Genomic DNA, 57,100 nt, shown 5'->3' on the forward strand with positions numbered 1-57,100 from the left:
GCGGCGGGTTCGCGGCCCCTTTTGTCTCGCGTCCGAGCGGCCGATACTCGCGCCTGCGGCGCATTGTCTCGACCACTCGGACGCGAGACGGCCGCGAACTGGCTCGCTGCCGCGACTTCTTCGCTGCCCGCGATATGAGGGGATCGCAAGCTTTCTGCGGCTGGGTATCAGCGGCCAGCTCAGGGTCCCCGCCGGCGGCCAGTTGACACATCCCGGCATAACCGGCGAACTGTGCCGAACGCGCGCTCATGCCGATTACCGGATGTTCAGTAGCCTGACTGCAGGTGGAGCGCTGAACTGGCGCGGGGGAAGTGGCTGCACCGAAGCGGAGTCGGCAGGATGCCGAAACTATGCGCGGCGACTTCGGTCGAACCCCTGCTTCATCTGCAAGGTAGTAGCCGGCCTGCGCGACGATGGATGGCATGAGGTGATCGCCGAGACAGCGGACAACATGGCGTTCCTCGGCACCGACGAGACGGTGCTGACACGTAGGGAGGCAGCGCGGACCATCAGCTGTGGAAGTGACCAATTGGACGATGGCTTTCCAAAGCGCGGCGCATATGCATCATCAATCCGACATGGGTCAGCATCGCCGATCGAGGATCCATCCCTGATGTGCAGCTCCTCGGGTCACCTTTGCGGCATAACACGTAGCAGCCGGCTCTACGCCCGCAGCTCTTTCCACGGGGCCGGGCTGAGGTCCACCCATGCAGCAGTCTCTGGAACGAGGCCACTGTCGGAGTCGGTCAAGCCGTCTGGAGCGTCCAACTTCGCTCATGAAGTCTTCAGGGCGCCAAGCACTCTCGTGGTGCGTTACATACCCTCCCGAGTTGTGCCGCAGTGCTCACGGGTTCGCAGGATCCGCTTTTACCTGTTCTGTCCCCAGTGTCGTCGGCGACTATGGCTTCCGCGCACGCGACCCGTTGATTCGTCGTACGACGTGCCGGCGCCACCAACCACGATCGCGAGTATGGGCATTGACAAGCCGATTGCCAATGGAATCCATTGCCAGGCAATAAAAGCGACGACGAGCAGGGTAGGAACGGCCAACCAGTACAACCATCCCAGGAACGGCACCCTGCGGAATACCTCCAAGATCAGGCTCGATACCAGTCCAGCGAGCCACAACAGCAGAAGTAGCGCCGCGATGCCACCAACGATCGCCGCCAGGATCCAAGCCCGCTCGGTCACACCGAGAATTCTGACTGGGGAATCCCTTCTGCGACAGCGTTTCTTGGTCGAGCGGAAATATTCCATCGACAGGCCCGTGAAGTCGACTTCTCTGGTCGCGGCTCAGATGGTTTGCTGGCGATCTTGCGGGTGGTCGTCGGTGGGGAGTTTCAGGCTGGCCGCTGACAGTCGGGGTTCGGCTGCCGATCGACTCTGTCGTCGGGTGGTGGGAGGTTTGATCGATGGGAATGCGCGACGGTGTGTGGAGCAGTCGGACCTGGGCCGACGACGCCGGGGATATCTAGAAATGGGCGAAGAAGATCATCGAGACAACGACTGATTGGGATCAAGCGACTGGCTGAGAAGATCAAGAGGGCTGCTGGGGCTTGAAGCACGAACTTCGTGATTACCCGTTCTCATCGCGATCTCCACCTCGGGTATCCCCAAAAGTATGCCGATTCGGTATCCTGACTTGTATCCATAGTCGTGAAGGGAGGTACGTACCATGGGTTCTCCGATGTCATCGATGAAGGTCGAGCAATCGGTGCGTGAGCGTGTGAGCACTCTGGCGCAAGCGGAGGGTCGCACCGTCTCTCAGACCATTGCCCATCTGTTGGACGAGCACGACCGTCGACAGCGGTTCGCCGCTGTCGCGGCCGCGTACTCCGAAATGGACGCGGACTACGTCGCCGAGGTCGATGCCTGGGATGACACGCTCGAAGACGGGCTGGAGGACGACGATCGGTGAGTGCCCGACCGTCGTGCAACCCCGGAGACGTCATCTGGACCGACATCTCCCCAACCCGAGGTCATGAGCAGAACGGCCGACGTCCGGCGGTGGTCATATCCACCGCCGACTACCTGCGGGCCGTGCGCGGGCTTGTCGTCATCGTGCCGGTGACCACCACCGACCGCGGGTGGCCCCACCATGTCCAGTTGCGAGGCGATGACCTCGGACTGCCCGTGATTTCCTTCGCCATGACCGAACAACCTCGCACCGCGAGCACCCAGCGGATCACTGGCGTAGCAGGTTCGGTCAGTAGAGAGACACTCGGGCTGATTCGCCGCTGGATCAGCGATTTCACGGTGATGGAAGGTTAGCGGGAAACAGCGGTTAGTTGCGTTCCAGCTCTATGGGGTGGGTGGCCAGTAGTGACAGGGGGAGTGGCTGGCGGCGCAGGACGTTTGCCCACAGGTCGGTGCGGTCGGGGTTGATGGGGTCGCCGGGGAGGGCCGATATGACGATCCAGTCGTCGTTCTGGAGTTCGCCCTCCAATTGGCCGAAGGTCCAGCCCGCGTATCCGGCGAAGATTCGGATGCCTTCCACCAGGGGGGCGATGCGGTGCGGGTCGGCGTCCAGATCGACCAGTACTACGCGGCCGTCTACGCGGCGCAGGCCGGGTACGCCCGCTATGGATACGCCTACCCGCAGTGTGCCGAGGCACAGGGCCGCGTCGCGTTTGACCGGTCCGCCGATGAACAGTGTGCGCGGGGGCGCGGCGACCTCGGACCAGCGCGGCAGCACGTCGTGGACCGCGGTGTCGTTGGGGCGGTTCAACACGACCCCGAGACTGCCGCCCTCGTTGTGCTCGATGATGTAGACGACCGTCCGTCGGAAGGTCGGTTCGACCAGATCGGTTGCCGAGACCAGCAGCGAGCCCGCGCGGACCACCTGTTCGCCCTGGCGGGACTCGCGCCGACGACGATCACCGTGCCCGCCGTGAGTCTGCCGCTCGTCCGGTTCATCTCCGCGTGCCACTCCGACATCATCGCAGCTGGATCGGGTTTGCGCACTGATGGTTGTCGCCCGGGACGGATACGGCGGGCGTGGCGTCGTAGGCTCCCGGGTATGCGACTGCCCGAGGTGATCCTCGACAATGCTGACACCGTCTACGACTACTACCGCGACCATCGCCAGAATCGGCTCAAGGCGTGGAGCGCGTACGCACTGCTCGGCAGGCGTTACCACCCCAGGATCAGCTTCGCCGACGGAGCCGAGGACCAGGTGCGGGCTTTGGTGAAGTCGGGTCGCCCGACCATCTACTCCATCAACCATCTGTCCCAGAACGACCCGTACACGGTGGCGGCCGCGGCCTGGCGCAGCCCGCTACGGCCGATTATCGGCAGGGTCAGGGTGCTGGCCAAGGACGAGCTGTTCATCGAACCCGACCAGCGGCGCAAGGTCGACATGATGGGCGGCATACCGGTCTTCCGCGGTAAGGACCACGGCATCAGGGCCGTCAACGCGGCCGGTCAGCGCATGATGGACGTCTGCGCGCAGCGGCTGGCCCGCGGCGACCACCTGGCGATCTTCCCCGAGGGCACCTGCAACGACGTCGACCCGACCCAGGTGCAGGCGGTCGGCAGCGGAATCGGACACATCGCGTTCCGGGCGATGAAGCTCGGTGCGCAGCCGGCGCTGGTGAGCCTCGCGCTGAGCTACGGCCCGCGCGCGGACCCCGCGGTGGAGCCGACAAAGGAGCAGGCGAAGTCCGCGAGCTTCTACTTCGGCAACCCGATACTGGAACTGCCCGCCAAACCCGCCGAGATCGCGCGGCTGGCCCGCATCGACCTCCAGCAGGCGCTCGACGGGGCCGTGGCGAACTACTGAACTACTGGGGCAGGCCGAGTCGCTCCCGGGCCCACTGCGGAACCGCCGCGACGTACTCGCCGTTGGTCTCCACGAAATGCTTCACCATCGGGCACAGCGGCAGTATGCCGTAGCCCTCGCGGCGGGAGTCGTCCAAGGCCGCTTCGACCAGGGCGCGGCCGTAGCCCTGGCCTTCGTGACGGGGGGAGATCTCGGCGTGCACGAACGCGCGTTCGGAGGCGGTGTCCTGGTATTCGGCGTAGCCGGCGATGGCGCCGTCGACGTAGATCTCGAAGCGTTCCAGTGCGGTGTTGTTGCGGACCTCGGTCGACATGGTTCGACGCTACTCCGCCGCGGCGGCCCCACCCACATCGCGATGCGGAGATCGACTGTGAAATCGCCGGTTCGACTTGTCCGCCGGTGCGCGAACTGCGCAGAATGCTCATGTGCGCGGCGCATGTCGGACGGCGATGGCCGCGCGGAGGTACGACATGATGAGGACTCCCGTCGCCGGGCCGCGCGTGGCCCGGCGCTTATCGCGGCTGGTCGCGGCGCTGACGGTCACCGCGACGGTCGGGGTATCGATGGTCGCGGGCGCGGCGGGCGCGGCGCCCGGTCCGACTTTCGGCGACTGTCCCGACGGTTCGGTGACATCCGAGCGCGCGGTTCGCTGCGCGGTGATCCGGGTGCCCATGAACTACGCCGAACCGGGCGGCCCGACAATCGAACTCACGGTCAGCCGCATGACGGCCACCGGCACGAGCCGGGGCGCGATCTTCGCCAATCCGGGCGGTCCCGGCGCCGACGCGCTCGACTACTGGTCACGGCGCACCGACACCCTGCCCGCCGAGATCTACCGCGACTACGACCTTATCGCCGTGCAGCCACGCGGATTGCGTTGGGCCACACCGTTGCAGTGCGCCATCGACACCGCCGAGCCCGAGGCGCAACAGGTTTCGCTCGGCGGCGGCAGCCGCGACGAGATCAAGGCCGCCTGCGACGCCGCGCGACCCGGCTACCTCGACACCATCACCACCGAGAACACCGCGCGCGATATGGACGCGGTGCGCGCCGCGCTCGGTCTGGACCGCATCGACTACCTCGGCACCTCGTACGGCACCTACCTCGGCGCGGTGTACGCCACCCTGTTCGGCGACCGCGTGCACCGAATGGTGTTGGACTCCAACGTGAATCCGCACTGGGTGTGGACCGAGGAGTTCGCTCAGCAGCAGGTCGCGGGCAAGCAGCGCCTCGACGACCTGTTCGCCTGGATCGCCGAACACAGCGGCGAATACCACTTGGGCGAGACTCCGCTACAGGTGTACCGCAACTGGGTGCGGCTGGTGTCGGCGCAGGGCGGCGGCTGGTACGCCAACCTGACTCCGCCGCCCGCCAGTGTCGCCGACCTGCCCGGTGAACTGCCCGAGCCGTTGGCCGAGATCGCCCGCGACGGTGTCGACGGGTCGGCCGAACAGGCGGTCAAGGTGCAGAATCTGGTGCGCACCCTGGTCTCGGGCGGCGCTTCGGCGCAGGTGCCGCTGGTCGGGGCGACCGCCGTCGCCACCTATACGCGCTCGTACTGGCCGACCTTCGCGCGGGCGATGGCCGATGCCAATACGAATCCGGGAAATGTGCAGCGGCTGCTCGCCATCGAAGGCGCCACCGCCACCGACCCGACCGGCCGCTTCGTCTTCTCCGCGATCACCTGTAACGAGAACGCCGTGGAACCGCGGCCGGAACTGCTCGCCTCCGCCGTCGCTACCATCGCGTCCGGCGGCAATGCGATGGACGCCCGCGCCGATATGGTCCGCGCCGGAATCAGTTGCGGTTCTTGGCGTCCGGTCACGCGCCCGGCACAGGTCTCGGGGGCGGGTCTGGCCAACCGACCGCTGCTGTTGCAGAGCCGCTATGACGCGCTCACCAAATACGAGGGCGGTCCGGCGCTGGCGCAGGCGCTCAACGGGTCGCTGATCACCGTCGATGGCGGCGACCACGGCACCTTCGGCCGCGGCAATCCCGCGGTGGACGACGCCGTGCTCACCTATCTGCGCACCGGACAGGTCTATATCAACCGCGCCGATCAGGCACCGCTCGCCGTCCGCTGATCCTCGAGTCGCCGAATGCCCGAGCGCGCGGATCGGCGACCCGGCACGGAGTCGGCCGCCCGCCTCTGACGTGCGCGGATGCGGGGCGCACCGCAGAATGTGGGGATGGTCCGCGTGGTGCTCGCCCCCGACAAGTTCAAGGGTTCGTTGACCGCGCCCGAGGTGGCGCGCGGGCTCGCGGCCGGTATCGCGCGGGCGCGCCCGGATGTCGAGATCGTGTCCGTCCCGGTCGCCGACGGCGGGGAGGGGACGGTCGAGGCGTTCCTCGCCTCCGGTTGGCGGCGAATCGCCGTGGCGGCTCCGGGGCCGACCGGTGCGCCGGACGAAGCGGTATACGCCATGCGCGGGGACACGGCCGTGGTGGAACTGGCGGCCGCGGTCGGTCTGGCGAAACTGCCCGGCGGCCATTTCGATCCGCTCGGCGCGAGCACATACGGCTTGGGTGTCGTCATCGCCGACGCGCTGGATCGCGGCGCGACCGATATCGTGATCGGCCTCGGTGGCAGCGCGTCCAGCGACGGCGGCGCCGGGATGGTGCGTGCGCTCGGCGCCCGCGTCCGCGACGCGGCAGGACGCGAATTGCCGCACGGCGGCGCCGCCTTGGCGCAGGTCGCCGAATTGGACACGGCCGGAATGCATTCCGCACTCGGCTCGGCCCGGATCACCCTGGCCTGCGATGTCGACAACCCGCTGCTCGGCCCGCACGGCGCGGTCGAGGTCTACGCCGCGCAGAAGGGGGCGGATGCCGCCGCGCGCGCGATCCTGGAGGACGCGCTGACCCGCTGGGCGCGGGTCGCGGGCGTCGACTACGCCCGCCGGCCCGGCGCGGGTGCGGCGGGCGGCACCGGATTCGGCGCGCTCGCCGTCCTCGGCGCGCGGATGCGCAGCGGCATCGAGGTCGTCCTCGACCTGCTGGAGTTCCCGAAGCTGCTCGACGGCGCCGCGCTGGTGGTCACCGGAGAGGGCTCGCTCGACACCCAGAGTCTGCACGGCAAGGCCCCGATCGGCGTCTGCGCGGCGGCATGCGCGGCGCATGTACCGGTCGTCGCGGCGGTCGGGCGCACCCTGCTCACACCCGACCGTGTCCGCGAAGCCGGTTTCGCCGGCTGCTACGCCCTCACCGACCTCGAACCCGATCCGGTGCGCTGCATGGCCGACGCGGCCGATCTCATGCCCGTCATAGGCGACCGCATCGCCCGCGATCATCTGCGGCCGATTCGAGAGCAGTGCTCTTGACTTTGTGAGCGGAAGCATGGAACATTGTTCTCAACAGAGAGCGGTGCTCACAAAGGAGAGATCATGAACCCCGAGACTCGGTACATCGCCCCCAAGGGCTTCGAACCGGTGATGAATCGAATCTTCAACCTGCTGCCCAAGCTCGGCATCAGCGTGCTCGGGTCGCGGCTGCTCGCGGTGCGGGGGCGCAAGAGCGGGCAATGGCGGACCACGATGGTGAATCTGCTCGTCGACGCCGACGGGTCGCGGTATCTGGTCGCGCCGCGCGGGCAGACGCAGTGGGTGAAGAACCTGCGGGCCTCGGGGGAAGGGGAGCTGCGACTCGGCCGAAAGGTCGAAACCTTCGGCGCCACCGAGGTTCCCGACGCGGAGAAGGTGCCGTTGCTGCGGCTCTACCTGAGCAAGTGGGGCTGGGAGGTGGGCAAGTTCTTCGAGGGCGTCACCAAGGACGCCAGTGACGAGAAACTCGCCGAGATCGCGCCGGGATTCCCGGTGTTCCGCATCTCCGCGACGTCCTAGCCGCGCGCGGCCAGGAACCGGACGGCCGCCGCGTACCCTTCGATGCCCATGCCCGCGATCACCGCGGTGGCTATCCCGGAAACGAAGGAATGGTGCCGGAACTCCTCGCGGGCGTGCACGTTGCTGAGGTGCACCTCCACGATCGGCACCTCGGGAATCACCAGCGCGTCCCGCAGCGCCACCGACGTGTGGGTCAACCCGCCCGGATTGATCACGATCGCCGACTCGGCGCCGCGGGCCGCGTGGATCCGGTCGATCAGCGCGCCTTCGGAATTCGACTGGAAACCGACGATCGCGCGCCCGAATTCGGCGGCCGTGCGGCGGCAGAGGTCGAGCACGTCGTCGAGCGTCTCCGACCCGTACACCTCCGGCTGCCTTGTCCCGAGCATGTTCAGGTTCGGGCCGTTCAAGACGAGGATCGGGGCGGCGGTGTCTGCCATAGGCAAACCCTAATCCCGCCCCGGCCCGCCGCTTATCCGGCATGCCGAACCGCTCAGAGTCCCTCCGGTCCCTCCGCACGCAGGTCGTCCACCTTGCGCATGGCGTCACGCAGCTCGGCCAGCCACGATTCCGCGTGCTTGCCTGCCAATTTCACGGTCCAAGTCAGTGCGTCGGCGCGGGAGCGGGCCACGCCCGCGTCGACCAGGGTGTCGAGTACCTTGCGTTCGGGCTGGCGCAAACGAGTCATGACCGGAACGGCCAACTGGGTGAACATGATTCGTTCACCGTCCACCGAAACGCCCCAGGCGACGCTGCGCCCGTAGCGGTGCTGCGCCTCACCGGCGATCTGCATGCGGGCCGGTCGGGTGGACTCGCGGAAGCGCGCGACCGCGCCCTCCTTGGTCGCGCGCGGCAACCCCTCGGTCGGCGCGTCGGATTCGCCCGACCCGGCTTCCTCGGACTTCTCCGACTGCGGCAGCGGCAGCTCGCCGATCACCACGATCTCGTCGCGGTCGATCTCGATATGCGGCTGACCCACGAACCACTCTTCTGGCAATCGGCCGGCGAACCAATCGGGCACATCGGCCGGATCGGGGAGATCGGCTTGCTGCCAACCGCCGGGTCTGCCGAAACGCCGTCCCCTGTTGTCATGTCTCACGGGGCTCACCTCTTCGTGCGATCAGTGGTTTCATACTTACTATGGCGCCGTGATTACAAGATTACGCCGTAATCGCAGCAGGGGATTATGCTCTTCGTGAACCCGTTTCAGCGGTGGTAATCAGAGATGCAGGTGCGGTCGGCGGCGGTGATCCGAACTCGAATCGCCGAGCTCGACCGTAATGCCGCCCCGGCGCGTCTCGCCCGGTACGGTAACGGCGCCGGTTATCGCCTTGTGACTGGACGCCGTTCTCGATCAGCCACTCGACACCGAAATTTCGGGCACAATCGGACGCTGAGCACGGGTAACGTCCCGGCTAACGGGGCGCTTACGGGTTGGTAAGAATTAGGTACGGTGGTCTTGTTACTGGAGTGACAAGAGTGAAGAGTGGGCGACATGGATGGCTGGGGATTCCGCCGCTTCCGCGTCCGGGGCGCATTGGCACTCGCGGGAGTCGCGGCTGTAGTGACAGCTCTGGGATCGTGTGGATTCCAGGCCGAACCGAATGAGGCCGAGGGCATCGTCGAACGCTTCACCGAGCTCTTGGACAAACAGGACTACACCGAGGCCGCGGGACTGACCTCATATCCCAATGGCGCTCAAGCTACCTTGAAGCAAATGTTCGAGGGCCTGCATCCGAGCACGGTCGACTACGCCAAGACCCAGTTCATCGGTCTCGACGCCCAGCAAGCCATCTTCAGCATGGACGTCGCCTGGAACTTCGGCGAGAACCGCGATTGGCACTACAGCATCCAGGGCACCGTACGGAAGCTGGCCATCGGTTGGCGCATCTCATGGGAACCCGGCCTGGTGATGCCGCAGCTGTCGGGTCAGCGCACCGTGAAACTGGTCCGCACCCTGCCCGCCCCGCCGCCGCGGGTCATCGACATCACCGGCGCGCCGCTCATGCACGAGCAGGTTCTCAACGTGGTCAAACTGGATCCGGCGAAGATCACCGATCCGGTGGCCTCCACGAATGCGCTCGCCAAGGCCATCGAACCGGTCGCGCCCCTCATCACCGGCCCCTCGCTCATGCAGCAGTTGGCCGCCTCACAGGGCAAACCGGTGGTCGCGGTGAATCTGCGCGAAGGCGACTTCGCGATCCTGGAACCGGTGATGGCCCCCATTCCCGGCGTGGTGATGGAGAAGCAGCCGCGGCTCATCTCCTCCGACCGCCGCGTCTGGTCACCGCAGCTGGACGCGCTGCGCAAGGTGTGGCAGGACAGCCAGGAACAGCATTCCGGCTGGGGCGTACAGATTTTCGAGGCCGACGGCCGCTTCGTGAGTCAGGTGGCCGGGTATCAGGGTCCGCCCGGACCGGATATCGCCGCGGCGATGGACCAGCGTTTGCAGCGCGCGGCCGAGGACGCGGTGGTCAGCGTGGGCACCCCCGCCTCGATCGTGGCCATCCAGCCCTCGAGCGGGGCGGTCGTCGCCGTCGCGCAGAACAGTCAGGCCAGCGAACACGGATCGGTCGCCTTCACCGGACTGTATCCGATCGGGCGCAATATCGAACTGCTGCGCGCCATCGCCGCGGTGGTCGACAACAAGGCGCCGCAGGATGTGTCGGTGCAGCAGGCGGCCGAGGCCGCGAGCAGGCTCGGCATCGGCATCGACTTCCAGGTGCCGGGACTCGACGAAGTCACCGGACGTCTGGCGATCGCTGGCCGCAGCGCCGAACAGGTCCGCCAAGGCGGCGGTTCGGACGCGGTGCTGGCCAGTCCCTTCGGCATGGCCATCGCCGCCGCCGCCATCGCGCGCGGCGCGGTCCCCGCGCCCATGATCGAACTCGGCCACCCCGGCAATACCGACGCCCAACTCCAGCCACTGCCCGACGAGGCCACCGACCGGTTGCGGACCATGCTGCGCGACGCCGCCAACGGTCCGGAGTTCGCCCCGTTGCGCGCCCGCCGCGATGTCATCGGGTTCGCCGCCACCGCGGGCGCCGACGGCTGGCTGATCGCCAACATGGGCGACCTCGCCTTCGCCATCCACATCAACGATGTCGACAGCGGCGACGCCGCCACCCGAATGGCCGCCCGGATGCTCCAATCCCTCGCCACCCCGGAACCCTGATCGGGTTCCTACCGGGTCGCGCGGTACACGGTCCTCGGTCGCGTCGCCCCGCGGCGTCACCTCGGGAAAATATCCTCCGCCGGCGACGGGCGGGAGGCGCTCACTGGCCGAGGAGTTTGCGCCATTGGACGCCGAAGGGGTGTTTGGCGGTGACCGAACCGAAGCGGACGCTGCCGTGGACGGAGATGTGGAGTTTGCCGAGCGGCGGGCCGCTGCGGACCTTGTTGTTGACGCTGGAGCCGACGAGGTCGACATTGTCGAGATCGACGGTGGCCTCGGCGGGGACTATGAGGTTGAGGGAACTGCAATAGTCGTCGACATGCAGTTCGACCACCTGGGTGGACATGATCGCCTCGGTGAAGTCCAGGGTGACCCCGGAGAACCAGTTGTTCAGCAACAGCCTGGGCGGCACCTGCCAGGGGCCGCGGCGGTTCACCCCGGACATGCGCGAGCGGATCATATTGCCGGGTGTCGCCGGATGCGGGCGCGGCGGCATCGGGCGCGGATGGTGGAACGACGGCGCGGCACCGACGAACGGGGCGCGCGGCGCGGCCTGCTGTCCGATCATGCGGACGCCGGGCAGGTCGACCAGCACCGAATTCAGTTCACCGCGGGTCTTGGCGGCCAGCGCCGTATCCATGCGCTCGGTGAACTCTCCGAGGGAGAGCATGCCGAGACCTACCGCGCGCTGCAACAACTGACCGACGTGCTCGCGCTCGGCATCCGAGACGCGCAGCTCACGATCGCCGACAGCGCCGCCGTTCGAGACCGATTGGAATTCCGGGCCGCCCATGTCTTCGAGGTTACCGATGTGACCGCCACCCGACATCAGGGCAAACCCGGATTATTCCAAGCCCTGTTCGATCGCGTACCGGGTCAGTTCTACGCGGTTGGCCAGTTGGAGTTTGCGCAGCGTGGCCTGGACGTGGTTCTCCACGGTGCGGTGGCTGAGGCCGAGCCGGGAGGCGATCTGCTTCGCCGAGAGCCCCTTGGCGACCATGCGAAGCACCTCGGTCTCGCGTTCGGTCAGCGCGGGACGATACGGCTGGTCGGGTTCGGCCGGCGTGGTCGCCATGCGGCGGTATTCCCCCAGCACCAGACCCGCGAGTCCGGGGGTGAACACGGGTTGACCGGCGGCGGTCGCGCGCACCGCGTCGATCAGTTCGGCCGCCGAGGCGCTCTTCACCAGATATCCGCAGGCGCCCGCCTTGATGGCGTCGAGCACGTCGTCGCGTTCGGCGGAGGCGGACAGCACGAGCACCCGGCTGTGCGGTGAGACCCGCAGCACTTCGGCGGTGGCCTCGGCGCCGTTGCCGTCGGGTAGCTGCATATCCATCAGCACCACCGCCGGGCGCACGGCCGCGGCCCGGCGGGTCGCGGCGGCGACGCCGTCGGCGGTCGCGGTCACCGAGAAACCGGCCTCGGCGAGGTCACGGGACACGCCGTCACGCCACATCGGATGGTCGTCCACCACCATGACCGAAATCGTCTCGGCCGCATCGTCGTCGGTCACCGCGCACCTTCCGTATCCATCCCGCCCGAACCGCGGTTCTCATGGTGCCAGAGACCGGGGTCACCGGCGGGGCACCCGGAATTCCCATTCGACGCCCTCGCCGGAGCCCTCGGTGAGCAGTTCCGCCGTGCCGCCAAGCGCCTCGACGCGCCCGACGATCGACCGCGATACCCCCATCCGGCCCTCGGCCGCGGCCTGCGCGAGTCGTCCGCGTTCGATGCCGACGCCGTCGTCGCGCACGCTCACGATCAACTCGTCCCCGGTATCCTCCAGCAGCACATAGGCTTTGGCCTGCGCACCGGCGTGCAGCGCGACATTGGACAGCGCCGTGGCGACCGCGGCGGCCACCTCCGTCGCCGTCGAACGCCCCACCGTGACCGGTTCGCCCGGCGTGGAGACGAAGACGGTCGGTGTGGCGTGCACCGTGAGCAGCGGGCGCAGGTCGACCTCCGCGCCGCCCCCGTCGGCGCGCACCCCCTGTTCGGAGATGAGCACGCGCAACGCCACCTCCTGCTCACCGGCGCGCCGCGCGAGTTCCTCGGTGGCGCCGCCTATTTCGTCGCCGCGCCGTTTGATATAGGACAGCACCTGGAGTACGCCGTCGTGCACTTCGCGGGCGAGGCGTTCGCGCTCCTCGGCGGCGGCGGTCAACCGCACCGCCCGCTGGAGCTGTTCCTGTGCCCGGCGCGCGGTATTGGCGGCCAGTCCGAGCGCCAGCCCGACCGAGACCAGCACGGGCATGGTGGCGTCGGCCCACACGTCCTGGCCCCACTGTCCGCGCACGGTGATGATGACCGCCGAGATGAGCACGCCGGAGGCGACGCCGAGTACCGGCCCGCGCAGGATCGACGCGGAGATCACCGCATTGGCCGCCCACATCGTGGTCGGCAGGGTTTGATGGCCGTGGTACCAGTCGTAGTCGGCGACCAGTCGCGTGGCGCCGACGAGCCCGAGCACCACGATGTGGTCACCGATCACCACCCAGGTTCGTACCCGGTTCACGTTCGCGACGTACCAGTGCGAGAGCAGCAGCGCCGACGCACCCGACCACACCGCCATCAACGCGATGAAAACCCAGCTCAGCCGCTGATTCTGGTAGTAGGGCACCGAGGCGACCTGCTGACCGATCGCATAGAGCAGGGTGACAAGGCGGAATGCCTGCACCGCCCGCCACAACGGGGCGGTCGCGGCGTCGGCGGGGCTGAGCTCAGTGGTTCGGGTCGCCGTCATCGGCGGCCTGTTCCGCTCCGTCGGACTTGTGCAGCATCACGCTCTCGTGGCGCAGCGTGGCCGCGACGTCGAATCGATCCGGTTCCGGCCACCTGTCCGGTTCCGCCGAGTACATCCGGCCGGGCTCGCCGGTGCGCAACTCCTCGAACGCCTCCTCGGGATTGTCCGCGAGCAGCGACCGGATGGCGGTGTTCATCACCGCGACGAACGGCACCGCGAGCAGACCGCCCGCGATTCCGCCCACCACGACACCCGCGGTGATCGCCAACACCACGGCCAGCGGGTGGATGCTCACCGCGCGACCGAGCAGCAACGGTTGCAGCACATGGCTTTCCAGCTGCATCACCGCGATGATGATGCCGAGCACGATCAGCGCCGTCACCGGCCCCTTGGTCACCAGGGCGATGAATACGGCGATGAACCCGGCCAGGAACGCGCCGATGATCGGGATGAACGCGCTGATGAACACCAGCGAGGCCAGCGGCAGCGCCAGCGGCACGCCGAGGATCGCCAGACCCGCGCCGATGCCGATGGCGTCGACCGCGGCCACCGCGACCGTGGCACGCACGAATCCCACCAGCGTCCCGAAACCCAACTGGCCGGCCAGGCGCACCCGTTCGCGATGCGGCGTCGGCACGATGCGGGTCGTGAAGTGCCAGATCTGATCGCCGCTGTAGAGAAAGAAGATGAGGATGAACAGGGTCAGGAACGCGCCGGTGAGAATGTGCCCGATCGCCGTCGCGGTGGTGAGCGCCCCGCTGGTGACGGTGTCCTGATTGGACTGGATCATCCGCACGATCGTGTCCCCCGCGCTGCGGATCTGCTCGTTGCTCATATGCGCCGGACCGTTGATGAGCCAGTCCTGGATCTTGTGGATGCTTTGGGTGATCTCGTCGGACAGCTGCGGCATGCCCGCCACGAACTGTTCGATGACGAAGGTCATGATGCCCGCGACCAGACCGAGCGAACCGACCAGCGCGACGAAAACCCCCACCCACCGCGGCACCCCGAGCCGCTGCATCCAATCCACCAGCGGCGCCAGCAGTCCGGCCGCGAGCAACGCGATGGCCAGCGGGATCACCACCGTCGCAAGCCGCTGCACCACCATGGACACCACATAGAACGCGGCGAAGATCACCAGCAGCCGCCACGACCATGCCGCCGACTGCCGCACCAGCGGATGCACGGCCTCGGCCGCGTTGGCGGTCGGCGCGAATTTCTGCTTCTGCTCGCTCACCTCAGCGAGCCTAACCGCCTCACCCGCCCACCGGCCCCGCTCGCGATCCGTGAGCTGTCTGGCTGTGGTATCCGCCGAGACCGCGAGCCCTTCGGCAAATAACCTGATCCACCCGTCCCAGTCACCCGTCGTGCTGACCGCCAGAAGCCTGTCGTAGTACTCGGCGCGCCTGGCCTCGAACCATGGTGACACTGTCAGCGTGGGTTCCGACAGGATTTCGGACCGGTGCAGTTGCAGAACGATCAGCCCGGTCGCTTGTCTCGGCGAGCCTGATCGTCAGGGTGGCGGAGTTCGCGCACTCGCTCCGCATCGTGAAGCGCCGCCACCATGCCCGCGAGGGCGAAACGCTAGATTGGTGCTCGTGTCAGCGCCTCTGGAAGCGGTCAAACAGACCATGGGAACGCGCTGGCCGCTGTACTTGACGTCGATGCTGTTGGCCAATGCCTTCGGCGCGGTGCTGGTTTGGGCGTTCATCCAGTATGGGCTCCCCGTTCCGGAAGGGGAGGCGGCCGGCGCGCGCAGCGTCGGGTTGTTCGTCCCGGCCCTGGTGTTCATCGCGGGCGGGCTGTTGAGTCTGGCCGCGTCGGCATTGATGCTGCGCCCGGTCATGCGGTGGCAGGTGCGCGGCGGGCCGCCGAGCCGCCAGGAACAGATGGCGGCGTTGCACGCGCCGTTGCGGCAGGCGATCGTGCACCTGGTGCTGTGGCTGATCGGCGGCGCGGTGCTGGCCGCGCTCATCATCTCGGGCACCCCGGAACTCGCGGGCGCGGTGATCGTCACCGAATGCATGGCCGCCACCATCGTGTTCGGCTTCACCTACATGCTGGGCGAACGCATCCTGCGCCCGGTCGCCGCCGAGGCGCTGACCGCGGGCACCTTCGACCACACCCTCACCCCGGGGGTCGGCACCCGTATGGCCATGACCTGGGGCATGGGCACCTTCGCCCCGACCATCGCCATCGTGCTGCTGTGTGTAACCCAGATCACCTCGGATGTGAAGTTCTCGGCGCAGTCGCTGGCCATCTCGATCCTGCTGCTGTCGGGTGTGGTGATCATGCAGGCGCTCGCGCTGTCCATGCTCACCGGTTCGAGCATCTCCGATCCGGTGCGCCAGCTCAGTGAGGCCATCGACCGGGTGCAGGGCGGCGCGCGCGACGTGCAGGTCGAGGTGTTCGACGGCAGTGAGATCGGACTCCTCCAGGTCGGTTTCAACCGCATGATGGAAGAGGCGGCCAAACGTCGCCAGTTGCAGGAATTGTTCGGTCAGCACGTGGGTGAGGAAGTCGCGCAGCGCGCACTCGACTACGGCACCGAACTGGGCGGTGAGACCCGATTCGTGGCGGTGCTGTTCGTGGATATGGTCGGCTCGACGGCGACGGCGGCCGAACGCCCGCCGACCGAGGTGGTCAGCCTGCTCAACGAATTCTTCCGCATCGTGGTCGACGTCATCGACCGCCATCATGGGTTCGTCAACAAATTCGTCGGCGATGCCGCGCTCGCCATCTTCGGCGCCCCCCTCGACCGTCCCGACGCGCCCACCGCCGCATTGGCCGCGGCCCGTGAACTGCGCGAGGCGCTGCGGGAAGTTCCCGGCCTAGATATCGGCATCGGAGTTTCCGCGGGACTCGCCGTCGCCGGGAATATCGGCGCCGCGAACCGATTCGAATATACGGTGATCGGCGATCCGGTGAACGAGGCGTCGCGCCTGACCGAACTCGCCAAGGACCGGCCCGGACGGGTGCTGGCCTCGGGGAGTGCGCTGTACTTCGCCGATGAGAGTGAGCAGGAATTGTGGATATCCGGCGACGAGGTTCAACTGCGCGGCCGCCGTCGGAAGACCCGTTTGGCGTGGCCGAAGGACGGCGGAGGGCGGGACTTGGATGCAGACGGCGAATCGCTGGGTTCGTTAGGCTGACCGCGTGACGGCCCAGGGTGATGCGAGGGGCGAGCCCGCGCAGAAGACGTCGGGTCGCCGCGGTCGTTTCCGCTGGGTGAAATGGCTGCTCGGATTCGCGTTGGTGGCCCTGCTCATCGGCGAAGGCGTCTATCTGTGGCCGAGTCTGCACGAATCCTGGCAGAAGCTCACGGAAATCCACTGGGGTTGGCTGGCGCTCTGTATTTGGCTCCAGGCATTGTCCATGAGCGGATTCGGGCGGGTGCAGAAACAATTGCTGCACGCGGGCGGCGTCGATGTGACGCAACGGAAGTCGGTGGCGGTGGTCTACGGCGCCACGGCGATGTCGGTGACCTTGCCCGCCGGTCAGGTGTTCTCGACCGCGTTCACCTATAGGCAGACCCGGCGCTGGGGCGCGAGCCCGATCGTGGCGTCCTGGCAGTTGGTGATCTCGGGCGTCATCGCCACCGCCGGACTGGCGCTGCTCGGTGTCGGCGGCGCGCTGCTGGTCGGTAATCGGATCGGTCCGTTCAAACTCGCCTTCACGCTGGCGGGGGTCGCCGCGCTCATCTGGGCGGGCAACTACATCTCGCGCAATCCCGGTTCGCTGGAGTCGGTGCTGCGGCGCATGCTCGCCCTGGTGAACCGGATACGCAAGCGTCCGGCCGACCGCGGAATGCACAAGGTCGCCGACATTCTGAGCCAGCTCGAATCGGTGGACTTGGGTAGGCGCGACGGCGTCCTGGTCGGATTCTGGGCGCTGGTGCACCGTTTCAGCGATGTCGCTTGTCTGGGCGCGGCCTGTTACGCGGTCGGCGCGGAACCCAAACTGTCCGGTCTGCTGTTGGCCTTCGCCGCGGGCAAGGCGGTGGGTTCGATCCCGTTCGCGCCCGGCGGCATCGTCTACGTCGACGCGACCCTGATCTACGGCCTCACCGCGGCGGCCGGTCTGCCCGCGGCGCAAGCGGTCGCGGTGGCCTTCGTCTATCGCCTGGTCAGCTTCATCATGATCGCGATCATCGGCTGGATCGTGTTCGCCTTCCTGTTCCGCACCCCGCAGGCCGATGACGCCGCCTTCGAGAAGGAGTTCGAGGAACGCCGCATCTAGAGGACGCCGCATCTAGAGGAACGCCCGCATCCAGCGGCCGCCGCGGTCGAGGAAGCGCGGTTCCGAATACGGACCGCGAGGGGCCGCCGTGGCGCTCCGTACCAATCGGCGGACCCGATTACGCTGACCGTGTGAAGAAAGCAGCCCCCTTCGGGGTCGATCTGGCGTTGGTGATCCTGTTCGCCGCGATCGGCCGCGGCTCGCACGGCGAGGCGGTGGTCAGCGGCCTACTGGAGACGGTGTGGCCGTTCGCCGTCGGGCTCGTGCTCGGCTGGGCGATCGCTTTCGCGGTGTGGCTACGGTTCGTGCCGGAGACACACCGCCGCTCGGACTTCGACGCGCGCCGGGCGTGGCCGACGGGCGTGGTGATCTGGCTCACCACCGTTGGCTGCGGAATGATGTTGCGGGCGATCACCGGTCAGGGCGTGGCGGCGAGCTTCGTCGTGGTCGCCACGATAGTGCTGGCGCTGTTCCTGCTCGGCTGGCGCGCGGCGATGGCGGCGCTGCCCCGCAATATCAGTCGTTGACCCCGATGCGACGGGCGAATGCGCGAAGCGGAACCCGGCGGTCGTGGTCGAGCAGTTCCGACACCACGTGACGCGGCAGCGTCTGATACTTCATCCAGTCCGAACCGCCGACGCGCTCGGCGGTCAGCAGCGCGTCCAGCGCCCGCTGGTATTGACCGGTGCGCGCCCACGCCACCGCGGTGTCGGCGAGGTGGCGGGCACGGGACGCCTGCGGCAGCCCCACGTTCACCGGCATCTCCTTGGCCGCGGCAAGTGCCTCCGTATAGCGTTCGGAGGAGACGTTGACATCGACGGTCTGCATGACGACCTGCGACGGACCGAAGTACGTCTCGTAGTCCTGCCGGTCGACGCCTACGCGCAGGGCGACCTCGCTCGCCGCCTCGATCAGCGACAGCGCCTCCGGCACGTTCTGCGCTCGGCCCGCGGCCGTCGCGCCTTGGAGGACAAGTGATCCGTAGGCGGACAGATGCGCCTGGGACTCCTCGCCCGCGGGCTCCAGATCCGACGCGGCGCGTAAAGCGACCTTGCGGGATTCGTCGTAGCGTCCCTGGACGAGCAGTTGCCAGGCCACCGAGCCCTGAATCGTGGCGCGCAGCAGCGGATCGTTGCCGTGTTCGGCGGCGCCGAGCGCCTGACGGATCGCCAGAAAGGCCGGATCGGTCTGGCCGAGATGCACGAGGGTGCAGCCGGTCACCCAGTACATGCGGGCCAGCAGTTCGTTGGCCGGGGCGACCGAACCGTTGCGCGCGGCGTGCACCGTGGCGCGCAACTGGGTCAACCCGGTGGGCAGGATCGTGGTGAGCAGTTCGTAGCGGCCCGTCCAGTACGCGCCCCACGCGTAATCGACCGCGCGGCTGCCCGCGTCGAGGCTGACGGCCTGCTCCTCGGGAACCTCGCCGAGCAGATCGTCGACCGGGGTGAGCGCGCGGCGGATCGCGACGATACCCGCGTCGGGATTGCTGGAAGGTATCCCGTGACGCTTGCCGACCAGATCCGAGATGTCGACATCAAGTGCGCGCGCGATCTTCTGGAGGCTCGCGATCGACGCGGTCTGACGTCCGCCCTGCTCGAGCTTGCGCACGAGGTCAACGCTCACACCGGCCTGATCCGCGAGCTGGCGCTGGGTCAGCGCTTTGCCACGGAAGTGCCGGATTCGCACACCAATCGACGTATCGTCCATGTACCCAAGTCCTTTGTTACATCTGGGTTTCAGAGTACGACGCTAAGCGATCCCGGTCACCCGAAGTGGGACAACTCGTACGACTAGTTCATCGCCAGTTGGAATACCGTTGCCTTTCTGCAACTTTGAGAATGCAAAGGGCGGCGGCAATGACAACAATGCCGAATACCATCGTGCAGGCTCCTCGCGCCGATCGCGCGAACGAGCCGGGGACACATTCCGATCGACGGGCGGCTACGACCCGCGACGCCGACGGACTGCACGACTTGCTACTACCGTCGCAGATCAGCAGCGACCTGTCCGGCGAATACGGTGAGGGGTGAGTGTCGTGTTCGAACGCTGTCACACACCCCACGACATCGCGCACCTGCTGCGACATCGGTACGGACTTCCGGTGCAACTGCTCGCCGGGCGTCCGATGATCGTCACCGGCTCTATCCTCGGCGCCGTCGTCATGCCCCCGGAACTGGGGCGCAAGGTGCTCGGCACCCTCGACCGGAGCTATACCGCGCCGGTGGTGGCCGATCCCGGCGAACGCACCTGGACCTTCCTGGTCGCGCCGCCGAGCCCGGCCACGCCCGTCGAGGTTCCCGTCCGGCGCTATCTGGCCGGACATCAGGTCACGGTGGTTCCCGGCGGACGTCAAGTCCTGTTGCCGACCACCGATTCGCCACTCGGATGGCATTGGGCGGGCGAACCCGCCCCCGGCGTGCTGCGCATGCCGCCGCGATCGGCCGTGATCGGCGCCGTTCACCAGGTGACCGGCCGTCGCGCACCCGTCCAGTAGACCGCCTGGCGGTTCCGGCCCCCACCCGGACAGACGGGTGGGGGTCGGTGGGGTAGTTATCGTGGGCCGTCGGGGGGTTTCTACTCATGTCCAGGGACGGCGTCGCGTCGATCATGGTGCCATGACGACCTCCATCGACCCGGCGCTGATCACACGGCTCTCGGGTGAGTTCACCGCGCTGGGTACCAAGATGGGCGTACTCGGCCGCGACCTTGACCTGCTCCGCCTCCAACTCCTCGCCGACCTCGACGCTCCGGCACCGGACGTGCCCGCGGTCCCGTCCGGTGCGAAACATCCTGCGGCGCAATCGACACGGGTCGCGCCCGATTCGGCCTCGAGTGACGCCGTACCGCCATCGCATGCTTCGCCCGCGGCCGGGCCGAGTCCGGCCGACGAAGCCGCGGGTGCGGACGCCCGCGGCGGCGAGCGGCCCGCGGCGTCGAATGTGCCCTATGGCGCGGGTGTCGGGGCGCCGAATCCCGCTGTGCCGCAGGTTCCTCCGGGTGGCGCCCCGCAACCCGGCGCGGTGTGGCCGGGTGCGCCCGCGCCCGGTACGGCTGTGCCGGGCGCGCCGGGGTGGGCGGGTGCGCCCGGCCCCGGGATGCCGTATGCGCGAGGTGGTGCGGCACCGCCGCTGTCGGGTGGTGCGGTACCGCCGCGGTGGGGTGTACCCGCCGGTGGCTGGCCGCCGGCGGTGCCGCCGGTGCCGCCGCGGCAGGTCGTGGAGCGGACCCCTTGGTGGCAGCGGGAGGGGGTGATCAGCCGTGTCCTCGCGGTTGCCGGCGTTGGCGTCACGCTGATCGGCGTCGTGATGCTGCTCGTGCTCGCGGCGCAGGCCGGATTCTTCGGGCCGGTGCCGAGAGTCGTCGCGGGCGCGGTGTTCTCGGCCGCACTGGTCGGTGCGGGGATGCGGACTTTCGGTCGCGACGGCGGCCGGGTCGGGGCGATCGCATTGGCGGCCACCGGTATCGCGGGGGCGTATCTGGATGTCGTCGCGGTCACCGCGGTCTATCACTGGCTGTATCCGGCGCTGGGCCTCGCGGTGGCGTTCGGTGTGGCGGCGGGCGGCGTCGCGCTGTCGATGCGCTGGCAGTCGCAGCCCTTGGCGGTGCTCGTGGTCGCGGGCGCGGCCGCGCTCACACCCGCTGTCGGAGACGGACTCGTGTTGCTCGGATTCCTGATCGTGCTCCAATTGGCCTGCCTGCCGGTGCAATTGGTGCGTGACTGGCCGGTCCTGCACGTCGTGCGCACATTGCCCGCGGCACTGGCCACGTTGGCGCTCACCGCGCTGGCGCTGATCGACCGCCCCGAGGACGACAAGATATACCAACTGCTGGCCGCGGCCATCGCCATCGCGGTGATCGGACTCGTCGGCACCGTGCTCGTGGTGCGGCGGCGCGCGGGCGATATCACCGCCACCGTGTCGCTGGCAATGGCCGTGACACCGCTGCTTGTGGTGCCGGTACTGTTCGACCGCACGGCGGTCGCGCTCATCGCGGGCGGCGCCGCGGCGGCGCTGCTCGCGGTGGGCGCGCCCTACCTGCTCCCCAAATCGCGTGCGGCGCTGCGAATTCCGGGACACACGGCGGCGGTGTCGGCGGTCGCCGGCTCCTTCGCGCTGCTGGAGGTCTGTTTCGGCGTGACCGACACGCAGACCGCGCCCATCGCGCTGCTGCTGGTCGCCATCGGCTATCTGGCCGTTGCCGGACAGCGGCGTTCGCGGGTCGCGGCGATTATCGGCACGGTATTCGCTCTGCTCGGCGGGCTCGGCTTCTTCATCGACGCCACACCGAAAACCCTTGCCGTGCAACAGCTCGCGCAGGATCGACTCGACATCTCCACTGTTCTCGCGGCCATCGTGCTGCTGGCGACCGTCGCGGTGGCGGTCTGGGGTCTGCGGACCCTGCCGACCATGTCCGCGGGCACCTCGGAGGAATCACTGCTGTGGATCGCGGCGAGCGTCGCCGGGCTCTACGCGGTGACCGCGGCGACCGTCTCGCTCGGTGTGGTGTCGGGCGCGGCGGACGGATTCGTGGTCGGGCACAGCGCCGCGACCATTCTGTGGATGGCGGCGGCCACCGGCGCGCTGTTCTACGGTCTGCGCAATCTGTCCCGCTCGCCCGCGGTGGCCAAGGTCGCGCTCGGATCGGGCCTGCTGGTGACCGCCGCGGCACTGGCCAAACTGTTCCTGTTCGATCTGGCCACCCTGGACGGATTGGTCCGCGTGGCCGCCTTCCTCGTCGTCGGCGTCCTGCTGCTGGTGGCGGGCACCCGCTACGCCCGTGCCTTCGCCGAAGCAGGCTCCATTACTCGTGATCGCGGCGACGAAGGAGTTCGTTGACGCTGACCGTGCGGCCGTCACCACCGCTGTGCCGGCCCTCGTCGCCGCTATCGGCGATGCGCCGCCGTGAGGACCGCAGTTCGGCCATCCAGTCCTCGATGCTGCTGCGGTTCTCTTCGGGTGTTTCCTCGGCCGCGGGGCCGTGCGCGGCGTGATGGGCGGGCCGGTGATCGGCGTCCGGGGTCCGCGCGGCGATATCCGCCGCGCGCGGCTGCGGAACCTCGGTGGGCCGCGGGGCGGGGACCGCGGGCGGCGCGCTGCGCGACAGATCGGAGTTCCCGATCGGCCGCAGGATCGCCTCGGCGCCGCGCGACACCGCGGGCGCGGGTTCGGTCGGCGGTAGTTCGGGTTCGATTGGCGGCCGGGGCGGTTCGCCCTTGTCGGGGCGGTTCGTCTCCGGCGCGGACACCGTCGGCGGCACCGCGCGCGCTCGCGTGGGATCGGCGGGCGCGGACGTCGAGGTGGTTCGCGGCCTGGTCGTGTCAGGCGGGGTCGGCCGCTGTTGTGGCGCGGCCTTGCCGGGAGCCGACTTCTTCGGTCCGGAACCGGGACGGCCCGCCCGCGCGCCGCGTCCGAGTGCGCCGATCCGCGCGGTGGGTGCCTCGGCCTCGATCTCCTCGACGGTGCGCGGTCGACGCGGCGAGTTACGCAGCTTCGCACCGTCGACGGCGGGCATCTGCATGGTGACCGGATCGGTGATCGGCGTGGTCTTGACCAGGTCGACCAATTCGCCGCCGCCGGGACGCTCGTTGTCGAGGGTGACCTCGCCGAGTCCGACCCTCTCCTGTATCCGTTTCATCCACGCGGGCGCCCACCAGCAGTCGTCGCCGAGCAGTTTCATCGTGGCGGGCACGAGCAGCATGCGCAGAATGGTCGCGTCGATGAAGAGCGCCGCGATAAGGCCGTAGGCGATGTACTGCATCATCACCAGATCGGAGAAGGCGAACGCGCCGACGACGACGAGCAGGATGAGCGCGGCGGCGGTGATGATGCGACCGGTCTGCGCGGTGCCGATGCGCACCGCCTCGGTGGTGGAGGCGCCCTGCGAACGGGCCTCGACCATGCGCGAGAGCAGGAACACCTCGTAGTCGGTGGACAGACCGTAGATCACCGCGATGATCAGCACCAGCACCGGCGACATGATCGGCTGCGGTGTGAAGTTCAGCAGGCGCGCGCCGTGACCGTCGACGAAGATCCAGGTCAGGATGCCGAGGGTGGAGCCGAGTCCGAGCGCGCTCATCAGCGCGGCCTTGATGGGCAGCACCAGCGAGCCGAAGGTCAGGAACATCAGCACCGTGGTGACGAACAGGACCAGGGCGATCATCAACGGCATGCGGTCGAGCAGCGCGTCGATACTGTCCATCTGGATCGTCGGCTGTCCGCCGACATACATCTGCACGCCCTCGGGAATCTCGAGCGAGCGCAGATAGTCGATCGTCGGTTCGGCGTACTCCGAATCCTCCAGCGTGGCGCTGGTGCGGTAGACGGTCTGATCGGTATTCGACCGGCTCGGCACCTCGAAGTCGCCGGTGAGCCCCGGCGCCTCGTTGGCTTCCTTCCACAGTTTGCCGACCGCCGCGGAGTCGTCGGAGACGAAGACCAACTGCACCGGGTCGGTCTTCTTCAGCGGGAAGATCTGGTAGAACTCCTCGAGCGCGGTGCGCGTCGGATTGTCCGGTGGCAGATAGCGTTCGTTGATTCCGCCGAAGGCCAGGTTCTTCACCGGGATGATCAACAGCAGCAGCAGTACGCAGATCGGCACCGCGATCTTCAGCGGATGCTTCATGACCCACTGGGTGCTGCGCCCCCAGATGCCGTTCTCGATGTCCTCGGCGGTTTTGGTCTTGCGGAAGCGCTTGAGACCCAGCGCGTCCACGCGCGGGCCGAGCACGCCGAGCGCCGCGGGCAGGATGGTGATGGAGGTGAGCGCGGCCAGCGAGACGGTGGCGATGGTGCCGAAGGCGACCGATTTCAGGAAGCCCTGCGGGAACAACAGAATGCCGCCGAGACTGGCGATGATCATGGTCGCGGAGAACATGACGGTGCGGCCCGCGGTCATGACCGTGCGCCGCACGGCCGCGGCGGTGTCGTACCCCTCGGCGACCTCCTCGCGGAATCGGCTCACGATGAACAGGCCGTAGTCGATCGCCAGACCGAGGCCGATCATCGAGACGACGCCGCCGACAAAGGAGTTCACCTCGGTGAATCTCGTCAGGAACATGACGATGCCGTTGGCGCCGACGATGGTGAGCCCGCCGATCAGCAGCGGCAGCGCGGCCGCGACGACACCGCCGAAGATGAAGAACAGCAGCACGGCCACGGCCGGGATGGCCAGCATCTCCATGCGCTTGGAATCACTGGCGATGGTGTCGTTCAGCGTGCCCGACACCGCTTGCAGACCCGTGACCTGCACATCCACGTCCGCGATGTAGAAGGCGTCCTTGACCTTGCGGTAGTTGCGCACCATATCGGTGTCGTTGTCGCCGACGATCGCCAGCGAGGCGAAGGTGTACTTCTTGTCCTTGGAGCCGAAGGTCAGCGGCACGCCGGGACCGGTCTCGGTCTGCCAGTACGCGCCGTTGACCCGGGATATCTCGTTCGGATGGTCCTTGGGCAGCGCGTTGAGGCTGTCGACGACCTTCTGCCGGAACTGCGGATCGTCGATGGTCTTACCCTCGGGCGCGGTGTAGAGCACGATCACGTCGCTGTTGTGATCGCGTCCGAAGGCCGCGTCGGCGATCTGCGCGGCTCGCGAGGATTCCGAGGTGGGGTCGTCCCATCCGCTGGAGCTGAGATGGTCTTCGAGCCCGAACCCGTACCCGCCGAGCCCGAGTAGCGCCGCCACGACCACGCCGAGGACGGCGAAGCGCAGCCGGTAGACCAGATCGCCCCAGCGTGTGAACACTAAGCGACTCCTTGAGCGGGGCGAGAGGTGAGCAGTGCCGACAGCGGCCGGAACGGCTGAAGCCAGGCACCCTCGTCGGGCAGCGAGTCGAGGCTGACCCGGGGCAGTGGTTCGCGGAACACACCCGGGATGTCCTCGAGATCGATGAATTCGAGGGTATCGGATGTGACCGCCCAACTCGCGTGCTCGCGGAAGCCCAATACCTGTACGGGCACGCCGTGCGCGGCGAGCGTCTCTAGCGGTTCGCGGAATGCCTGACCGTCGGCCGAGGCGACCATGATCCCGGCCAGACCGGCGCCGCGGCTGCGTAACTCGATGTGGGCGAGCATGTCGGCGTCGACGTCGGAGTCGTCATCGATCTTGGGTTTGGCGAATACGGCGTAGCCGACGTTGCGCAGTGCTTCCACCCACGGCCGCACCACGTCGGCGGTGCCGGGCGCGATATTGGTGAAGACGGTGGCCTCCGGCTCCACCCGGCCGCTGCTGCCCGCCGACAGTTCCGCGGTGCGGGCGAGCAGCCAGCGACCGAGCGCGTCGAAGCGAGGGCGGTAGGCGGCGGTGGGACGGCCGCCGAGGATGGCGCCGAGTCCCATGTCGAGGTTGGGGGCGTCCCAGACGAGCAGCACCCTGCGCACGTCCGGGGTCGAGCCGCCGAGGGTGTCGACGACCTCGTGGGTCATCTCCCCGACGCTCATGATTCAGCCTCGCGCTCGCTCATCATTTGATCTTGCCCCATATGAACTCCGTGATGGCGCTTCCGGCGCGATGTGCCTTGCCTTCGAATTTCGTGACGGGGCGTTCGAAGCCGATCGGCGCGTCCGCGCCGGGCGCGCCGCCCGCACCGCCGGTGGCCTCGTTCAACCCGATCAGGCGCGGTTGCGCGGCGCCGACTTCGGCGATGTGCCCGGCGTACCCGGCGTGGTCGGTCGCGACGTGCAGCACACCGCCCGTGATCAGCCGGTCGGCGATCAGCGCGAAGGTGGCGGGCTGCAACAGCCGCCGTTTGTGGTGGCGCGACTTGGGCCACGGGTCCGGGAAGAACACGCGCACGCCGGTCAGCGAGTCCGGGGCGATCATGTGCTCGAGTACGTCGACGGCGTCGCCGCGCAACAGCCGGATATTGCCGATGCCGTCGCGTTCGATCCGCTGGACCAGCTGGGCGAGTCCCGGTTGGTACACCTCGATGCCGATGAGGTCGACGTGCGGTTCGGCCTGCGCCATGGCGGCGGTCGCGGTGCCGGTTCCGCAGCCGATCTCGATGACCAGCGGCGCCCGGCGCCCGAACCAGGCTTCGGCGTCGAGCGGTTCGTCGCCCACTTCGCGGCCGATGCTCGGCCACATCCGCTCCCAGGACTGGCGCTGATTGGGCGTCAGCGCGCCGCGACGGGAGCGGAAGCTGGTGACTCGCGGGTAGAGGCGCGAGCCGGTCGGGGATCGCCGGCCTGCTTCGAGCGGCGCCGTTGCTGTGGACGGCGGGCCCGGAACCGACTCGGCAGTGTGGTTGGCGGCGTCGTTCACGGCGTCCATTGTCCAGCATCGGGTGATCAGCCCGGCACTCGAACCCCCGGGGCGGGGGCGCAGGCGCGGTCGAGCGGGGGAATTCCTGTGTCGGTCGGTGTCATCAAGCTGCGCGTTCCCGGGGCAGCGGCGTCGGCGGCGCGCTCTCGCGGCGCAGCGGCCGCCCGAGTACCACCTTGGCCGTCGTGGCCGCCATGTCGAGCAGGCCGCGCAGTCCGGCCCGCGAGGCCAGCACCGACCACACCGTGACATCGCCGTCGGCCGTGTCCGGCGCGCCCGACACCCGGTCGGCCAGCCACGCGAGGCTGATCGGGGTGGCGAGCACGAGCATGGAGAAGTGCTCGCTGAGCCGGTCGCGCACATAGGTGACCCGCGCACCGCCCTCGCGGTAGCGGGTCACCTGACCGTCCACTACGTCCATGTGGATGATCTGGTCGCGAATCGGCTGCACGACCAGCAGCGGACACTTCGGTGTCGCGTGCCCGAGGCGCAGGTCGTCGAAGATGGCCTGGAATTCGGGTCCGGCGATGACCTCGGCGATGGTGCGTTCGGACAGGAAGTCGTCGACGTGTTTGCCCGCAAGCGACAGGATCGCCCACAGCGGGCTCGACCGCTCGGCGTGCGCGACGAAACGGCGGCCCGCGGGCGACAATTCCTCGCGCACCACCGCGCCGAGTGCGGGATAGAGCCTGCACAGCGCCGCGATCACGATGGCGGGCAGTCCGGCGAAGCCGGTGCCGTTGAGCCGTTCGAAGACCTGCCCAGGATCGCCGACGGGCGCGCCGAGCACCGCGCCCGCGATATTCAGTTCCGGGGCGTAGGTCGGCGCCATCTCGACAACCCAGGAACTGGCCATGCCGCCGCCGGAGTATCCCCAGACCCCGATGGGGGTGTCGGCGCGCAGGCCGAGCGGGGCGAAGGCGAGTGCGGCGCGCAGACCGTCGAGCACCCGGTAGCCGGGTTCGCGGGGCGCCCCGAAATTGCCGTGCGGACCCTCGTGGTCGGCGATCGAGACCGCCCAGCCGCGGCGCAGCGCGTTCGCCACGAGCAGCCACTCGAACTGGGTGACCGCGCCGATGGCGCGTGATCCGAGACGCAGCGCGTAGGACGGCGAGCAGCGTTCGGCGACCGCGTCCATGGCCGTCTGGAAGGCGAGCAGCGGCCGGTCGGCGGTGGGGTCGATGTCCTGCGGCAGCAGCACCGTGGTGATCGCGACCTCGGGCGTGCCGTGCAGATCGCAGCTGCGGTAGAGCAACTGCCAGGCCGATACCCGCTGCGGTACGAGGCCGAACAGCCCGATATCCACGCGGCGGGTGCGCAGGATCGTGCCCGGCGGCTTCTTCGCGAATCCGCGCGGCGGCCGGTGGAACGGGTCGGCGCTCGGCAGCGGCGGCGTCCCCGCGGGTGTATCGGTGAGTACGCCGACATTCTCGACGCTCATGGCGACCTCCTCGAGCCCGGCCGGGTCCACATTTCGTGGCCGACCCCCCCGCTCGAAAAGCGAAGTTGCGCACCGACACTGGTGCCGACCTGGAATGAGGGTAGGTGACGGGGATATATCTGTGAACCCCGGTTATAGGGGAAATCGCTGCCACTAGACTGCCCGCATGAGCTCACCGACGGTTTTCGTCACCGGTGCGGCGGCCGGTATCGGTCGGGCCACTGCACTCCTTTTCGCTGCCCAGGGCTATCACGTCGGGGCATACGACATCGATGAGGTAGGGCTGACGCGGCTGTCCGCCGACATCACCGCGGCCGGTGGCACGGTCCACACCGGGGTCCTGGATGTGACCAATGCCACACACTGGTCGGAGCGGCTGGCCGACTTCCACGCCGCCGCCGGACGCCTCGACATCCTGGTCAACAACGCGGGCATCCTGCGCGCGGGCGCCTTCGAGGACATCGACCTGCCCGCGCACCGCGCGATCGTCGAGGTCAATCTGCTCGGCGTGCTCACCGGGACACACGAGGCATTCCGGTACCTGCGCGACACACCGGGCGCGCAGGTGGTGAACCTGTGCTCCGCCTCGGCCATCTACGGTCAGCCCGAACTCGCCACTTACGGCGCCACCAAGTCGGCGGTCGCCAGCCTCACCGAGGCGCTCGACCTGGAGTGGGAGCGCCACGACATCCGAGTGCTCGCGGTATGGCCGCTGTTCGTCGCCACCGGCATGGTCGAGGGGGTCGACACCGCCTCGACCCGCGCGCTCGGCGTCCACCTCGGCGCCGACGATGTCGCACAGGGCATCTGGGAGGTCACCCGGCGGCGACCGCGCCTGCACCGGGTGCACTACGAGATCGGCGCGCGCACCAAGGCGCTGGCCCTCGCCGCCAAATTCGCGCCCGGATGGGCGGTGCGCACGGTCAACAAGTACGTCAGCGGAAGCGGTCCCGCCGCGCGCTGATTCGGCGTTCGCCGTCGTCGCGTACCCGTCGGCGCTTCTGACAGAATCGCAGCGACAAGGGGGTGTAGCCATGCCGACGACCACCGAATTCAACGGCCGGATGCGCGAGCGCGGTGTGCCGACACGGGAACGGGATCAACTGGATCGGCTGCTTGGTGATCTGCGGGACGCGGCGGGGTCGGGCAATCAGATCGGCTACCACGCGAGTGTCGCGGTCAACGCGTGGCGCAGGCCGCCGCGCATCCAGGTCACGGGCCGGGCGCACACCGGCCGGACCACGGTGCTGCACGCGCTGGCGCTGATGTCGGCGGCGGAGACCGGTCCGGTGGACGAACCGGGGTCGCCCGATCCCGAACTCGACGCCGATATCGTCGTCTACGTCCTGTCCGGCGCGCCGCTGCCCGCGGACCGCCGGGTGCTCGCCGGGCTCGAACCCGCGCGCACGGTGGTCGTGCTGAACAAGGCCGACGCCATCGGGTCGCGCTGGGGTGACGCGGTGGTCGCGGCCGACCAGTACACCCGGGAGCTGGGCATTCTCACCCTTCCCGTGGTCGCGTCGCTGGCCGTGCGCACCCGCGCGGGCACGGTGACCGAGGACGACCTGGCCACCCTGCGCCGACTCGCCGACACCGCCGATCCGTCGCTGACCCTGTCACCCGACCTGTTCGTCTCACCCGCGGCGGGCGGCGATGCGGCCGAACGCGAAGCCCTGCTCGGCCGTTGGGACCTCTACGGCATCACCTGCGCGATGGCCGCGTTGCGCGCCGATCCCGGACTCGGCCCGCACGCCGTCCTGCAAGTCATGCACGCGGTCAGCGGCATCGACGCGGTGCACCGCCTGCTGCACCGGCGCTATGAACAGGTCACGGCGTTGCGCGGCGGTGAATTGCTCGACGAACTGGCCCGGCTCGCCGCGCGGACCCTGCCCGCCCACGGCCGCGGCCGCGACGTGCTGGAGAACTATCTCCACGGTGACGACGCCATGTGGCTCGGACTCTGCGCGGGACTGGCCGATCCGGCCGTCGCGCATCTGGCCGCGGGCTATCCCGCGCCCGCGCCCGCCGACGCCGACGACGCCTTGCAGCGCGCGGTCCGCTGGCGCGCGGTGGTGGCGGGCGATATGCCGCCGCGAGCGCGCCGCGCCGCGCTGCGCGTACACAACGGCTACGTCAGATTGTGGGAGCGGATGAGCAGTGCCGGACTTTGATCCGCCGGAGGCCGATGCGCAGGCCGGATCGGGACGGGTCACGTCGGAGTCGGCAGGCCCGGAGCCCGCGACCGCGTGCGCGGACGAACTACCCGCCGAGGTCGCGGCCGTTGTCGCGCGCTGGAATCCGCAGGGCGCGGCGCTGTTACGGGCCGCGCGGAATCCCGGCGCCGCGGCCACGGTCGCGCTGGTCGGCCCCGACGACGCCAATACGACGCTGCTGCGCACCGAATTGGCCCGTTTCGAACCCCGCGTCGATCTCACCGAACCGCTCGGCGCGCTCGAAACGGCACGCGAGGCGCACCCGGCCGGTGCGTATCCGGCGGCGGTCGCGCTGGTCCTGGTGGACGCGGGCAGTGTGCTCGGCGGGGATGGCCTGCGATTGCTGCACCGGCTGCGCGCGGACGGCGTCCGGGTCTTGCCTGCCATGAACGGCATACACGCCTATGCCGACTGGCGTGCGATCCGCGAGCGCAATCTGCGTCTGCTCGCCGATCGCGACCTGGGCGAACTCGATATCGTGCCGGTGTCGGCGCGATTGTCGGCGGCCGCCCGCGCGAGCGGTGACGCGGCCCTGCTCGACCGGTCGGGACTCGGCGCTCTGCACGCCGCGCTGATCGCGGCCACCGCGGCCGAATTCGACGGCCCCCGGCTGACCGCCCTGACCCGACGCGTGCTCGTGGAGACCCGCGAGCGCGTCGCGGCACAGGTGGGGACCCTGCGTTCGGGCGCGGATATCGCGCGCCGCAGGCAGGAACGCGCGAGCCTGCTCGCCGCGCGCGACGGCGGTCGCGCGACCGCCATGTCGACGCTGCGCGGTCAATTGCATCTGGCCCGCGTGGATCTCATGACCGAGGTCGGCGGGCGGGTGCGGGCACTGCACGTGGCGGCGCGCGCGGAACTGGACCGGCTCGCGCCCGCCGACTTCGATGACTATCCGCGGCGGTTGCAGGCGGCGGTGACGGAGTTGGCGGCGGTGGTGGACGCCGATATCGACCGCCGCTTCGCCGAACTCACCGATCGGCTCGTCGAGACCGATGTCGGCGAGCTGTCCGCGCCGCATCGCAGGCGCGATCCGGCGCCGCGGGTCGGCCCGGAACCCGAGCCGCGGCACAGGGGTGTCGAAGATCACCTTATGATCGCGCTCGGCGCTTCGGCGGGTGTCGGACTCGGGCGGCTGCTGGTTTCGCCACTGGCCCTGCTACCCGCTCTTGACGTCGCCAGCATCCCGGTGACGCTGCTGCTGGGCGCGCTCGTCGCATGGTGGGTGGTGCGGGCCCGCAGACAGGTCGCCGACCGCGCGCACGTGCGCCAATGGGTGTCCGAAGCGCTGGTGAACGTAAAGGCCCAGCTGGAACAGCGGGTGGCCACGGCCCTGGTGGAGGCGGAGACCGAATGGGCAGACCGGGTGGTACGAACTAGCGCGCTCAAGATCATCGATACCGACCGCAGGGTGGCAGAATTGGAGGCGGGTATCCGGCGAGCAGCGGCCGAGCAACCGGCCCAGCTGGCCGCCTGTGAGCGGGATATCGCCACGATCGATCGGATGATCTAATTTGTTGGATCGGTAACTGAATGGGTATCCGATAAGTACCCGATTCCGTACTGGTCGTCACACCGCGTTAACCTCTTAGCAGGAACCTGGGCGTCCGCTTCGTCCTTGTACGCCGTCCAGCCGGGGCGCGTTTTCGACTGGTCGTAGCGGGTGCCTTCCCGCCAACGGTGGCGCTGATGTGTTCGCGCTGGTCATGGGCCTCGGGCCAGGCGGCGAAGCATCGACGTACCGCCAATCTCAGGAGAGTTTTCATGACCTCAGCGACCATTCCTGGTCTTCGTGGATCCGACGGTAAAGCGCCGACCGAGCATAGCGAACTGCTCACCTGGGTACAGGAAGTCGCAGAACTCACTCAGCCTGAGCGAGTCGTCTGGGCGGACGGTTCCGAAGAGGAATGGGAGCGGCTGACCACCCAACTGGTCGAGGCGGGCACGTTCAAGCGCCTTGACCAGAAGAAGAAGCCGAACTCCTTCTTAGCCCTCTCCGATCCTTCCGATGTGGCGCGGGTCGAGTCGCGCACCTACATCTGTTCCAAGACCGAGGCCGACGCGGGCCCGACGAACAACTGGGTCGATCCCGACGAGATGCGCGCGACCATGACCGAGCTGTACCGCGGTTCGATGAAGGGCCGCACCATGTACGTGGTGCCCTTCTGCATGGGCCCGCTCGGCGCGGAGGACCCGAAACTCGGCGTGGAGATCACCGACTCCGAATACGTGGTCGTGTCGATGAAGGTGATGACCCGCATGGGCGCCGCCGCGCTGGAGAAGCTCGGCGCCGACCGCCCGTTCGTGAAGGCGCTGCACTCGGTCGGCGCGCCGCTGGCCGAAGGCCAGGCCGACGTGCCGTGGCCGTGCAACGACGCCAAGTACATCACCCACTTCCCGGAGGATCGCGAGATCTGGTCCTACGGTTCGGGCTACGGCGGCAACGCGCTGCTCGGCAAGAAGTGCTACTCGCTGCGCATCGCCTCGGCCATGGCCCACGACGAGGGCTGGCTGGCCGAGCACATGCTCATTCTCAAGCTGATCTCCCCGGAGAACAAGGCGTACTACATCGCCGCGGCCTTCCCGAGCGCCTGCGGCAAGACCAACCTCGCGATGATCCAGCCGACGGTTCCCGGCTGGCGCGCGGAGACCCTTGGCGACGACATCGCCTGGATGCGTTTCGGCAAGGACGGCCGCCTGTACGCGGTGAATCCCGAGTACGGCTTCTTCGGCGTCGCCCCCGGCACCAACCGCAGCTCCAACCCGAACGCCATGGCCACGATGGACGCGGGCAATACCGTCTACACCAACGTCGCGCTCACCGACGACAACGACGTGTGGTGGGAGGGCATGGAAGGCGAGCCCGATCACCTGATCGACTGGAAGGGCAACGACTGGTACCTGCGGGAGACCGAGACGCTGGCCGCCCACCCGAACTCGCGCTACTGCACCCCGATGTCGCAGTGCCCGATTCTGGCTCCCGAGTGGGACGACCCGCAGGGTGTGCCGATCTCGGCCATCCTGTTCGGCGGTCGCCGCAAGACCACCGTGCCGCTGGTGACCGAATCCTTCGACTGGCAGCACGGCGTGTTCATGGGCGCGACGCTGTCCTCCGAGCAGACCGCCGCCGCGGAGGGCAAGGTCGGCACCGTGCGCCGCGACCCGATGGCCATGATCCCGTTCATGGGCTACCACGTGGGCGACTACCTCAACCACTGGATCAACGTGGGCAAGAACGCCGACGCGACCAAGCTGCCGAAGATCTTCTACGTCAACTGGTTCCGCCGTGGCGCGGACGGCCGGTTCCTGTGGCCCGGATTCGGTGAGAACTCCCGTGTGCTTGAGTGGATCGTCGGCCGTATCGAAGGCGCCGCGGAGGCCGAGTCCACCGCGATCGGCAATGTGCCCACCGCGGCCCAGCTGGATCTGGAGGGTCTCGACGTCGACGCGGCCGACGTCGACGAGGCGCTCGCGGTGAACGCGGAGGAATGGCGCAAGGAGATCCCGCTCATCGAGGAGTGGTTCGAATTCGTCGGCGACAAACTGCCTTCCGGTATCCGCGACGAGTTCGAGGCGATGAAGCAGCGCCTGGCCTGATCGAAATTCGTACACGACCGCCCGCGCTCCGTAGAGCGCGGGCGGTTTCGTTTTCCGTACGGGCGAATCCGCCGATCGGTCGCCCATCTCCGGGTGAGGGGGTCCCCAGTGCGATGTCCGCGCGCCGTAATCTGTTCGGAGAACGACCTATTCGGAGAACGGAGCCAGGCGTACTGCCTGGTCGAAGCCCGCGCGCAACAGTAGCGCCATGCGACCGCGCGGTACCGCCTTCGCCTCCTCCCCGAAAGCGGTCCGCAGATGTCGTCCGAGACCGTGCCGGGGATGGCGGACGAGCAGATCGGCCAGCCAGGTCGGGTCGATATCGCCGATGCGCGCGCCGAGCACGTCGACGCTCGCGCCCGCGGAGACGAAACCGCCCGGATCGTTCAGATCGGCCGCGACGCCAGGGGTGATGTGGGCGGCGATGGCCGCGCCCACCGCGTCCGCGCGTTCGGCCGCCGCGCCATCGGCGAGTGCGAAGGCGACCGCCCGTTCCGCCCCGACCACCGCGAAACACCTTCCCGGAGTGGGATGTTCGAGTGCGAGATCGTGGAGCAGGCACGCGACGTAGACCAGCTCGTCGTCGTATCGGGCGCGGTCGAGTTCGGCCAGCACTCGACCGAAGTAGTAGGTGCGATAGGAATGTTCGAGCAGATGAACCGAAAGCGATTCGCGCGCATGCTCTTCGGCCGACCGAGCCAAGGCCGAGTCGGGCAGGCGCAGTCCTTCGAATTCCAGTCGACCCCGCGGGCCGCGCCCCGCCGCCCGGCGTATCCGCGTCGCCACCAAACCGGGGATCTCGCGCGCGAGCGCGAGCGTCAGCTTACGGCGCTGCTCACCCGAGAGCGTCCCGCCGGTCCGCGTGGCCCACTCCCAATCCGTACCCGCTGGAACAACCACTCTCGACTCCTCTGCTCGGCGGTCATTCCAGTCAAGCGCGGGCGGCGGTGCGGAAGCGAGTGGCGTGAATGACTCTTATGCTCGGATTTCCGCCATTCGCCGCGCGGTCACGTGACGGACTCTTCCCGGAACCCGGGGGTGCAGCGGAATCCGGTGGCCGTGTCACGTGCGCGAGATGAGCCGTCGAGCGCATTCCGGGCCGTGTCACACTGGCCGGGTGAAGCAAGTGGTCGCGCTGGCGATGGACGGGGTCATGACCTACGACCTGGCCTGCGCGGTGCAGGCGTTCCGGCACGGGCCCGGCAAGACCGGGGAGCCGGCGGGCTTCGCCATGCGGACCTGCGGAATCCGGTCGGGGACGGTGTGGACGCCCAATGGGTTCGAACTGCGGGTCGATTGCGGACTCGAGGCACTGGACACGGCCGATATCGTCGTGGTGCCCGGAATCGGGCTGCCGTCACTGCCGACGCCGCCGGAGGCGCTCGACGCACTGCGCGCGGCGGCGCGACGCGGGGCGACGATGGTGAGCATCTGCGTTGGCGCGTTCGTCCTCGCCCAGGCCGGTCTGCTGGACGGCAGGCCCGCGACGACGCACTGGGCCTACTGCGACGAATTCGCGGCCGCGTTCCCCGCGGTGAAACTCGATCCGACCGCGCTCTACGTCGATGACGGCGATGTGCTGACCTCCGCCGGTCTGTCGGCATCGCTGGATCTGTGTCTGCATGTGGTGCGGCGCGAACTCGGCGCGGGTCACGCCGCGGAACTGGCCCGCTGGAATGTGACCTCGCCGCATCGCGAGGGCGGACAGGCGCAGTTCATCCCGGTTGCCATGGGCCGCAACGGATCTCCCGGCGACCTCGCCGCCACCTTGGCGGCGGTCGCGGCCGATCCCGCCGCGGTGCCGGATGTTTCGGCATTGGCGGCGCGGGCGCTGATGAGCGAGCGCACGCTCATCCGCCGGTTCCGTAACGAGATCGGCACGACGCCGCGGCGCTGGCTGGAGGCGCAGCGCACCGCGCGGGCGCGAGAGTTGCTCGAGACCACCGAACTTCCGGTGGAGACGGTCGCCGAACGGGCCGGCTTCGGCAGTGTGACGGCGCTGCGGTCGCATCTACGCGCCGCGACCGGTTCCACACCGGCCGGATACCGCCGATCGCTGCGACGCTGACCGGCCGTGGGCGGCGTCGGAATCTGCACACGGCCATTTCATGCCGAGTGCACATGGCATTAAGGAGCTGTCCACTAAGCTTGACCGCACTCGCTCAGCCACCGGCTGAATTGCTTCCCCCTATCGGCACCGCGGGCCCAGCGCCTGCGACGGGATCGACACGTGAGAGGTGGTTGGAGCATGACCGATCTGGAGTTCGATGGCGCGGGCGTGCCCGCGGTGACGGCGATGGAACTGGCCACCGTGAGCACACCGCTCAACCGGGCGGCGGGCCGATTGCAGTCGGTCCTGCCGCCCGGATGGCGGGTCGAGGTCGCGGTGGAGCCGTCGGAGCCCGACGGCCGCGTTCAGCCGATCTTGCGCCTGGTCCTGCCGTGAGTCGGGTGCTTACCCGGTCCAGCCCATCGGCATGAGCAGCGACTTCTGCTCGCAGAACGCGTCGAGGCCCTCCCTGCCGTTCTCGCGGCCGAGGCCGGAGTTCTTGTATCCGCCGAACGGCGAGGTCGGGTCGAAGGCGTACCAATTGATCGCGAAGGTGCCGGTGCGCACCTTGGCCGCGATCTCGGCGCCGTGTTCGATATCGCTGGTCCAGACCGAACCGGCCAGACCGTAGATCGAATCGTTGGCGATGGCGATGGCCTGCTCCTCGGTCTCGTACGGGATCACCGACAGCACCGGGCCGAAGATCTCCTCCTGCGCGATGGTCGATTTGTTGTCGACGTCGGCGAAGATGGTCGGCTCGACGAACCACCCGCGGTCAAGGCCCTCGGGCCGTCCGCCGCCGAGGACCAGCCGCGCGCCTTCCTGCTTGCCCTTGGCGATATACCCCTCGACGCGCTCGCGCTGGCGTTCGGAGATCAGCGGGCCGAGCTGCACCGCCGGATCGTCGGGCATACCGACCTTCATGGTCTTCACATGCTCGACCAGCGCCTCGAGGATCTCGTCGTAGCGCCCGCGGGGGGCCAGGATGCGGGTCTGGGCGACACAGCCCTGGCCGCTGTTCATCAGGCCGGAGAAGGCCAGCACCGGAATGCCTGCGGCGAGGTCCATATCGGGCAGCAGTATGGCCGCGGACTTGCCGCCGAGTTCGAGCGAGACGCTCTTGAGCTGTTCGGTGGCGATGGCGCCGATCTTGCGGCCGACGGCGGTACTGCCGGTGAAGGTCACCTTGTCCACACCCGGATGCGAGATCAGGTATTCGGCCACGTCGGCCTCGGCGGGCAGCACCGACAGCACGCCCTCGGGCAGGCCGGCCTCGGTGAAGATGTCGGCGACCATATTGGCCGTGATCGGAGTCAGCGGCGCGGGCTTGAGCACGACGGTGCAGCCCGCGAGCAGGGCCGGGGCGAGCTTGTTGCAGGCCAGGAACAGCGGAACGTTCCAGGCGGTCACCGCGGCGACCACGCCGCGCGGCTCGCGCGAGACCCGCGAGGTGCCGAAGGCGCCGACGCGAACCTCGTTCCAGGGGAAGCTCTTCGCGAGTTCGGCGTAGGCGTCCATCGCCGCGACGGCGGGCAGCTGGTTCAGCGTGATGGCGGCCATCGCGGGCGCGCCCACCTCCGCGGAGAGCGCGGCGCCGAGTTCGGCCGAACGCTGTTCGAGCAGGCGGGCGGCCCGGCTCAGCAGGGCCGCGCGTTCCTCGGGCGGGGTCGAGGGCCATGGGCCGTTGTCGAAGGCGTGCCGGGCGGCGGCGACCGCGGCGTCGACATCGGCGCGGACGACCACGGGGACGCTACCCACCGGCTCGACCGTGGCGGGGGAGATGACCTCGAGGCGCTCGGAGGAGGTCGGCGCGGTCCACTGGCCGCCGATGAACAAGCTGTCGTAGTGCATGAGAACACGTTACAGTTTTGCCCGCGCCTTGTCTGTAACATGTTTCAGTTCTGCCGTCCGGCAACCCGCTGACCTGGGTAAAAGCCGACCTGTTGGTTCTATTTCTCGGCAAACGCACTATTGCGTTCCGGTAACCGACGGAGGATGCTGTAGCTACTGATCAGCTCGCTCGATATTGAACCGATTCTGCATTGATCCGATACCGCAGGGGTGAACGAGGCAATGGCGGTGCAAGTGGTCGGCAGGTCCCTGATGACCAGTGACCAGACCGAGCATCAAGCGAAGAGCGTCGGCGGCGGCGGGTGGGTGGTGTCGTTCCTCCCGGGGCGCACGCTGACGATCGAGCAGGCGACGGCGGCCATGCAGGCCGCCGAAGCCGTCGCGGTCGTCGGCGTGCTGGCCGACCAGGTCGGACTCACCACCTTGGAGACCGTCGGCCTGGCCATACAGGAATCTCCGTGGTGCGAACCGCTGCCCGGAGCGTGCGGTCCGCGCAGTTGGCGGCGGGGCTGGCTGGAGAAGTAGTCACTTGGTCGCGACGACGACCAGATTGCTCACCAGCAGTTCACGCAGCAGCGGAACGCGCACCAGCCACCACGCCCACCGGGGGTGATAGCGCGGGAAGATCGTTCGCACATCGGCGGAAGTCGTTGCGGCCCAACGCAGACCATCGACCGCGCGCACCGTGAACAGCGAGCTTCCGAAACGGTTCTTCGGCTCGCGGCCGTGTTTGCGGCGGTAGCGGCGCGCGGCGAACTCGCCGCCGAGATAGTGCCACGGGCCGGTCTCGTGTCCGCCGAACGGGCCGTGCCACACCGTGTAGGAGAGCACGATCAAGCCCCCCGGACGGGTCACCCGCACCATCTCCTCGGCCATGAGCCACGGATCGGGGACGTGTTCGGCGACATTGGAGGAGAAACAGATGTCGACCGCGTCATCGCGAATCGGCAGCGCCATACCGGAGCCGCGCACCGCGCCCGCGGTCGCCAGGCCGGCCGCGTGCAGCTCGGCGGGATCGGGTTCGACCGGAATGTAACGCGCCCCGGCGCGGGCGAACTCCTCGGCGAAGTAGCCGGGGCCGCCGCCGACGTCGAGAATCGTGGCGCCGTCGAGATCGCGGCCGGTGCGGTCGAAATAGAAATCGCCGAGCATGGCGGCGCTGTCGGCGGCGATTTCGCCGTAGAAACGGGCCGGATCGGTCTGTTCGAATCGGAAACTGCCGAGCAACCGTAGGGAGCGGCGCAGCGTCGCGCGGCGTGCGAAGCGTGACGTCGCGGGCCTGCGGGCCGGAACGGCGGCGAGCGGCTTCGTCTCGGTTATCGACACGGCGGAGAGTGTCGCACAGGGTGGTCCGTGCCGGGGAAGGCGTCCCCGCGGCGGTCCGGCACCGGCCCGGCGCCGCGCGCGCCGGACCGGTGGTCTCGGGTCAGCCGATACCGCTGCTCGCGCCGCTGCCGGTGGACAGCGACGAGGTGAGCAGGCCAAGCACGACCGCGAGTACGGCGCCGAGGTCGCCGGTCGCGCCGCCGCCCGCACCGCCGCCGGTGCGTGTTCTCGGTGTCACCTTCATATGTCATCTCCTCATCGTGATGGCGAACATCGTGGTCGGCACGCTATCGAAGCTGACTGTGAAATGGAAGCATTTCAATAATTTTCGTCGGATCGACGCCGGAAGCGACGGGATGACCGGTTGCGCGCGTTATGGTGTAGCCCGATATCCGTGCTCCCGTCCGGGACCCGACGAAGCGAGAGAAGCTCCCAATCGTGCGCGAAGTCCTCCTACTCTGCTGGCGTGACACCGGGCACCCGCAGGGTGGCGGCAGCGAACGCTATCTGGAGCAGGTCGGCGCGCAATTGGCCGCCCGCGGCGTCAAGGTCACCCTTCGCACCGCGCACTACCGGGGCGCGCCGCGGCGCGAACGGATCAACGGCATCGACATCAGCCGCGGCGGCGGCCGATACACCGTGTATCCGCGCGCGCTGCTCGCCATCGCGCTGGGCCGACTCGGACTCGGCGCATTGCGCGGCATTCGGCCCGACGCGGTCATCGACACCCAGAACGGCATCCCGTTCTTCGCCGGACTCGCGCTCGACGCGCCCTCGGTGGTGCTTGTCCACCACGGACATCGCGAACAGTGGCCGGTCGCGGGTCGGTTGACGGGGCGAATCGGCTGGTGGATCGAATCCCGGCTGTCCCCGCGGGTGCACCGCGGCAATCAATACCTGACCGTGTCGCTGCCCTCCGCCGAGGAACTCGCAACCCTCGGAGTGAATCGTTCACGCATCGCCGTGGTGCGCAACGGAGCCGAACCCGTGCCGGACGGCGCGCCCACCGGCGCCGCGCGCACCCGCGCCCGGCAGCCGCGCATCGTGGTCCTGTCCCGGCTGGTTCCGCACAAGCAGATAGAGGACGCGCTGGCCGCGGCCGCGCGACTGCGTGCCCGCGTGCCCGGACTGCGCGTCGACGTCGTCGGCGGCGGCTGGTGGGCGGACAATCTGCGCGCCTACGCCGCCGAACTGGACATCACCGACGCGGTCACCTTCCACGGACACGTCGACGAACGCCGCAAACACGAACTGCTCGCCCGCGCGTGGGTGCACGTGCTGCCCTCCCGCAAGGAGGGGTGGGGACTGGCCGTCATCGAGGCGGCCCAGCACGGTGTACCGACGGTGGGCTACCGCAGTTCGCGCGGACTCACAGATTCGATCGTCGACGGTGTCACCGGAGTGCTGGTCGACGATCTCGGCCATCTCACCGACGCTGTCGGCGAACTGCTCGACGATCACGCCGCCCGCACGGTCATGGGGGAGAAGGCTCGCGCCCGCGCCCGCGAATTCTCCTGGGAACAAACGGGTAACGGGGTCTACCAGGTGCTGGCGGCCATCGCGCGCGGTGAGCACACCAGCGGACTCGTCGCCGCGCCTACGGTTCGCTGACTCCCTCGCGCGCGGGGAACAGCGCCGCGGCGAGCGCGCCGCCGATCAGCAGTGCGGCCCAGAGCAAGTGCGCCAGAATCGCGGTGATCCGTTGCGCGGCAGGTGTTTCGGTGTCGGCGACGCCCGGAACCCGGTAGAGTCCGAAATCCGCGTCCTCGTATACCGTCTCCAAGGTCGCCAGGGTCCGCGCCGAATCGCCGAGCGGCCCCGGGGTCGAGCGCTCGACCAGCACCAACCCCACACCCGAGCGCGCCAGCTCATCGGCCGAACCGCCGTGCAGCAGTGTCTTTTCCACCTGCGCGGCGCGCGCGCCCTCACCGGCGACCACGAGTCCGCGCACCGGCAGTTCGCCCGTCTGGAGCACGTCGCGGGGCAGCATCCGCGGCGCCGGATCGAGCACCGCGACCTTTCCGCTGTAAGGGAACTTCCGAAACATGCCTCCGGGCAGTACCGCGATATCACCCGGTCCGTCCGCCCGCTGCGCGACTCGTTCCCAACCGCCCGGGTAGCGCACCGGTCGGAGTGCGCCGCCCACTCCCCAGGCGAGGTCGAGCAGGGGAAGGGTCAACAAGGCTATACACAGGGTCGCGACCAGAGCGGCCGTGCCGGATGAATCGTGCGCGGTGCGCGGGCGGCGCGCGACGATGCGGCAGCAGGCCGCGGCGCACAGTGTGTACGCGGGCATCGCGAGCGCGACGTACTTCTGGGTGTCACGCAGGAGACCGGCCCCCGGAACATGGACGACCAGCCATTCCATGACGGGCATGCCCAAGCCGGTGGCGGCGAGCGCGGGCAGGACCACCGCGGCGGCGGCCGTCACGAGCAGGGCGCGGCGGACGTGGGTCGCGGGGGCGTCGGCGGGAGTGCGGGCGGCCACCGCTCGGACGCCGACGAGCACGATCGCCATCAGAATGAGCGTGCTGACCAGCGCCAGCGGAGTGGTGCGTGAGGCCGGGACGGCGTCGCCGTTCCAGATGCCGCCGAGTCCGGCGAGGGCGCCGAGGGTGCCGAGTCCGGGTTCGGCACGGGCGGCGAAGGCGGCGATCCCGGCCGGATCGGAGGGTTCCGCGCCCGCACCGGACAACGCGGTCGCGACCAACCACGGCGCCGACGCCGCCACCAGTCCCACCGCCACCCCCGCGAGGTCGCGCCGCCCCACCGTCACCAGCGCGACACACCCCGCCAACAGCGCACCCGTCGGAGTCAGCCCCGCCGCCGCGAGACAGCCGAGCAACGCACCCCACGCACCGACCGCCGCGCGTCTCGATGCGAACGGCGTCGAGCCGATCGCCGCGGCTCGCGCGGATTCGGATTTCGAAGCGTGCGGCGACGACGCGGAGTCCGCGTTCCGTTGGGGTCGGGGCGAGGGTCGTTTCGTCGAAGGCGCGCCGCGTGCGCGGATGACGCGCAGGCGGTAGGCGGCGAGTGCGGTCCACGGGAGCGCCGCGTAGCCGGTGAGCAGACTCCAATGGCCTTGGAGCAGGCGTTCGGCGACATACGGGTTCCACAGGGCGACGGTGGTCGCCACCAGCTGTGCGCCGAGCGGTGCGCGCAGCAGCGCACGAGCCAGGACCGCCGCGCCGTAGCCCGCGGCCCAGAGCGCCGACAGCAGGATCGCCTTGACCACGAGTCCGCCGTCCACGACCGGTGAGACGGCGGCGAGAAATGCGTCCTGCGGCACCGCACGCGGCGCGGCGTCACCAAGACCGAGTGCGGAGTCGGTGAGGTAGGACCGCGGGGTGCTCACCGCGTCCCGTAGGAGCAGATAGCCGGAACCCGACAGCGGACCCGCGATGAGCGCCGCCAGTACGGCGCTGTACCCGGCCGGAACCAGCCGACCCGAGCGCACCGGATTACCGCGACCGCCACCCACGGACCCACACCCTACGGACCCCGCCCGTCGTTCCCGCCGCCGCATGACCACCGCCTCCGAACGGGTGCTTCGGGCGGGGCGGAGGGCTTTCGGGCGGGGCGGATCGCGCGGCGATGGGGTTGAAGTGCGACGATGGGGCGGTGCTTGCCGTCCGTCGTCTTCCCGTGGTGGCGGATCTGACGTTGGTGACGGCGGGGGCCATGACCGCGAATGTCGCGGGATACCTGCTGCAAGTGCTGGCGGGGCGCTGGCTGGGGGTGGCGGGGTACAGCGAGTTCGCGAGTCTGCTGGCGGTGCAGCTGCTGTGCGCGGTGCCCGCGCTCGCACTCCAGAATGTCGTGGCCAGGGAGGTCGTGCGGGGGACCGGTATCCGGGCACTGCGGGGGTTGCAGTGGCGGTGTGCGGTGATCGTCGCGGCGGTGGCCGTGGTCCTCGTGCCCGCGGTGACGGCGGCTCTACAGGTGAGTCTCGCGGCATGCGCGGCGGCCTTGGGCGCCGCGCCCGCGCTCGTACTTCTCTCGGGTGAACAGGGGATTCTCCAGGGCTCCAGACGTTTCCGCGGTTTGGCGCTTGTGCTCGGCGCGGCCGGGGTCGCGCGGGTCGCGCCCGCCCTGATCGTCCTGGCGCTCGGCGGCGGCGCGGCGGCCGCGTTGGGTGCCGCGGCGCTGGGACTCGTGGTCGCCGCGATCATCGCCCGCCGCGTCGCGGGCGGTCCGCTCCGTCCCGGCGCGGATCGGTCCGAGCGGGTCCGGGGTGCCTCGCAACTGCCTCGGGAGGTCGAAATCGGTCCGCGACCGGTCGATTCACCCGGCGGCCTGTCCCGGCGCGGCGTCGGTGTCCTTCCGGTGCTGCGCGCGGCGCAGGTGCAGGCCGCGCTCATGGCGCTGTCCTCCGCGGACCTGATCGTGGTGCGCGTGGTGCTGGACGAGGCGGATGCGAGCCGTTACGCCCTCGGCACCATCGCCGCGAAGATCGCGTTCTGGTTGCCGCAGGCCGTCGGGGTGGTGCTGTATCCCCGGATGGCGCAGCCCGCGCATTCGGCGCGTGCTGTTCGGGACGCGTTCGGTGTGCTGTCGGCCATCGGAGTCGTCGCGGTCGCGGTGGCGGCGGTGGCCGCACCGCTCGCACCGCTGTTCGCCGGACACGATTACGCGCCGATTCAAGGACTGCTGTGGGTATTCGCCCTGCACGGCGCGATTCTGGCGGTCTTGCAGGGCGCGATGCTGTCGGCGATCGCCGTCGACCGCACTTCCCTGGCCGCGCTCACCTGGCTCGGCCTGCTTGTCGAGGTGACCTTGATGCTGGTGTTCGCCCGAACGGTGCCCGCGTTGATCACCACGGCGGTATGCGTGGCCGCGGTGACGACGACCGCCGTCGCGGTGGTGGTCCTGCGTACCGCCGAGCGTCCGACCGCCCGGATCGTGGAATTGCCGACCGGGTAGCGCGAATCCGGCGTGATTCCTGTTCTCGGACAGGGGAAGTGACGCGGGGCGGCGCTGCCGGGTCGGTGACCCGAAAGGCTCCGCCATTGCGTCGCGGGGGGTTCGCCGAATGTCCGTGGGCGGAGGTGAATGCGCTATTCACGAGCGTTTGCCCATATGTGAATTCGGGTATTCTTTTCGCCCGCGTCCGCGGCACTGCAACGCGTGGCGTAATTCGTTCGCACGTAATTTCGCCCGGTACACAAAAGAATTCGGCTCCCCGGTGAGGAGGCCGGGGAGCCGAATTCGGTGGTTTGCTCGATATGAGCGAAGTGGTCAGAGTCCCTTGCGCATATCGATCTGCTCGGTGGGTGCGTCGTCACTTCCACGGGGACGTCCGGGGCCGACGCGGCCCGCGGTCGCGCCCGTCGAGCCGCCGCGCAGGCCGAGGAAGATACCCCCGAGGACGGCGATCACGCCGACGATGCCGAAGACGATCGGCATGGTGCGCCCGAACAGCGCGAGCTTGTCGATGCTGTCCTGGGCGATGCCCATCTGCAATTCGATGGTGTTCTCGTCGAAGACCAGGTTGGACTTCAGCGCGGTCACGTCCGGCTTGTCGCCGGTGCGCGCGTAATAGAGGTGCAGCTGCTCGCCGCCCTTGATGATGGTTCCGGTCTGCGGCTCGACCCACACGTCGCGGACATTGGTGTAGTAGCGCGTCATGGTGACGTCACCGTCGCCGGGCAGACCCCACTTCGCGGCGGGCAGGGTGACCTTGTTGGTTGGCGCCTGCACGACCTCCCACAGATTGGTCGCGGGGACCGTCTGCTGGAAGTGGTAGACCTTCATGCTGTTGATCTCGGTCTCTTCGACGAAGTTCATATCAATGCTCTTGCGCGCGTTGATGTCGAAGTACGGGTAGTTCTTCTTCTCGGTGCCGATCGGGAACCGGTATTGCAGGCCCGTGTGCTGCACCGGCTCGGCGAGGCTCTCACCGGCCGCGTTGGTGGTGACGGCGATCGAACCGTTGGGTTCGGTGTCCACCGGCATACCGGTCTTGCGGTCGATGGTGACCCGGTCGACGACCGCGGTGAGCAGCCCGGTGTCGCCCTGCCTGTCGATGCGGCGCAGGGTCTGACCGGCCTGCACCGTCATCTGGGTGGCATCGGCCGGATCCTCCACCGTGAGGAAACGCTGCGAGATCAGCGGGACGTTCGTGTCGACCTTGGCGGAGCCTTCGGGAGTGGTCAGCGACTTGGCGTCCAGTACCAGGCTCTCGGCGCCCGCCTTATTGTTGGCGACCGTGGTGATCTCGAGGTCGAGCGGAGTTTTCGCCAGTTTGCCGACGGTGTAGGTCGGGATCAGGACAGCCATCACGATGAGTAATGCGCCCAGCCCGATGAGTAGGCAGGCCACCGTCCTTCTGGTACCGGCACTCAGTGCCATGCAAACTCTCCTCGTCGTAGAACACAGGTCCATCCGGTAAGCACCGCGAGCGAGCCGCCGCACTCGTGAGCACCGACACTAACAGTCCGATGTCGTACTATGCGGTGTCGAGGCCGGATTCCGACCAGAAATCCGATCGAGTTTAGCGTGAAATGTGAAACGTGGATCTGAGCTCGGGAATCGGGAAGGGGCGTCACGCCATGACGTTGACAATTCCCGCCGGCCGCGCCGCCGTCCCGGCGCGGGTGCGCGGATTCCTGCCCGCGCTGGAGGGCATGCGCGCCATGGCCGCGCTCGGAGTCCTGCTCACCCACGTCGCCTTCCAGACCGGCGCGTCGGGAACCCCCGTGATGGGCCGGATCTTGGGACGCTTCGACATGGCGGTCGCGGTCTTCTTCGGGCTGTCGGGATTTCTGCTGTGGCGTCCGCACGCGGGCGCGGCGCGCGGATTCGGCGCGGCCCCCACCATCGGCCGCTACCTCCGGCATCGCGCCGCCCGCATCCTGCCCGCCTACTGGGTGGTGGTGTGCGCGGTCCTGCTGCTGTTGCCCAGCGCCGCGGACACCGCCGGCTCGCAGGTCTGGCTGTCGAATCTCGCTCTGCTTCAGGTCTTCGTGCCGCTGACCCTCACCGACGGCCTGACTCAGATGTGGAGCCTGTCCGTCGAAGTCGCCTTCTACCTGTTACTTCCACTGATCGCGGCGGCGCTGACCGGATTGCGCGGCGCGGCGGCGCGGTGGCGGGTTCCGGTGCTGCTCGGATTCGGAATACTGTGCCTCGGCTGGAATTTCCTGCCGGTGCCGACCCCGGACGCAATCCACGCCGACAACTGGCTGCCCGCCTATCTGCCGTGGTTCGCGGTGGGCATGCTGCTCGCCGAACTCGCGGACGATCCGACCGCGCTCGCGCGCGGGCGCCGACTGCTCGGCGATCAGCGGCTCATGTGGGCGATCGCCGCGCTCGCCTTCCTGGCCTCGGCCACCGACCTGGCCGGACCGGCCGGCCTGACCCGCGCCGAACCCTGGCAGTACGTGGCGAAGATGGTCTTCGGGACGATCATCGGCTTCGGGCTGCTCGCCCCGCTGGTTCTCGGCGACGGCCGCCACCGCTGGCTGGAGTCACGGGTCGCGGCCACCCTCGGCCGCTGGTCCTACGGCATATTCCTGTGGCACCTCGCGGTGCTGACGGTGATATTCCCCGTCTTCGGCATACTGCCGTTCCAGGGCGATTTCCTCTACATCCTCGTATTGACGGTGGCCTTGACACTGCCGATTGCCGCGGCCGGCTACGCGCTCGTGGAGGAACCCGCGCGACGCTTCGCCCGCCGTTTCGACAACCGCCCGGCGACCGCCGAGGGGCCGGGCAGTGCGGCGATACCGACCGCGACCACCGCGACCAGCGCGGGAAACTGCACCCACAGAGAATTGCCGACGTAGCCGCCCGGCGCGCGCCACGGACCGGTCGACAACGCGGCCAGCGAGATCGCGGTGCCGAGACCCGCGACCACCGCGAGCGGGTAGGTGCGCGCCCCCGGCGCGAACCGGACCGCGAGCACGCCTGCGACGCTCAGCGCGGCGCCGGTTGGTCCGGCGATGACGAACGCGGCGACCGTGACGCCGATGATGCCGAAAACGCGCCTACCCCAGGTCCGCACGGCGGGTCGCGGGTCGGCGGCGGGCCCGCGCGGCACGGCGAGGAGGAGCAGCGGAATCAGCAGCAGGAGTCCGCCGAAGATGCCGAGCCGGTACCAGCGGTCGGTGGGAAAGGAGATGGTGACCGGTCCCGACGTGGCGCCGTCGTCGGGCAGCAGCCAGCCCTGTTGCCAGCCGTTGACCACGATCGGCGTGAGTTCGCGGCCGTCGGCGGTGCGCGCCTGCCATCCGACATTGGTGCTGAGCGGCAGGACCAGCAGCCGTTGCGAGGTCGGCGCGGCGGCGGGCGGCGGATCGGTGCGGGGCAGTCGCAGCCGATCCACCGAGAACATGTCGGTGGGGCCGACCTCGACATCGGCGCGGCCGGTGTGCAGTGCGAAATCGGGCAAGGCGTCCGCGTCCGCGGCCTCGTCGCCGTCGCAGACCCGCGCGGACACCGGTGCGCCGGAACGCAGGTCACGCACGGTCGCTGTGACGGTGGTCCGCACGGCGATACCGTCCACGCTGACCGTCGGGCCGAGTGCGCAGGGAATGGTGACGAGACGATCGGGAGTCGCGGCGGGCGGATAGTCCGGTCCGAGAACCTCGACTTCGGCCAGTCCGGCGGGCTGGGTCTGCGCGTATCCGAGGGCGGTGCGGTCCAGCACCGGCGACCAGGTCTGCACGCTGAGTTCGATCCGATCGGTGACCGTCGGATACAGCTCGACGCGCGCGGGTTCGCCGGGTTCACGGTCCTCGTCGAGCGCACGCACCTGCGGGCCGTTGCCGAGGTTCACCGATACCGAGGTCGGCGCGGCGGGCAGACCGCCAAGCGAGGTGGTCAGATCGAGTCCGGTCACCAGCGCCGGTTCGGGGAGTTCGATTGTCAGCGTGGGCTTCGGGCCGGTGATCCGGCGCGCGGACTCCTCGGGGGCGGTCCAACTCGTGCGCACGTCGCCGTCGGTGGCCGCGTAGGCCGACCCGCGCAGATCGCCCACATCGGCCTTACCGCGCGCCACCGGTCGATCCGGATCGGTGAGCAGGGCCTCGAGTGCCGGGCCCTGTCGGGTCCGCAGGGTCAACTCCGGTGTCACCCGCATCGGCTCGGGCACCGACAGGGTCCGCTGGAACGTGCCCGGCTCCTCGGGCGCGAGGGCGAGTCCCTTACCGCAGCGGACTCGGTCGGGTGCGTCGAAACAGGCGCCGCGACCGGGGAACTCCTGTCCCAGATCCCAACCGGCGACCTGTCGGCCCGCCGGGACGGGCGGCAGAACCGTGCGGCGCCGGATGTCCACGCGCACGGGGGCCTCGCGCACCGAATAGTCGTCCAAACTGAGCTCGCTGATGCCGAATTGCCCGCCGCGGGTGCCGTCCTCGGTGCGGATCGCGGTGATCGACAGCCAGTCGGTGGTGCCGACCGGCAGCGAGATCGCCACCGGCGCACCGGGTTCGGAGATGCGGGCCGAGACACTGCCATTGACGGTGCGCACCTCGATCCATTTCACCGGATCGCCGATGGCCGCCGGACTCGTGGTCAACCGCAGCAGACCGGCCTTGATCGGGTGGTCGAGGTCGAGCCGGAGCCACTGGCCCACCGCGCGTTCCAGTCCGCTGCTGAACCAGGCGGTGGCCGGATCGCCGTCGACGGCGGCCGCGGTGGAACTGCCCGGGGCCGAACCCCCGATCTGGGTGGCGTCGGCCGCCGAACCCGACGCGGTGATCGTGGCGCCCGACCACTCCCCGCGCACCAATTCCTCGCCCGGCACCGGATAGTCGGGTACCAGATTGTGAGTGCGGCGCGGGTCGTCGGGGGCGCGCAGCGCCGAATTGTGGTTGTCGACGCGGCCGAAATCGGTTTCGCGGTCCATCGGGGTATCGGTGACGAGCATCGGGCCGCTCGGCAGTCCCGCGCGCGCGGCGTCGGCGGCGAGTACGGCCGGGGCCTCGGGGGCGCCGGATTCGCGGCGCAGCCGTTCCAGCACTTCGGGACCGCCCCGCACGACCGGCACCGAATCCAGTCCGACCGTGTACGCGCCAGGCACCGATTCCGGCGCGCCGACACCGCTCCGCAACTGGACGGGCGCGCCGATCGGGGGCGTGTCCACGCGGTAGATCTGCACCGCCGGATAGGCGGGCCGCAGATCGCCGTCGACCACGAGTCCCTCGGCGATGACGGTGGCCTCGATCGGATTGCCGAATTCGGCCACCTTGGTCAAGCCGGGTGAACCCTCGATGGCCCGGTGCGCCAGCAGCGGCCGGGTGGAACGCGAGGTATCCGGGTCGAGGTCGTTGCGCAGCACCAGGATTCCGATGCCCTGATCGGCCAAGGTCGCGGCCAGGCCGTCCGATGGCCTGCCGTCGGCGATGAGACGTTGCACCGAATCCATGGCGCGAATGGTGCCGGGCGGATTCAGCGGGACCGCGTCGCGAATCGACCAGGGCGTGCTCCCCAGCGCCTGTAACGGTTCGTCGCGGGTCAGACCCCACACCTGGCTGCCGAACGGCGCGCCCGGCACCACCAGCGCGCGGGTGTCGGCGGCATGGTCGGCCAACCATCGCGCGGTCTGCTTCCAATAGCCGGGCACCTCGTCGTAGGCGCCGCGCGGGGCCAGCTTCGCGGTCCATGCCAGCGATGTCGACAGGACCAGCGCGGTGAGCACGAGGGCGGCCACGGCCACCATGCGGTCGCGCTCGGGATGGGCGAAGGCGCTGCGCCACACCCGCATGGGCGCCGCCGCGGGCAGCGGCACCCGTGCCAGCAGGTGAGCGAGCCCGAGTACCAGCGGCAACCGGATCAGCGGCTCCAACTTGTGCACATTGCGCAGCGGCGCCCCACCGGAATCGAGGAAGATCCGCACCGACTCCGCGAACGGCCCGCTCAATTCACCGACATAGCCCGCGCAGATGCCAACGAGCCCGACCAGCAGGATCAGCGTCAAACGCCCGCGGAAGGGCATGGTCCGCATCGCCAGCCCGGCCATACCCGCGGCCGCGAGCAGGCCGGTGGCCAGCACCGCGCCCGGCTGGGTCACCAGCACCGCGCCCGCGATGCGTTCCGGGGAGACGAAGGGCGTCCAACTGTCGGTTCCGCGCAGCACCTCGGCCAGCGAGGCCCACTGCGTGGTGACCCCCGAGGACTCGATGTAGTCCAGGAAGGGCGGGCTCACCCTGCCGAGCAGCAGCAGCGGCACCGCCCACCACAGGGTCGCCGCCGCCAGCAGCGGAATCCAGGCCATGGTGAACCGCCGCCAGCGCCGATTCGGTCGGTAGCAGGCCCACCACAGCAGGGCGGGCAGGAAGGCCGCGACGGTGGCGACGGCGTTGACCGCACCCATCAGCGCCAGCGCGACCGCGCTGCCCGCCGGAGAACTCGCGCCGCCGCGCCTGCGACCGCGATAGGCCGTGCCGAGCGCCGCGGGCGCGATCAACACCCACGGGGCCAACATCATCGGCAGGGTTTCCGAGGAGATCGACCCGAGGGTGGTCAGCACGCGCGGTGACAGCGCGAAGGCGACCGCCGCGATCATCCGCGACCCGCGGTTGCCGATGCCGAGTACCTCGCACAGCCGCACCACACCCCAGAATCCGGCCAACAACAGCAGCGCCCACCAGATGCGCTGGGTCACCCAGGCGGGCAGACCGAGGAGATGTCCGGCCGAGAAGAACGCGCCGTGCGGGAAGAAGTACCCGTACGCCTGGTTCTGCACCTGCCCCATCGGGGCCTGACTGCTCCACAGATGAGCGGCGCGGTCGAGGAAACCGAGCGGATTCTGGGCCAGGTCGTATTTGGTGTCGGCCACCGTCAGGCCGGGCGCCTGGAAGAAGGCGAGCAGGAACGCCACAACCACGGTCGCGGCTAACCAGCGTCTGCCAAGGGGCGCGACTTCGGGGCCCGCCCCTGCCGCGCCGGAACTGCCGACCGAGTCGGCGGTGAAAGCAGAGGTCAGCGGCTCAGCGTGCGCCGTACTCAACGTTGTTGAGCAGCGAAGAACTCGGGTCGCCGTGGTCCAGTTCGGGGCGCGAGTTCTGCTGCACCGCAGCGGTGATCACGAACACCGCGACCGCGCCCAGGACGGCGCCTGCGACCGCGCTGGCAACACCGGGGACGGCAAACTTCATCGCGGACTCCAATACTCGAGGCAAGGCACATTCCGGGTCAACCTAGCAGGCCGGTCCGGCCTGGGGCGCCATCAGTGCGTGATTGGCGCGCCGACAATCCCGCCTGCCGCCGAGTCACGCCCGCGGAATCGCGCAGTCGAGCGCACCCAGCAGGGTGCGGAGTTTGGCGGTGGTCTCCTCGAATTCCGCGACCGGATCCGAGGCCGCGACGATGCCGCCGCCCGCGAACGCGCGCAGCGAACGGCCGTCGGCGGACAGTTCCGCGCAGCGGATCGCCACCACCCATTCGCCGTCGCCCGCGCCGTCGCACCAGCCGACCGCGCCACCGTAGAAGCCGCGATCCTCCTCGGCGTGGACGATGGTGTCCAGCGCGAGATCGGTCGGGGTGCCGCAGACGGCCGGGGTGGGATGCAGCAGGAGTGCGAGGTCGAGCGCGGTGACGGCGGGGTCGCCCAGGGTGGCGGTGACCGGGGTGGCCAGATGCCATACCTCGGGCGTCTTCGCCAGCCGCGGTTCGTCCGGGATCGACAACTCGTCGCAGACCGGAGCGAGCACTTCCCGGATCCACTCGATCACGAAGGCGTGTTCGGCGCGATCCTTGCCGCTGGTCAGCAGCGCCTGCGCCTGCGCGGCGTCGGCCCGCGGATCGGGCAGGCGGGGGCGCGTCCCCGCGAGCGGCCGCAGGGTCACCGTCGCGCCGTGCCGTGCCACGAGCACCTCCGGCGTCGCGCCGATCAGGGTCGCGCCCGGACGACCGGCCGGGGTCAGGTCGACGGCGAAGACGTTGGCGTCGGGATGGCGGGTGCGCAGATAGGCGGTGACCACCTCCGGTTCCAGCGGCTCGACCGCCTCGGCGCGCACCGATCGCGCGGCGACCACCTTGCGCAGCGGCATGGCCGGATCGTTGAGCGATTCGACCAGTTTGCGCACCCGCGCGACGTGTTCGGCGCGCGTCGGAATCTGTTCGACCACACGGACGGTCGGCAGCGGCGGCAGTGCCGCGGGCCGCCACGGCCCGGCGGTGTGACTCACGTGCTCGGGCACGTGCAGCGCCGCGGGCGCGCCCGGGTCGAACGGCAGCGCGCCGACGATCATCGGCGCGGCGCCCTCCCGCAGGGCCGCGACCGCCGCACCCGGATCGGCGATGGCCCGGCGGACACCGGTCGCACGCACAACGCCGCCGGGCCGGGCGAGCAGGAAATCGTTCATGATTCCTCGACCCTAACCCCGCCCGCGACCCGCGCCCGGCCGGTGCGAGCGAAATCTCGTCAGAGGTCAGCGACGGGGTTCGCGACCGGGCGGGACCAGCAGAACCGGGCGGTGACAGTGTTTGAGCACCGCGTCGGCGACGCTGCTGTGCAGCAGGGCGCGCACACCCGTCGCCCCGCGCGTGCCCGCGACGATGATGTCGACATCGAGGTCGTCGGCGCATTCCACGATCGCGTTCCAGATGGTCGAGGTGCATTCGGCGGTGCGCGCCTCGGCATTCAGGCCGGCCAGTTTCGCCAGCCGCACACCCTCGATATTGACGTTCTTGGCATCGACGTAGGCGATGTCCTCGATCTCCTCGTCGGGCACCCACTCCGGCTGCACCACCCCCGAGAGGCCGGACAGTCGCGCGGCCTGGCGCACCATCGGCTCCCAGGCGGTCAGGACGACGGCGCGATTCGCCGCGAGGAACCGGCCCGCGTACTCGATGGCGCGCTTGGCATTCTCGGAACCGTCGTAGGCGATGAGCATCAGATCGCAGGGCACGATGACCTCCTTGACGGGGAGTCTCACGCTGTTTCGCCAGATTACCCCCGGTGCGGGCCGATACGCGGCGCCCGCGCGATGCGCCCCGGACGCGGCGCGTCCAGTGCCGCGCACTACTCTGGCTGCAATGCGGAAGACGCCTCTCGTGCTGATCGCAGTACTCGCCGCCGTGACCACCGCCTGCTCTGGCGGCAGCACCGAGACGGCCGCGACCACTACGACCTCGACGCCGGGATCGCCCGCTTCCACCGGCGCCGCGAGCACGGTGACCCCCGCGAAACAGGATTGCGGCACCGCGTATCTGGCCCGCTTCACCCAGCGTCAGAAGCTGGCCCAATTGCTGACCGTCGGGGTTACCGGCGGGGCCGACGCGGCGGAGACCGTCCGCGGCGAACAGGTCGGCGGCATCTTCGTGGGCGGGTGGACCGACAAGTCCCTGCTCACCGACGGCAGACTCGCGCAAATCCAGTCCGCGGCGATCGCGCCGCTCATGGTGACCATCGATGAGGAGGGCGGACGCGTATCCCGCGTCAAGGACCTCATCGGCGCGGCGCCCTCGGCCCGGGTCACCGCCCAGACCATGACGCCCGAGCAGTTCTACACCGCGACCCTGAGCCGGGGTAAGGCGCTCAAGGACCTCGGCGTCACGGTCGATTTCGCGCCCGACGTCGACGTCAGCGGTCAGCCCGACGATTCGGTCATCGGCGATCGGTCCTTCTCCGACGACCCCGAGGTGGTCACCCGCTACGCCGACGCATACATCCGCGCCATGCGCGAGGTCGGCGTCGGCACGGTCATGAAGCATTTCCCCGGCCACGGCTCGGGATCGGGCGATTCGCACACCGGTGCGGTCCGCACGCCGCCGCTGGCGGAGTTGCAGACCGTCGACCTGGTGCCCTACCGCGCACTCGTCGGATCGGGCGCGGCGGTCATGGTCGGCCACCTGGATGTGCCCGGTCTGACCTCGCCGGATGTGCCCGCGAGCATCAGCCCGGCCGCGATGTCGCTGCTGCGCGACGGCGCCGGTTACGGCGCGGCGCCGTTCGAGGGGGTCATCTTCACCGATGACCTGAGCGGCATGGCCGCGATCACCAGCAGGCTCGGCATCGAGGCCGCGGTCGAGGCCGCGCTGGTCGCGGGGGCCGACAACGCGCTGTGGATCAGTACCGACGCGGTGTCGAGCGTGCTCGACCGGCTCGAGCAGGCGGTGGCGAGTTCGCGGCTGCCCGCCGACCGGGTCGACGCCTCGGTGCTGCGCAACGCCGCCTACAAGGGCGCGCTGCGGTGCTGAGTGCGCCGCGGCGCTGAACCCCCGTCATCCGATCACCGGTGGGACCGTACTGTGTCCTGACCCGGTGGGCGCGGTCGTGCCGACGGGGCCGGGTGTCGGCTATAGGGAAAGCGAATTCGACCCGCCGAACTTACCTTGGAGTAATATAAGGGCTTCACCCTGCGGTAGGAGAATGGATGGCGGGCGGTACGAAGCGGCTTCCCAGAGCGGTTCGTGAACAGCAGATGCTGGATGCCGCCGTCGAGGTCTTCTCGCGCAAGGGGTTCCACGACACCTCCATGGACGCCATCGCGGCGGAGGCGAAAATCTCCAAACCGATGCTGTATCTGTACTACGGATCCAAGGACGAACTGTTCCGCGCGTGCATCCAGCGCGAGGGTATGCGACTCATCGAATCCGTTGCCCCGGCGGGAAATCCGCTGCTGTCACCGCACGAACAGTTGCGCACCGCGCTGGAAGGATTCCTCGGGTTCGTCGACCACAACCGCAAATCCTGGCAGGTGCTCTACCGCCAGGCCATCGGCCAACAGACATTCGCCTCCGAAATCGAGAACGCCCGTGAACGGGTCATCGAACTGACGGCGAAACTGCTCGAATCCAGCGCGCGCCATCCCGAACCCGGCACCAATTTCGACGTCGTCGCGGTCGCCGTCATCGGGGCGGGCGAGGCCATCGCGGACCGGGTCGCCAGTGGCCGCATCGACGTCTCCGAAGCCGTGGATCTACTCGACGACCTGGCCTGGCGTGGTCTGGCCGGACGCAAGAAGGCCGAGTAGGCCGCGCCCGCGGCATCGTCCGGCTCGCCAACCGTGCCGTGACCTGCCAGGATGCGCATGGTCATCAGGTGAGACCGGCGGCGGCGCGATCGCGGCCGGGTAGGAACGGGGCGGAATTGTTCGGAATGCTGCGGCCGTGTTCGCACGGCGCGGAGAAATACGGTGTCGACCCGGCGCAGTGGCGCGCGCACATGTGCGGCCTCTGCCTGGGATTGCGCGACGGACACGGACAACTCGCGCGCACGGCGACCAATACCGACGCGATCGTGCTGAGCGTGCTGACCGAGGCGCAGCGTCCGGGCGGGGCAGCGCGCACCGTCGCGGGTCCGTGCGCGCTGCGCGGTATGCGCCGCGCGCAGGTCGCCACCGCGGACTCGGCGGGCGTTCGGCTCGCCGCCACGGCGTCCCTGCTGCTCGGCTCCGCCAAGATCCGCGATCACGTCGACGACCGCGACGGCTCGGTCCTGACCCGCCGACCCATGACCGGAATCGCCGCGCGCTGGGCCGACCGCGCCCGCGTCGAGGCCGACCGCATCGGCCTCGACGTCGGCCCGCTCGTCAATGCGATCGAAGGCCAAGCCGACCTCGAACGCCGCGCGGCCGCCGATTCGACCGCGATCACCCTCGACCAGCTGACCGAACCAACCCAGCTCTGCGCGGCGGAACTGTTCGGCCACACCGCGGTACTCGCCGAGCGCGCCGCGAACCTCACGGCGCTGCGCGAGGCGGGCCGCCACTTCGGTCGCATCGCGCACCTCGCCGACGCCGTCGAGGACTTCGACGCCGACCGCGCCCGCGGCCGCTTCAATCCGCTCGACGCCACCGGCACCACCATGCCGCAGGCGTACGACCTAATGCGCGAATCGGATTCGGCGCTGCGCCACGCCATTGCCGAGGCCGAACTGGCCGAAACCCCCACTGTGCGTTGGATTCTGCTCGATCCGCTCAACGGCCTGCTGCGTCGCGTCCGCCACGGCATCGGCGGCACGATCGCCCACGCCTGCTCCGCGACCCGCGAGCACACCGCCCACGCCAACCTGCCCGGACACCGCCCGCCTACCCGCCGCCCCGACCTGGGCGCCGCCCTCGGCATCGTGCTCGGCGTCTACTGCACCGGCTGGGCTTGCTGCTCCGACCACACCAGCCCTTGCACCGGCGAACGCAAGGACGCCTGGATCAAGAACTGCGATTGCGGCGACTGCTGCGACGGATGCGACTGTTGCGGGAACTGCTGCGAATGCGACGGCTGTTGAGTTTGCGGCGCCTTCGGCGCCGCGGGTTCGCGGCCCCTTGTGTCTCGCGTCCGAGCGGTCGATACTTGCTCCTTCGTCGCATTGTCTCGACCGCTCGGACGCGAGACGGCCGCGAACCGTGCCGGACTTCGGGTCTCGCGTCCGAATGGCCGTTCGTTGTTTCCATTCGGACGCGAGACGCCGCGGAACGGCTACTACCGCAAGGTGGCGGTGAGGTGGGGGTAGCCCTTCTTGGGGTGGCGTAGGGCCAGGTCCCAGCCGCCTTCTACCTTGTCGGCGTAGACGTTGACCGTCGACGGGAGCAGGATGGGTTTGCCGAATTTCACCGAGTACGTGGTCTTCTCGGGGATTCTGCCTTCGATGCTGCCGAGAATGGCTGCGGCCGACCACATTCCGTGCGCGATGGGC

The 57,100-nt window shown here is 69.0% G+C and carries 50 protein-coding genes and 1 pseudogene (1 of these 51 cut by a window edge); 26 read left to right on the plus strand and 25 right to left on the minus strand.

Annotated features, from left to right (window positions below; genetic code table 11):
- Nucleotides 1-867: 867 nt before the first annotated feature.
- Entirely contained in the window at nt 868-1,191 is a 324-nt protein-coding gene (locus tag APZ21_RS22920) for a hypothetical protein (protein WP_054815379.1), read from the minus strand.
- Between the two features lie 496 nt (nt 1,192-1,687).
- Here APZ21_RS22920 and APZ21_RS22925 point away from each other — a divergent pair, with 496 nt between their 5' ends.
- Together APZ21_RS22925 and APZ21_RS22930 are read left to right on the plus strand one after the other, a co-directional pair.
- Complete coding sequence (locus tag APZ21_RS22925; RefSeq protein WP_054815380.1) at nt 1,688-1,918, plus strand: hypothetical protein; 231 nt, start codon at nt 1,688-1,690, stop codon at nt 1,916-1,918.
- Complete coding sequence (locus APZ21_RS22930) at nt 1,915-2,271, plus strand: type II toxin-antitoxin system PemK/MazF family toxin (protein ID WP_054815381.1); 357 nt, start codon at nt 1,915-1,917, stop codon at nt 2,269-2,271. The genes APZ21_RS22925 and APZ21_RS22930 overlap by 4 nt, the downstream gene beginning before the upstream one ends.
- Before the next feature lie 13 nt (nt 2,272-2,284).
- Here APZ21_RS22930 and APZ21_RS22935 read toward each other — a convergent pair whose 3' ends face one another.
- Nucleotides 2,285-2,929, minus strand: coding sequence for a YqgE/AlgH family protein (locus APZ21_RS22935; RefSeq protein ID WP_082393384.1), 645 nt, complete (start codon nt 2,927-2,929; stop codon nt 2,285-2,287).
- Between the two features lie 90 nt (nt 2,930-3,019).
- Between APZ21_RS22935 and APZ21_RS22940 the strand changes: the two genes are divergently transcribed.
- A complete protein-coding gene (locus APZ21_RS22940; RefSeq protein WP_054815382.1) occupies nt 3,020-3,781 on the plus strand; it encodes a lysophospholipid acyltransferase family protein in 762 nt (253 codons plus the stop codon).
- A 1-nt stretch (nt 3,782) separates the two neighbouring features.
- Here the strand turns inward: APZ21_RS22940 and APZ21_RS22945 are convergent, their stop codons facing one another.
- Complete coding sequence (locus APZ21_RS22945) at nt 3,783-4,094, minus strand: GNAT family N-acetyltransferase (protein ID WP_054815383.1); 312 nt, start codon at nt 4,092-4,094, stop codon at nt 3,783-3,785.
- A gap of 157 nt (nt 4,095-4,251) precedes the next feature.
- Between APZ21_RS22945 and APZ21_RS22950 the strand changes: the two genes are divergently transcribed.
- The 3 genes from APZ21_RS22950 (at nt 4,252) to APZ21_RS22960 (ending at nt 7,620) form a co-directional block, all read left to right on the plus strand.
- Nucleotides 4,252-5,865, plus strand: a complete 1,614-nt coding sequence (locus APZ21_RS22950) for an alpha/beta hydrolase (RefSeq protein ID WP_054815443.1) — start codon at nt 4,252-4,254, stop codon at nt 5,863-5,865.
- A 105-nt stretch (nt 5,866-5,970) separates the two neighbouring features.
- Nucleotides 5,971-7,101, plus strand: a complete 1,131-nt coding sequence (locus APZ21_RS22955) for a glycerate kinase (protein ID WP_054815444.1) — start codon at nt 5,971-5,973, stop codon at nt 7,099-7,101.
- A gap of 63 nt (nt 7,102-7,164) precedes the next feature.
- Nucleotides 7,165-7,620: a nitroreductase family deazaflavin-dependent oxidoreductase gene (locus APZ21_RS22960; protein ID WP_082393385.1), complete on the plus strand. Its 456-nt coding sequence runs from the start codon at nt 7,165-7,167 to the stop codon at nt 7,618-7,620.
- On the opposite strand, the gene aroQ is transcribed toward APZ21_RS22960, so the two are convergent.
- Together aroQ and APZ21_RS22970 are read right to left on the minus strand one after the other, a co-directional pair.
- Nucleotides 7,617-8,060: a type II 3-dehydroquinate dehydratase gene (gene aroQ / locus APZ21_RS22965; RefSeq protein WP_054815384.1), complete on the minus strand. Its 444-nt coding sequence runs from the start codon at nt 8,058-8,060 to the stop codon at nt 7,617-7,619. The two genes, APZ21_RS22960 and aroQ, sit on opposite strands and share 4 nt — an antisense overlap.
- Nucleotides 8,061-8,113: 53 nt before the next feature.
- The gene (locus APZ21_RS22970; protein ID WP_054815385.1) at nt 8,114-8,719 is read right to left on the minus strand and encodes a hypothetical protein; all 606 of its coding nucleotides are present in this window, start codon (nt 8,717-8,719) and stop codon (nt 8,114-8,116) included.
- A 465-nt stretch (nt 8,720-9,184) separates the two neighbouring features.
- Here APZ21_RS22970 and APZ21_RS22975 point away from each other — a divergent pair, with 465 nt between their 5' ends.
- The gene (locus APZ21_RS22975) at nt 9,185-10,795 is read left to right on the plus strand and encodes an NTF2-like N-terminal transpeptidase domain-containing protein (protein ID WP_239476774.1); all 1,611 of its coding nucleotides are present in this window, start codon (nt 9,185-9,187) and stop codon (nt 10,793-10,795) included.
- A 100-nt stretch (nt 10,796-10,895) separates the two neighbouring features.
- On the opposite strand, the gene APZ21_RS22980 is transcribed toward APZ21_RS22975, so the two are convergent.
- The 4 genes from APZ21_RS22980 to APZ21_RS22995 form a co-directional block, all read right to left on the minus strand.
- Nucleotides 10,896-11,588, minus strand: a complete 693-nt coding sequence (locus APZ21_RS22980) for a DUF1707 SHOCT-like domain-containing protein (protein ID WP_054815447.1) — start codon at nt 11,586-11,588, stop codon at nt 10,896-10,898.
- Between the two features lie 51 nt (nt 11,589-11,639).
- Nucleotides 11,640-12,272, minus strand: a complete 633-nt coding sequence (locus APZ21_RS22985; protein ID WP_156371284.1) for a response regulator — start codon at nt 12,270-12,272, stop codon at nt 11,640-11,642.
- 96 nt (nt 12,273-12,368) lie between these two features.
- The gene (gene macS, locus APZ21_RS22990) at nt 12,369-13,538 is read right to left on the minus strand and encodes a MacS family sensor histidine kinase (protein ID WP_054815387.1); all 1,170 of its coding nucleotides are present in this window, start codon (nt 13,536-13,538) and stop codon (nt 12,369-12,371) included.
- A complete protein-coding gene (locus tag APZ21_RS22995; RefSeq protein WP_082393393.1) occupies nt 13,516-14,724 on the minus strand; it encodes an AI-2E family transporter in 1,209 nt (402 codons plus the stop codon). The genes macS and APZ21_RS22995 overlap by 23 nt, the downstream gene beginning before the upstream one ends.
- A gap of 445 nt (nt 14,725-15,169) precedes the next feature.
- On the opposite strand from APZ21_RS22995, the gene APZ21_RS23000 reads away from it, so the two are divergent.
- From APZ21_RS23000 to APZ21_RS23010, 3 genes are all read left to right on the plus strand, one after another.
- Complete coding sequence (locus APZ21_RS23000; RefSeq protein WP_174553609.1) at nt 15,170-16,690, plus strand: adenylate/guanylate cyclase domain-containing protein; 1,521 nt, start codon at nt 15,170-15,172, stop codon at nt 16,688-16,690.
- Between the two features lie 4 nt (nt 16,691-16,694).
- Entirely contained in the window at nt 16,695-17,777 is a 1,083-nt protein-coding gene (locus tag APZ21_RS23005) for a lysylphosphatidylglycerol synthase transmembrane domain-containing protein (protein WP_054815389.1), read from the plus strand.
- 131 nt (nt 17,778-17,908) lie between these two features.
- Complete coding sequence (locus APZ21_RS23010; RefSeq protein ID WP_054815390.1) at nt 17,909-18,304, plus strand: DUF3054 domain-containing protein; 396 nt, start codon at nt 17,909-17,911, stop codon at nt 18,302-18,304.
- On the opposite strand, the gene APZ21_RS23015 is transcribed toward APZ21_RS23010, so the two are convergent.
- Nucleotides 18,294-19,484 carry a helix-turn-helix domain-containing protein gene (locus tag APZ21_RS23015; RefSeq protein WP_054815391.1) on the minus strand — a complete coding sequence of 397 codons (1,191 nt, stop codon included), beginning with the start codon at nt 19,482-19,484 and terminating at the stop codon, nt 18,294-18,296. The genes APZ21_RS23010 and APZ21_RS23015 overlap by 11 nt on opposite strands.
- Before the next feature lie 158 nt (nt 19,485-19,642).
- Here APZ21_RS23015 and APZ21_RS34325 point away from each other — a divergent pair, with 158 nt between their 5' ends.
- The 3 genes from APZ21_RS34325 to APZ21_RS23025 all read left to right on the plus strand — a co-directional run bounded on the left by APZ21_RS34325 (nt 19,643) and on the right by APZ21_RS23025 (nt 22,612).
- On the plus strand, nt 19,643-19,807 hold the full coding sequence (locus APZ21_RS34325) for a hypothetical protein (RefSeq protein WP_156371271.1): 165 nt from the start codon (nt 19,643-19,645) through the stop codon (nt 19,805-19,807).
- Complete coding sequence (locus APZ21_RS23020; protein WP_054815392.1) at nt 19,804-20,271, plus strand: hypothetical protein; 468 nt, start codon at nt 19,804-19,806, stop codon at nt 20,269-20,271. Before APZ21_RS34325 ends, APZ21_RS23020 begins: the two co-directional genes overlap by 4 nt.
- A gap of 121 nt (nt 20,272-20,392) precedes the next feature.
- Nucleotides 20,393-22,612 carry a DUF2339 domain-containing protein gene (locus tag APZ21_RS23025; RefSeq protein WP_239476775.1) on the plus strand — a complete coding sequence of 740 codons (2,220 nt, stop codon included), beginning with the start codon at nt 20,393-20,395 and terminating at the stop codon, nt 22,610-22,612.
- Here the strand turns inward: APZ21_RS23025 and APZ21_RS23030 are convergent.
- The 4 genes from APZ21_RS23030 to APZ21_RS23045 all read right to left on the minus strand — a co-directional run bounded on the left by APZ21_RS23030 (nt 22,578) and on the right by APZ21_RS23045 (nt 28,476).
- Complete coding sequence (locus tag APZ21_RS23030) at nt 22,578-25,517, minus strand: MMPL family transporter (RefSeq protein ID WP_054815393.1); 2,940 nt, start codon at nt 25,515-25,517, stop codon at nt 22,578-22,580. The genes APZ21_RS23025 and APZ21_RS23030 overlap by 35 nt on opposite strands.
- Nucleotides 25,517-26,212, minus strand: a complete 696-nt coding sequence (locus tag APZ21_RS23035) for an NYN domain-containing protein (protein WP_156371272.1) — start codon at nt 26,210-26,212, stop codon at nt 25,517-25,519. Before APZ21_RS23035 ends, APZ21_RS23030 begins: the two co-directional genes overlap by 1 nt.
- Before the next feature lie 22 nt (nt 26,213-26,234).
- A complete protein-coding gene (trmB, locus tag APZ21_RS23040) occupies nt 26,235-27,044 on the minus strand; it encodes a tRNA (guanosine(46)-N7)-methyltransferase TrmB (RefSeq protein ID WP_054815395.1) in 810 nt (269 codons plus the stop codon).
- A gap of 94 nt (nt 27,045-27,138) precedes the next feature.
- Nucleotides 27,139-28,476 (minus strand): lipase family protein, encoded by a 1,338-nt coding sequence (locus APZ21_RS23045; protein WP_054815450.1) that lies wholly within the window; start codon nt 28,474-28,476, stop codon nt 27,139-27,141.
- A gap of 166 nt (nt 28,477-28,642) precedes the next feature.
- Between APZ21_RS23045 and APZ21_RS23050 the strand changes: the two genes are divergently transcribed.
- The 4 genes from APZ21_RS23050 to APZ21_RS23065 all read left to right on the plus strand — a co-directional run bounded on the left by APZ21_RS23050 (nt 28,643) and on the right by APZ21_RS23065 (nt 34,286).
- On the plus strand, nt 28,643-29,440 hold the full coding sequence (locus APZ21_RS23050; RefSeq protein ID WP_054815396.1) for an SDR family oxidoreductase: 798 nt from the start codon (nt 28,643-28,645) through the stop codon (nt 29,438-29,440).
- A 70-nt stretch (nt 29,441-29,510) separates the two neighbouring features.
- Nucleotides 29,511-30,647 (plus strand): hypothetical protein, encoded by a 1,137-nt coding sequence (locus APZ21_RS23055; protein WP_054815397.1) that lies wholly within the window; start codon nt 29,511-29,513, stop codon nt 30,645-30,647.
- Nucleotides 30,634-32,202 carry a hypothetical protein gene (locus tag APZ21_RS23060; protein ID WP_054815398.1) on the plus strand — a complete coding sequence of 523 codons (1,569 nt, stop codon included), beginning with the start codon at nt 30,634-30,636 and terminating at the stop codon, nt 32,200-32,202. Before APZ21_RS23055 ends, APZ21_RS23060 begins: the two co-directional genes overlap by 14 nt.
- Nucleotides 32,203-32,453: 251 nt before the next feature.
- A complete protein-coding gene (locus tag APZ21_RS23065; protein WP_054815399.1) occupies nt 32,454-34,286 on the plus strand; it encodes a phosphoenolpyruvate carboxykinase (GTP) in 1,833 nt (610 codons plus the stop codon).
- A gap of 147 nt (nt 34,287-34,433) precedes the next feature.
- Here the strand turns inward: APZ21_RS23065 and APZ21_RS23070 are convergent, their stop codons facing one another.
- The gene (locus tag APZ21_RS23070; RefSeq protein WP_054815400.1) at nt 34,434-35,186 is read right to left on the minus strand and encodes an HD domain-containing protein; all 753 of its coding nucleotides are present in this window, start codon (nt 35,184-35,186) and stop codon (nt 34,434-34,436) included.
- A 175-nt stretch (nt 35,187-35,361) separates the two neighbouring features.
- Here APZ21_RS23070 and APZ21_RS23075 point away from each other — a divergent pair, with 175 nt between their 5' ends.
- Nucleotides 35,362-36,354, plus strand: coding sequence for a GlxA family transcriptional regulator (locus APZ21_RS23075; RefSeq protein WP_054815451.1), 993 nt, complete (start codon nt 35,362-35,364; stop codon nt 36,352-36,354).
- A gap of 180 nt (nt 36,355-36,534) precedes the next feature.
- Complete coding sequence (locus tag APZ21_RS23080; protein ID WP_054815401.1) at nt 36,535-36,732, plus strand: hypothetical protein; 198 nt, start codon at nt 36,535-36,537, stop codon at nt 36,730-36,732.
- Nucleotides 36,733-36,741: 9 nt separating this feature from the next.
- Here APZ21_RS23080 and APZ21_RS23085 read toward each other — a convergent pair whose 3' ends face one another.
- Nucleotides 36,742-38,187: an aldehyde dehydrogenase gene (locus tag APZ21_RS23085; RefSeq protein WP_054815402.1), complete on the minus strand. Its 1,446-nt coding sequence runs from the start codon at nt 38,185-38,187 to the stop codon at nt 36,742-36,744.
- Between the two features lie 222 nt (nt 38,188-38,409).
- On the opposite strand from APZ21_RS23085, the gene APZ21_RS23090 reads away from it, so the two are divergent.
- Entirely contained in the window at nt 38,410-38,712 is a 303-nt protein-coding gene (locus APZ21_RS23090; RefSeq protein ID WP_054815403.1) for a hypothetical protein, read from the plus strand.
- On the opposite strand, the gene APZ21_RS23095 is transcribed toward APZ21_RS23090, so the two are convergent.
- Together APZ21_RS23095 and APZ21_RS34330 are read right to left on the minus strand one after the other, a co-directional pair.
- On the minus strand, nt 38,713-39,513 hold the full coding sequence (locus tag APZ21_RS23095) for a class I SAM-dependent methyltransferase (protein ID WP_371852334.1): 801 nt from the start codon (nt 39,511-39,513) through the stop codon (nt 38,713-38,715).
- Between the two features lie 100 nt (nt 39,514-39,613).
- Nucleotides 39,614-39,757: a hypothetical protein gene (locus tag APZ21_RS34330; protein WP_156371274.1), complete on the minus strand. Its 144-nt coding sequence runs from the start codon at nt 39,755-39,757 to the stop codon at nt 39,614-39,616.
- Nucleotides 39,758-39,951: 194 nt separating this feature from the next.
- Between APZ21_RS34330 and APZ21_RS23100 the strand changes: the two genes are divergently transcribed.
- On the plus strand, nt 39,952-41,124 hold the full coding sequence (locus APZ21_RS23100) for a glycosyltransferase family 4 protein (RefSeq protein WP_054815404.1): 1,173 nt from the start codon (nt 39,952-39,954) through the stop codon (nt 41,122-41,124).
- Here the strand turns inward: APZ21_RS23100 and APZ21_RS23105 are convergent.
- Nucleotides 41,111-42,997 (minus strand): MmpA family trehalose lipid delivery protein, encoded by a 1,887-nt coding sequence (locus APZ21_RS23105; RefSeq protein WP_239476776.1) that lies wholly within the window; start codon nt 42,995-42,997, stop codon nt 41,111-41,113. The two genes, APZ21_RS23100 and APZ21_RS23105, sit on opposite strands and share 14 nt — an antisense overlap.
- 200 nt (nt 42,998-43,197) lie before the next feature.
- Between APZ21_RS23105 and APZ21_RS23110 the strand changes: the two genes are divergently transcribed.
- Nucleotides 43,198-44,439 carry a polysaccharide biosynthesis protein gene (locus APZ21_RS23110; protein ID WP_239476779.1) on the plus strand — a complete coding sequence of 414 codons (1,242 nt, stop codon included), beginning with the start codon at nt 43,198-43,200 and terminating at the stop codon, nt 44,437-44,439.
- Nucleotides 44,440-44,754: 315 nt separating this feature from the next.
- Here the strand turns inward: APZ21_RS23110 and pgfA are convergent, their stop codons facing one another.
- Complete coding sequence (gene pgfA, locus APZ21_RS23115; protein ID WP_054815406.1) at nt 44,755-45,867, minus strand: cell envelope lipid trafficking protein PgfA; 1,113 nt, start codon at nt 45,865-45,867, stop codon at nt 44,755-44,757.
- 284 nt (nt 45,868-46,151) lie between these two features.
- Here pgfA and APZ21_RS33245 point away from each other — a divergent pair.
- Nucleotides 46,152-47,084: pseudogene (locus APZ21_RS33245) on the plus strand (acyltransferase family protein); the annotation flags it as partial.
- A gap of 68 nt (nt 47,085-47,152) precedes the next feature.
- On the opposite strand, the gene APZ21_RS23120 reads toward APZ21_RS33245, so the two are convergent.
- From APZ21_RS23120 to APZ21_RS23130, 4 genes are all read right to left on the minus strand, one after another.
- On the minus strand, nt 47,153-51,346 hold the full coding sequence (locus tag APZ21_RS23120; RefSeq protein ID WP_054815407.1) for an alpha-(1->3)-arabinofuranosyltransferase domain-containing protein: 4,194 nt from the start codon (nt 51,344-51,346) through the stop codon (nt 47,153-47,155).
- A gap of 103 nt (nt 51,347-51,449) precedes the next feature.
- Nucleotides 51,450-51,617: a DUF2613 domain-containing protein gene (locus APZ21_RS33250; RefSeq protein ID WP_082393387.1), complete on the minus strand. Its 168-nt coding sequence runs from the start codon at nt 51,615-51,617 to the stop codon at nt 51,450-51,452.
- A gap of 114 nt (nt 51,618-51,731) precedes the next feature.
- A complete protein-coding gene (locus tag APZ21_RS23125) occupies nt 51,732-52,826 on the minus strand; it encodes an isochorismate synthase (RefSeq protein WP_054815408.1) in 1,095 nt (364 codons plus the stop codon).
- A gap of 66 nt (nt 52,827-52,892) precedes the next feature.
- Nucleotides 52,893-53,372 carry a universal stress protein gene (locus tag APZ21_RS23130; RefSeq protein WP_054815454.1) on the minus strand — a complete coding sequence of 160 codons (480 nt, stop codon included), beginning with the start codon at nt 53,370-53,372 and terminating at the stop codon, nt 52,893-52,895.
- Nucleotides 53,373-53,499: 127 nt separating this feature from the next.
- Here APZ21_RS23130 and APZ21_RS23135 point away from each other — a divergent pair, with 127 nt between their 5' ends.
- From APZ21_RS23135 to APZ21_RS23145, 3 genes are all read left to right on the plus strand, one after another.
- Nucleotides 53,500-54,663, plus strand: a complete 1,164-nt coding sequence (locus tag APZ21_RS23135; protein ID WP_054815409.1) for a glycoside hydrolase family 3 N-terminal domain-containing protein — start codon at nt 53,500-53,502, stop codon at nt 54,661-54,663.
- Nucleotides 54,664-54,839: 176 nt separating this feature from the next.
- Nucleotides 54,840-55,439, plus strand: coding sequence for a TetR/AcrR family transcriptional regulator (locus tag APZ21_RS23140; RefSeq protein WP_054815410.1), 600 nt, complete (start codon nt 54,840-54,842; stop codon nt 55,437-55,439).
- Nucleotides 55,440-55,564: 125 nt separating this feature from the next.
- Nucleotides 55,565-56,692, plus strand: a complete 1,128-nt coding sequence (locus APZ21_RS23145; protein ID WP_239476777.1) for a DUF5685 family protein — start codon at nt 55,565-55,567, stop codon at nt 56,690-56,692.
- Between the two features lie 194 nt (nt 56,693-56,886).
- On the opposite strand, the gene APZ21_RS23150 is transcribed toward APZ21_RS23145, so the two are convergent.
- A protein-coding gene (locus APZ21_RS23150; RefSeq protein ID WP_054815412.1) for a MaoC family dehydratase crosses the window boundary here: on the minus strand, nt 56,887-57,100 show its 3' portion. The gene runs 656 nt beyond the window's last position; the window shows 214 of its 870 coding nt (coding positions 657-870); the start codon falls outside the window, past its right edge; its stop codon occupies nt 56,887-56,889.

The organism is Nocardia arizonensis (assembly GCF_001310275.1).
In the GTDB taxonomy this organism is placed as follows: Bacteria; Actinomycetota; Actinomycetes; order Mycobacteriales; family Mycobacteriaceae; genus Nocardia; species Nocardia arizonensis.

What these genes read in the sequence shown, in the direction of transcription:
- APZ21_RS34325 (WP_156371271.1), top strand. Translation starts at nt 19,643, where the DNA reads ATGCCGAATACCATCGTGCAGGCTCCTCGCGCCGATCGCGCGAACGAG.
- APZ21_RS23035 (WP_156371272.1), bottom strand. Translation starts at nt 26,212, where the DNA reads ATGAGCGTCGGGGAGATGACCCACGAGGTCGTCGACACCCTCGGCGGC.
- APZ21_RS23080 (WP_054815401.1), top strand. Translation starts at nt 36,535, where the DNA reads ATGACCGATCTGGAGTTCGATGGCGCGGGCGTGCCCGCGGTGACGGCG.
- APZ21_RS23085 (WP_054815402.1), bottom strand. Translation starts at nt 38,187, where the DNA reads ATGCACTACGACAGCTTGTTCATCGGCGGCCAGTGGACCGCGCCGACC.
- pgfA (WP_054815406.1), bottom strand. Translation starts at nt 45,867, where the DNA reads ATGGCACTGAGTGCCGGTACCAGAAGGACGGTGGCCTGCCTACTCATC.
- APZ21_RS22945 (WP_054815383.1), bottom strand. Translation starts at nt 4,094, where the DNA reads ATGTCGACCGAGGTCCGCAACAACACCGCACTGGAACGCTTCGAGATC.
- APZ21_RS23025 (WP_239476775.1), top strand. Translation starts at nt 20,393, where the DNA reads ATGACGACCTCCATCGACCCGGCGCTGATCACACGGCTCTCGGGTGAG.
- APZ21_RS23065 (WP_054815399.1), top strand. Translation starts at nt 32,454, where the DNA reads ATGACCTCAGCGACCATTCCTGGTCTTCGTGGATCCGACGGTAAAGCG.
- APZ21_RS23055 (WP_054815397.1), top strand. Translation starts at nt 29,511, where the DNA reads ATGCCGACGACCACCGAATTCAACGGCCGGATGCGCGAGCGCGGTGTG.
- APZ21_RS23000 (WP_174553609.1), top strand. Translation starts at nt 15,170, where the DNA reads ATGGGAACGCGCTGGCCGCTGTACTTGACGTCGATGCTGTTGGCCAAT.
- APZ21_RS23090 (WP_054815403.1), top strand. Translation starts at nt 38,410, where the DNA reads ATGGCGGTGCAAGTGGTCGGCAGGTCCCTGATGACCAGTGACCAGACC.
- APZ21_RS23110 (WP_239476779.1), top strand. Translation starts at nt 43,198, where the DNA reads ATGACCGCGAATGTCGCGGGATACCTGCTGCAAGTGCTGGCGGGGCGC.
- APZ21_RS23075 (WP_054815451.1), top strand. Translation starts at nt 35,362, where the DNA reads ATGAGCCGTCGAGCGCATTCCGGGCCGTGTCACACTGGCCGGGTGAAG.
- APZ21_RS22940 (WP_054815382.1), top strand. Translation starts at nt 3,020, where the DNA reads ATGCGACTGCCCGAGGTGATCCTCGACAATGCTGACACCGTCTACGAC.
- APZ21_RS23125 (WP_054815408.1), bottom strand. Translation starts at nt 52,826, where the DNA reads ATGAACGATTTCCTGCTCGCCCGGCCCGGCGGCGTTGTGCGTGCGACC.
- APZ21_RS22925 (WP_054815380.1), top strand. Translation starts at nt 1,688, where the DNA reads ATGTCATCGATGAAGGTCGAGCAATCGGTGCGTGAGCGTGTGAGCACT.
- APZ21_RS34330 (WP_156371274.1), bottom strand. Translation starts at nt 39,757, where the DNA reads ATGAAGGTGACACCGAGAACACGCACCGGCGGCGGTGCGGGCGGCGGC.
- APZ21_RS22955 (WP_054815444.1), top strand. Translation starts at nt 5,971, where the DNA reads ATGGTCCGCGTGGTGCTCGCCCCCGACAAGTTCAAGGGTTCGTTGACC.
- APZ21_RS22950 (WP_054815443.1), top strand. Translation starts at nt 4,252, where the DNA reads ATGATGAGGACTCCCGTCGCCGGGCCGCGCGTGGCCCGGCGCTTATCG.
- APZ21_RS22985 (WP_156371284.1), bottom strand. Translation starts at nt 12,272, where the DNA reads ATGGTGGTGGACGACCATCCGATGTGGCGTGACGGCGTGTCCCGTGAC.
- APZ21_RS23015 (WP_054815391.1), bottom strand. Translation starts at nt 19,484, where the DNA reads ATGGACGATACGTCGATTGGTGTGCGAATCCGGCACTTCCGTGGCAAA.
- aroQ (WP_054815384.1), bottom strand. Translation starts at nt 8,060, where the DNA reads ATGGCAGACACCGCCGCCCCGATCCTCGTCTTGAACGGCCCGAACCTG.
- APZ21_RS23135 (WP_054815409.1), top strand. Translation starts at nt 53,500, where the DNA reads ATGCGGAAGACGCCTCTCGTGCTGATCGCAGTACTCGCCGCCGTGACC.
- APZ21_RS23045 (WP_054815450.1), bottom strand. Translation starts at nt 28,476, where the DNA reads ATGAGCGTCGAGAATGTCGGCGTACTCACCGATACACCCGCGGGGACG.
- APZ21_RS23140 (WP_054815410.1), top strand. Translation starts at nt 54,840, where the DNA reads ATGGCGGGCGGTACGAAGCGGCTTCCCAGAGCGGTTCGTGAACAGCAG.
- trmB (WP_054815395.1), bottom strand. Translation starts at nt 27,044, where the DNA reads ATGGACGCCGTGAACGACGCCGCCAACCACACTGCCGAGTCGGTTCCG.
- APZ21_RS23050 (WP_054815396.1), top strand. Translation starts at nt 28,643, where the DNA reads ATGAGCTCACCGACGGTTTTCGTCACCGGTGCGGCGGCCGGTATCGGT.
- APZ21_RS22960 (WP_082393385.1), top strand. Translation starts at nt 7,165, where the DNA reads ATGAACCCCGAGACTCGGTACATCGCCCCCAAGGGCTTCGAACCGGTG.
- APZ21_RS33250 (WP_082393387.1), bottom strand. Translation starts at nt 51,617, where the DNA reads ATGAAGTTTGCCGTCCCCGGTGTTGCCAGCGCGGTCGCAGGCGCCGTC.
- APZ21_RS22980 (WP_054815447.1), bottom strand. Translation starts at nt 11,588, where the DNA reads ATGGGCGGCCCGGAATTCCAATCGGTCTCGAACGGCGGCGCTGTCGGC.
- macS (WP_054815387.1), bottom strand. Translation starts at nt 13,538, where the DNA reads ATGACGGCGACCCGAACCACTGAGCTCAGCCCCGCCGACGCCGCGACC.
- APZ21_RS23145 (WP_239476777.1), top strand. Translation starts at nt 55,565, where the DNA reads ATGCTGCGGCCGTGTTCGCACGGCGCGGAGAAATACGGTGTCGACCCG.